At 59.7% G+C, this 49,863-nt stretch carries 44 protein-coding genes and 2 pseudogenes; 14 read left to right on the top strand and 32 right to left on the bottom strand.

Translation table 11 applies throughout. From position 1 onward, the window contains the following. Positions 1 to 229, top strand: a pseudogene (locus tag RCI20_RS13800) (hypothetical protein); the annotation flags it as partial. 125 nt (positions 230 to 354) lie between these two features. Here RCI20_RS13800 and RCI20_RS13795 read toward each other — a convergent pair. The 12 genes from RCI20_RS13795 to RCI20_RS13740 all read right to left on the bottom strand — a co-directional run bounded on the left by RCI20_RS13795 (position 355) and on the right by RCI20_RS13740 (position 11,922). Next, entirely contained in the window at positions 355 to 2,817 is a 2,463-nt protein-coding gene (locus RCI20_RS13795; RefSeq protein WP_306606449.1) for an ATP-binding protein, read from the bottom strand. Between the two features lie 10 nt (positions 2,818 to 2,827). After that, positions 2,828 to 3,226 carry a YchJ family protein gene (locus RCI20_RS13790; protein ID WP_306606448.1) on the bottom strand — a complete coding sequence of 133 codons (399 nt, stop codon included), beginning with the start codon at positions 3,224 to 3,226 and terminating at the stop codon, positions 2,828 to 2,830. Further along, complete coding sequence (locus tag RCI20_RS13785; protein ID WP_306606447.1) at positions 3,227 to 4,138, bottom strand: recombination-associated protein RdgC; 912 nt, start codon at positions 4,136 to 4,138, stop codon at positions 3,227 to 3,229. Positions 4,139 to 4,240: 102 nt separating this feature from the next. After that, positions 4,241 to 4,981 (bottom strand): tRNA (guanosine(46)-N7)-methyltransferase TrmB, encoded by a 741-nt coding sequence (trmB, locus tag RCI20_RS13780; RefSeq protein WP_306606446.1) that lies wholly within the window; start codon positions 4,979 to 4,981, stop codon positions 4,241 to 4,243. Further along, the gene (locus tag RCI20_RS13775; protein WP_306606445.1) at positions 4,978 to 5,760 is read right to left on the bottom strand and encodes a thiazole synthase; all 783 of its coding nucleotides are present in this window, start codon (positions 5,758 to 5,760) and stop codon (positions 4,978 to 4,980) included. The genes trmB and RCI20_RS13775 overlap by 4 nt, the downstream gene beginning before the upstream one ends. Before the next feature lie 18 nt (positions 5,761 to 5,778). Then, complete coding sequence (gene thiS / locus RCI20_RS13770; RefSeq protein ID WP_306606444.1) at positions 5,779 to 5,982, bottom strand: sulfur carrier protein ThiS; 204 nt, start codon at positions 5,980 to 5,982, stop codon at positions 5,779 to 5,781. A 4-nt stretch (positions 5,983 to 5,986) separates the two neighbouring features. Continuing rightward, positions 5,987 to 6,769: an SDR family oxidoreductase gene (locus RCI20_RS13765; protein WP_306606443.1), complete on the bottom strand. Its 783-nt coding sequence runs from the start codon at positions 6,767 to 6,769 to the stop codon at positions 5,987 to 5,989. Beyond that, on the bottom strand, positions 6,770 to 7,414 hold the full coding sequence (locus tag RCI20_RS13760; RefSeq protein ID WP_306606442.1) for a thiol:disulfide interchange protein DsbA/DsbL: 645 nt from the start codon (positions 7,412 to 7,414) through the stop codon (positions 6,770 to 6,772). It abuts the gene before it with no gap. Positions 7,415 to 7,426: 12 nt separating this feature from the next. Then, positions 7,427 to 8,080, bottom strand: a complete 654-nt coding sequence (locus RCI20_RS13755) for an SPOR domain-containing protein (protein ID WP_306606441.1) — start codon at positions 8,078 to 8,080, stop codon at positions 7,427 to 7,429. A gap of 9 nt (positions 8,081 to 8,089) precedes the next feature. Continuing rightward, on the bottom strand, positions 8,090 to 9,853 hold the full coding sequence (argS, locus tag RCI20_RS13750; protein WP_306606440.1) for an arginine--tRNA ligase: 1,764 nt from the start codon (positions 9,851 to 9,853) through the stop codon (positions 8,090 to 8,092). A gap of 48 nt (positions 9,854 to 9,901) precedes the next feature. After that, positions 9,902 to 10,411: a DNA-deoxyinosine glycosylase gene (locus tag RCI20_RS13745; protein ID WP_306606439.1), complete on the bottom strand. Its 510-nt coding sequence runs from the start codon at positions 10,409 to 10,411 to the stop codon at positions 9,902 to 9,904. 8 nt (positions 10,412 to 10,419) lie between these two features. Then, positions 10,420 to 11,922: a diguanylate cyclase gene (locus RCI20_RS13740; RefSeq protein WP_306606438.1), complete on the bottom strand. Its 1,503-nt coding sequence runs from the start codon at positions 11,920 to 11,922 to the stop codon at positions 10,420 to 10,422. Positions 11,923 to 12,101: 179 nt separating this feature from the next. Between RCI20_RS13740 and ubiB the strand changes: the two genes are divergently transcribed. Continuing rightward, complete coding sequence (gene ubiB, locus RCI20_RS13735) at positions 12,102 to 13,622, top strand: ubiquinone biosynthesis regulatory protein kinase UbiB (protein ID WP_306606437.1); 1,521 nt, start codon at positions 12,102 to 12,104, stop codon at positions 13,620 to 13,622. Continuing rightward, positions 13,622 to 16,903 (top strand): DEAD/DEAH box helicase, encoded by a 3,282-nt coding sequence (locus tag RCI20_RS13730; protein WP_306606436.1) that lies wholly within the window; start codon positions 13,622 to 13,624, stop codon positions 16,901 to 16,903. The genes ubiB and RCI20_RS13730 overlap by 1 nt, the downstream gene beginning before the upstream one ends. Positions 16,904 to 16,907: 4 nt before the next feature. Here the strand turns inward: RCI20_RS13730 and RCI20_RS13725 are convergent, their stop codons facing one another. Then, positions 16,908 to 17,408, bottom strand: a complete 501-nt coding sequence (locus RCI20_RS13725) for a CinA family protein (RefSeq protein WP_306606435.1) — start codon at positions 17,406 to 17,408, stop codon at positions 16,908 to 16,910. 230 nt (positions 17,409 to 17,638) lie between these two features. On the opposite strand from RCI20_RS13725, the gene RCI20_RS13720 reads away from it, so the two are divergent. Next, positions 17,639 to 18,088 carry a cytochrome c5 family protein gene (locus RCI20_RS13720; protein WP_306606434.1) on the top strand — a complete coding sequence of 150 codons (450 nt, stop codon included), beginning with the start codon at positions 17,639 to 17,641 and terminating at the stop codon, positions 18,086 to 18,088. A 90-nt stretch (positions 18,089 to 18,178) separates the two neighbouring features. Here RCI20_RS13720 and RCI20_RS13715 read toward each other — a convergent pair whose 3' ends face one another. From RCI20_RS13715 to RCI20_RS13695, 5 genes are all read right to left on the bottom strand, one after another. Further along, positions 18,179 to 20,167 carry a UvrD-helicase domain-containing protein gene (locus RCI20_RS13715; protein WP_306606433.1) on the bottom strand — a complete coding sequence of 663 codons (1,989 nt, stop codon included), beginning with the start codon at positions 20,165 to 20,167 and terminating at the stop codon, positions 18,179 to 18,181. A gap of 99 nt (positions 20,168 to 20,266) precedes the next feature. Beyond that, positions 20,267 to 20,587: a hypothetical protein gene (locus RCI20_RS13710; protein WP_306606432.1), complete on the bottom strand. Its 321-nt coding sequence runs from the start codon at positions 20,585 to 20,587 to the stop codon at positions 20,267 to 20,269. Between the two features lie 61 nt (positions 20,588 to 20,648). Continuing rightward, positions 20,649 to 21,359, bottom strand: a complete 711-nt coding sequence (locus RCI20_RS13705) for a DUF4197 domain-containing protein (RefSeq protein ID WP_306606431.1) — start codon at positions 21,357 to 21,359, stop codon at positions 20,649 to 20,651. A gap of 19 nt (positions 21,360 to 21,378) precedes the next feature. Then, positions 21,379 to 22,515: a PilT/PilU family type 4a pilus ATPase gene (locus RCI20_RS13700; RefSeq protein ID WP_306606430.1), complete on the bottom strand. Its 1,137-nt coding sequence runs from the start codon at positions 22,513 to 22,515 to the stop codon at positions 21,379 to 21,381. A 34-nt stretch (positions 22,516 to 22,549) separates the two neighbouring features. After that, entirely contained in the window at positions 22,550 to 23,593 is a 1,044-nt protein-coding gene (locus tag RCI20_RS13695) for a type IV pilus twitching motility protein PilT (RefSeq protein WP_306606429.1), read from the bottom strand. 57 nt (positions 23,594 to 23,650) lie between these two features. Here RCI20_RS13695 and RCI20_RS13690 point away from each other — a divergent pair, with 57 nt between their 5' ends. Genes RCI20_RS13690 through RCI20_RS13675 form a run of 4 tightly spaced genes read left to right on the top strand, consistent with a single transcriptional unit; the run spans position 23,651 to position 26,001 of the window. Continuing rightward, on the top strand, positions 23,651 to 24,343 hold the full coding sequence (locus RCI20_RS13690) for a YggS family pyridoxal phosphate-dependent enzyme (RefSeq protein ID WP_306606428.1): 693 nt from the start codon (positions 23,651 to 23,653) through the stop codon (positions 24,341 to 24,343). Further along, positions 24,340 to 25,152 (top strand): pyrroline-5-carboxylate reductase, encoded by an 813-nt coding sequence (proC, locus tag RCI20_RS13685; RefSeq protein ID WP_306606427.1) that lies wholly within the window; start codon positions 24,340 to 24,342, stop codon positions 25,150 to 25,152. The genes RCI20_RS13690 and proC overlap by 4 nt, the downstream gene beginning before the upstream one ends. After that, the gene (locus RCI20_RS13680) at positions 25,152 to 25,685 is read left to right on the top strand and encodes a YggT family protein (RefSeq protein WP_306606426.1); all 534 of its coding nucleotides are present in this window, start codon (positions 25,152 to 25,154) and stop codon (positions 25,683 to 25,685) included. Before proC ends, RCI20_RS13680 begins: the two co-directional genes overlap by 1 nt. A gap of 25 nt (positions 25,686 to 25,710) precedes the next feature. After that, entirely contained in the window at positions 25,711 to 26,001 is a 291-nt protein-coding gene (locus RCI20_RS13675) for a DUF167 domain-containing protein (RefSeq protein WP_306606425.1), read from the top strand. Between the two features lie 76 nt (positions 26,002 to 26,077). On the opposite strand, the gene RCI20_RS13670 is transcribed toward RCI20_RS13675, so the two are convergent. The 6 genes from RCI20_RS13670 to RCI20_RS13645 all read right to left on the bottom strand — a co-directional run bounded on the left by RCI20_RS13670 (position 26,078) and on the right by RCI20_RS13645 (position 30,187). Further along, entirely contained in the window at positions 26,078 to 26,353 is a 276-nt protein-coding gene (locus RCI20_RS13670) for a helix-hairpin-helix domain-containing protein (RefSeq protein WP_306606424.1), read from the bottom strand. A gap of 153 nt (positions 26,354 to 26,506) precedes the next feature. Further along, the gene (locus tag RCI20_RS13665; protein WP_306606423.1) at positions 26,507 to 27,751 is read right to left on the bottom strand and encodes a dihydroorotase; all 1,245 of its coding nucleotides are present in this window, start codon (positions 27,749 to 27,751) and stop codon (positions 26,507 to 26,509) included. 3 nt (positions 27,752 to 27,754) lie between these two features. Continuing rightward, positions 27,755 to 28,714 (bottom strand): aspartate carbamoyltransferase catalytic subunit, encoded by a 960-nt coding sequence (locus tag RCI20_RS13660; protein ID WP_306606422.1) that lies wholly within the window; start codon positions 28,712 to 28,714, stop codon positions 27,755 to 27,757. Continuing rightward, positions 28,707 to 29,213 carry a bifunctional pyr operon transcriptional regulator/uracil phosphoribosyltransferase PyrR gene (gene pyrR, locus RCI20_RS13655; RefSeq protein ID WP_306606421.1) on the bottom strand — a complete coding sequence of 169 codons (507 nt, stop codon included), beginning with the start codon at positions 29,211 to 29,213 and terminating at the stop codon, positions 28,707 to 28,709. The genes RCI20_RS13660 and pyrR overlap by 8 nt, the downstream gene beginning before the upstream one ends. Next, entirely contained in the window at positions 29,200 to 29,625 is a 426-nt protein-coding gene (gene ruvX, locus RCI20_RS13650) for a Holliday junction resolvase RuvX (RefSeq protein ID WP_306606420.1), read from the bottom strand. The genes pyrR and ruvX overlap by 14 nt, the downstream gene beginning before the upstream one ends. A 1-nt stretch (position 29,626) precedes the next feature. Then, positions 29,627 to 30,187, bottom strand: a complete 561-nt coding sequence (locus RCI20_RS13645) for a YqgE/AlgH family protein (RefSeq protein ID WP_306606419.1) — start codon at positions 30,185 to 30,187, stop codon at positions 29,627 to 29,629. 38 nt (positions 30,188 to 30,225) lie between these two features. Between RCI20_RS13645 and RCI20_RS13640 the strand changes: the two genes are divergently transcribed. After that, complete coding sequence (locus RCI20_RS13640) at positions 30,226 to 31,650, top strand: deoxyribodipyrimidine photo-lyase (RefSeq protein ID WP_306606418.1); 1,425 nt, start codon at positions 30,226 to 30,228, stop codon at positions 31,648 to 31,650. Positions 31,651 to 31,699: 49 nt separating this feature from the next. Here RCI20_RS13640 and RCI20_RS13635 read toward each other — a convergent pair whose 3' ends face one another. The 5 genes from RCI20_RS13635 to RCI20_RS13615 are packed head-to-tail and all read right to left on the bottom strand — an operon-like array spanning position 31,700 to position 40,906. Beyond that, a complete protein-coding gene (locus RCI20_RS13635; protein WP_306606417.1) occupies positions 31,700 to 37,453 on the bottom strand; it encodes a hybrid sensor histidine kinase/response regulator in 5,754 nt (1,917 codons plus the stop codon). Between the two features lie 19 nt (positions 37,454 to 37,472). Next, the gene (locus tag RCI20_RS13630) at positions 37,473 to 39,596 is read right to left on the bottom strand and encodes a methyl-accepting chemotaxis protein (RefSeq protein WP_306606416.1); all 2,124 of its coding nucleotides are present in this window, start codon (positions 39,594 to 39,596) and stop codon (positions 37,473 to 37,475) included. Positions 39,597 to 39,633: 37 nt separating this feature from the next. Continuing rightward, positions 39,634 to 40,146 carry a chemotaxis protein CheW gene (locus RCI20_RS13625; protein WP_306606415.1) on the bottom strand — a complete coding sequence of 171 codons (513 nt, stop codon included), beginning with the start codon at positions 40,144 to 40,146 and terminating at the stop codon, positions 39,634 to 39,636. Between the two features lie 5 nt (positions 40,147 to 40,151). Then, positions 40,152 to 40,517 (bottom strand): response regulator transcription factor, encoded by a 366-nt coding sequence (locus RCI20_RS13620; protein ID WP_306606414.1) that lies wholly within the window; start codon positions 40,515 to 40,517, stop codon positions 40,152 to 40,154. A 14-nt stretch (positions 40,518 to 40,531) separates the two neighbouring features. Continuing rightward, entirely contained in the window at positions 40,532 to 40,906 is a 375-nt protein-coding gene (locus RCI20_RS13615; RefSeq protein WP_306606450.1) for a PleD family two-component system response regulator, read from the bottom strand. A 227-nt stretch (positions 40,907 to 41,133) separates the two neighbouring features. Between RCI20_RS13615 and RCI20_RS13610 the strand changes: the two genes are divergently transcribed. From RCI20_RS13610 to RCI20_RS13590, 5 genes are all read left to right on the top strand, one after another. Further along, positions 41,134 to 42,030 carry a hydroxymethylpyrimidine/phosphomethylpyrimidine kinase gene (locus RCI20_RS13610; protein WP_306606413.1) on the top strand — a complete coding sequence of 299 codons (897 nt, stop codon included), beginning with the start codon at positions 41,134 to 41,136 and terminating at the stop codon, positions 42,028 to 42,030. Further along, positions 42,017 to 42,652 carry a thiamine phosphate synthase gene (gene thiE, locus RCI20_RS13605; protein ID WP_306606411.1) on the top strand — a complete coding sequence of 212 codons (636 nt, stop codon included), beginning with the start codon at positions 42,017 to 42,019 and terminating at the stop codon, positions 42,650 to 42,652. The genes RCI20_RS13610 and thiE overlap by 14 nt, the downstream gene beginning before the upstream one ends. Continuing rightward, the gene (gene hemL / locus RCI20_RS13600) at positions 42,649 to 43,935 is read left to right on the top strand and encodes a glutamate-1-semialdehyde 2,1-aminomutase (RefSeq protein ID WP_306606409.1); all 1,287 of its coding nucleotides are present in this window, start codon (positions 42,649 to 42,651) and stop codon (positions 43,933 to 43,935) included. The genes thiE and hemL overlap by 4 nt, the downstream gene beginning before the upstream one ends. Before the next feature lie 8 nt (positions 43,936 to 43,943). Continuing rightward, the gene (sugE, locus tag RCI20_RS13595) at positions 43,944 to 44,270 is read left to right on the top strand and encodes a quaternary ammonium compound efflux SMR transporter SugE (protein ID WP_373691525.1); all 327 of its coding nucleotides are present in this window, start codon (positions 43,944 to 43,946) and stop codon (positions 44,268 to 44,270) included. Positions 44,271 to 44,461: 191 nt separating this feature from the next. After that, positions 44,462 to 47,143, top strand: coding sequence for a chemotaxis protein CheW (locus RCI20_RS13590; protein ID WP_306606407.1), 2,682 nt, complete (start codon positions 44,462 to 44,464; stop codon positions 47,141 to 47,143). Here RCI20_RS13590 and mgtE read toward each other — a convergent pair. The 3 genes and pseudogenes from mgtE to RCI20_RS13575 form a co-directional block, all read right to left on the bottom strand. Further along, positions 47,106 to 48,548 (bottom strand): magnesium transporter, encoded by a 1,443-nt coding sequence (gene mgtE / locus RCI20_RS13585; RefSeq protein WP_306606406.1) that lies wholly within the window; start codon positions 48,546 to 48,548, stop codon positions 47,106 to 47,108. The two genes, RCI20_RS13590 and mgtE, sit on opposite strands and share 38 nt — an antisense overlap. Before the next feature lie 131 nt (positions 48,549 to 48,679). Further along, complete coding sequence (locus RCI20_RS13580) at positions 48,680 to 49,558, bottom strand: FecR domain-containing protein (protein WP_306606404.1); 879 nt, start codon at positions 49,556 to 49,558, stop codon at positions 48,680 to 48,682. After that, a pseudogene (locus RCI20_RS13575) lies at positions 49,533 to 49,863 on the bottom strand (hypothetical protein); the annotation flags it as partial. The gene RCI20_RS13580 and the pseudogene RCI20_RS13575, both read right to left, overlap by 26 nt.

Below are 49,863 nucleotides of genomic sequence, written 5' to 3'. Positions count from 1 at the left end.
GTCCTGTCTCGCCTGCCGACTCTGCCCAACAGCCGGATCGGCGAGTTGCTACCGCATCGCTGGGCGCCAGAATCCGCCACCTGAATCAGAAATCAACCTGAGTTCGCCGGGCGCTTACTTCAAGGGCATCGAAGTCGCCGGCATCCTGCTGATCGGCGGCGGCCTGGCGCTGCTCTCGCTGCTTGGCTGGATCGCCAGCCGTGCGAATTACGCACCTGGCGCCCGTTGACCGCAATATTGCCGCACTTGAAGGGCGCACAGGCCGATAAGTGGTGCGTCGTCGGCCCAGGCAGGCTAGTGCAGGGCGCCAAGAGGCGGCGCTTCTTCAGCCTGCAGCTGGAACGTTTCCTGTAATCAGTCGGTGTGTCGTTCTGGCCGCGCGTGGCGCCGGATTGCAGCGAACAGGGCGGCCGGGTCTATCGGCTTGGTGACGCGGTCCAGCATGCCTGCGGCCAGACAGGCACGACGTTCGTCTTCCTGGGCCAGCGCGGTTTGTCCCACCACCGGCAAGTTCGGGTCGATCTCGTGCAGACGGCGGCAAGCCGTATAGCCGTCCATGACCGGCATCATGACATCCATCAATACAAGGTCATAGGTCTGGGCACCCCGTTCCAGGACCCGGTCCAGCGCAAGTTGTCCGTTTTCTGCCAGATCAACATGGACGCCGATTTCCTTCAGCATTTCGGCCACTACCTGACGGTTGACCGCATCATCTTCAACCACCAGGATCGATAGCCCGCGCAGGCTGGGATCGTCTGCTGGCGGCTGTGCCGGGGGCGGACTTTTCGTCGGGCTGGCGGCTGCTTGGTCATGCGGGCAGGGCAGGTATACCGTGAAGCGGCTGCCTTGCCCCGGCTGGCTATCGACCGTGATCCGGCCGCCCATCAATTCAATCAGTCGAGCACTGATGGTCAGGCCAAGTCCTGTTCCTCCGAAGCGACGCGTGGTCGAGCTATCCGCCTGTTCAAAGGGGCGGAACAGGCGGGCCAGGTTTTCCGGTTCAATGCCGATCCCGGTGTCTTCAACCGAACATTCGAGCTCACCGGGCAGGAGACGCAAAGTCACGCTGATGCTGCCTGATTCGGTGAATTTGATCGCATTGGACAGCAAGTTGAGTAGTACTTGCTGGAAACGCAGCGCATCACCGATGCATTGGTGAATTTCGGCGTTCGGCACAAGAAACAAATGCAGTCCCTTGCTTTCCGCCCGCTCGCGCACCATTTCAAGGGTTGATGTCATGAGTTCGTGCGGGTCGAAGGCCAGGGCTTCGATTTTCAGCTTCCCGGCGTCGATTTTCGAGTAATCCAGAATGTCGTCGATCACCCGTTGCAGTAATTTCCCGGATTCGACGATACGGTCGAACATGTATTGCAACTTGTCGTCCTGGGTGCGCTCCCTACCCAAGTGGGCAAACCCCAGTACGCCATTGAGTGGCGTGCGGATTTCATGGCTCATGTTGGCCAGGAACTCACTCTTGACGCGGGCGAGTTGTACCGCTTCGGCCCGTGATTTTTCCAGTTCGCGGGTCCGCTGTTCCACCATCTGTTCGAGATTTTCCCGATAGCCGGCGAGTTCTTGCTCTACGGCCTTGCGTTCGCCAATGTCCCGGACGACGGCGAGAATGCAGTCGCGTCCTGCCAGACAGATGGCGCGCAGACTGACTTCGACCCAGAAGGTTTTGCCGCTATCCAGGCGGCGTGCCTGCCATTCGAATATCTGCGGCCCTTCTTCGACGGCCAGGCGCAGAAATTCTGCCGCTTCGTCATGGGTATAGGGCGGGAGATTGCTGGAAAACTTGGCCGCATGGGCGCGCAGGGCATCGGCCTCCGAGCAGCCGTACATCTCGCACATCCGCCGGTTTACCTGGAGCAGTTCCCCGGTCGCCCGGTCATGGACAAAGATGGCTTCGGAGATGTTGTCGAAAACGCCACGAAAACGCGCTTCGCTGCTGGTCAGCGTTGCCGTCTTTTTATCAATTTCACGGCGCAGCCAGCGATTGATCAGCAGGATGACTGCCAGGGCGGCGAGTAGTCCGGCCAGCGCCCACCAGACATAAGCCGGCAGACTTGCCGATGCGGCCGGCCAGCGCCATTTTTGCAAAATCCGGAAATACACCGAATTGCTATCCGCTTGCCAGGCGCTCAGCTGCGTTTCGATTTGCGTCAGCAGTTCGGCGTTTTGGCCTTTCGCCGTGGCGAAGTGCAGGCGGGAGGGGCTGAAAATAATCGGTGTTTCGACCAGGCCGTTTTTGCCGGCGTGGTGGTCGCCATAGAAATGGCTGGCTACGGCAACATCGGCTTGACCTGCCACGACCAGCGCAAAGGCCTGATCAATGCTGTCAGTTTTGACCATCTGGTGCGGCAGGCTGAAATTGTTCAGCACCTCGTTGAGGAAAGTCTCCTGAATCGAGCCGTCGAGTACAGCAATCCGCTTGTCCTTCAAATCAAGGTAATTGAGGATGCGCAGATCCTGCCGACGATAAATCTGTGACCAGCTGATTAGCGCCGGGGTGGCATGAAAGTCGAAGTCCTGCGCCCGCGTTTCGCTGTAGGCAACATCCGGCAACAAATCGATCTGGCCGCCACGAAGTGCATCGAGGCAATCCTGCCAGTGGCAACGGGTATACGTGAGTGTCCATCCGGCGCCATCGGCGATGCCTTGCAGCAGATCGATCAACAGACCGGTCGGGCGCCCCTGCTCATCCTGATAGATTTTGGGTGGGTTGTCATAGATGCCGACGCGGACTTCCCGGGCCGCTGCCGGGCTGGCCAAGACAAGTAAACAACAGGCAAAAATCGCCGTGAAAATTGACCGCATGACGGGAAAATCAGGGAGTGATCTGACCTTCAATATACACCCAGCGACCATCCTCCATCAGAAAACGACTTAATTCATGCAGGCGATGAGCGCGCCCGGCAATTCGATAGCGGGCGACAAATTCGACCGTCGCGTGCCCGGCATCCTGTTGTTCATGATGTTTGATTTCCAGACCGAGCCATTTGCTGTCGTCGGCTGAGAGATCGAGCTCGCTGGGCCGGGTGCTCGAATGCCAGGTGGCGAGCAGGTAATCGGCGAGCTTCAGCACATAAGCGCTGTAGCGCGAGCGCATCAGCGCTTCTGCGGTCGACGCATTTTCCTGGCCGGAATGCAGTCGACCGCAACATGCGGCATAGGTCTTGCCGCTGCCGCAAGGGCAAAGCGCAGGGCTGGTCTTGTTGCTCAACACTTATTTCTCAACCACCTCGCCGCCCAGCGCCGCGACCAACTGCGGCAGGAAACGGGAAACCTCGCCGGTCATCAAGGCGAAATCTGCATCGAATTGTTCGTCGGCGTGTTCGGCCGATTTCTCGGCTTCTTCCTTCAGCACATCGAGGAAGGCCAGACGCTTGATCTCCAGTTTTTCGGTCAGCACGAAGGAGATTCGCTCATCCCAGGTCAGTGCCAGGCGCGTCGGCAATTTGCCGGCAGCGAGGTGGGATTTGATCTCGGCTCCGACTTCGTCGCCGAGCGGGTGACGGACATAACGCACCGCCGATTTTTCATCGCCCATCGCTTTTAGCTCGCAATCGCGGTCGACCGTGAAACCGGCTGGTGCATCGCCGCCAGCCAGCCAGTCAGCCATTGCCGATTGTGGCGACAACTGCGTGTGCAGCGGTTTGAGCGGAAATTCATCGAGGCAGTGGCGTAAATGTTCGATCACTTCTTCGGCCTTGGCCGGGCTGCCGGCATCGACGCAGAACCAGCCATTTTTCGGGTCGATCCAGATGAAGGTCGTGCGCTTCCTGGTAAAGGCGCGCGGCATCAGTTCTTCGATGATGCGCTCCTTGATTTCCTTCATCTGCTTGCGACCGGGCGCATAACCCTGTTGCTCGGTAATTTGCTCGGCGCGCTCTTTCGTTTCGTCGTTAACGACCGACGATGGCAGCAAACGTTGTTCGACGGCCAGTGCGATCAGCCATTGATTGTTCGACGAGTAAATCAGTGCGCCATCCTTGCGCGGCGGCACCCAGCCGCGTGACATCGGCTGATGGCTCGGGCAGCGGCTGAACGTGGCACGGCCCAATTGTTCATCGAGCTTGGCCAGATCGATGTTCCAGGGCGTGGGGAGGCGATACAACTGGAGGTTTTTGAACCACATGGTGAGAATTTTCTATTTATTGCGGTCGACCGCTGAAAAAAGGAAAAACCCCCGGCCCGCGTACGAATTGTTGTTCGGGGCCTGGCGGGTTTTAATTGCTGCTTATTTTTTGCGAAAAATGACGTCCCAGACGCCATGACCGAGGCGCAGGCCGCGGTTTTCAAACTTGGTCAGCGGACGGTATTCCGGGCGCGGCGCGAAACCGCCGAGCTGGTGGCTGGCGGTATTTTCCAGTGTCGGTTCGGCCGATAAAACCTCCAGCATCTGGTGTGCGTAATCTTCCCAGTCGGTGGCGCAGTGGAAATAACCGCCGGGCTTCAGGCGCGAGGCGAGCAGCGCAACGAACGGCGACTGGATCAGCCGGCGCTTGTTGTGGCGGGCCTTGTGCCAGGGATCGGGGAAGAAGACATGGACGCCATCGAGCGCGGCTTCCGGCAGCATGTCGCGAACGACTTCGACGGCATCGTGCTGGCAAATGCGCAGATTTTCCAGCTTGCGTTCGGCAATCTGCTTGCATAGTGCACCGACGCCGGGCACATGCACTTCGACGCCGAGGTAATCGATATCGCGATTGCCATCGGCGATCTTGGCCGTGGTTTCCCCCATGCCGGTGCCGATTTCGAGGATTTTCGGGTTGTTTCGGCCGTAGACCGCAGCAAGATCGATTTGCTGTGGCTGATAGACGATGCCGATTTTCGGCATCATCTCGGCATAGTAATTTTCCTGCGCCACGGACATCCGTCCGGCCCGCCGGACGAAGCTCTTGATGTGACCGTGACGACCGGCGACGTACTCGCCTTCTTCGCCTTCGCTGGCGGGGTGAATCAAGGGAGTTTCGCTCATGAGCCGATCAATCCGGTGGTCGGCGACGACGGGTCGGCCGAGTAGTATTTGCGGGCCATGCGGCCGGCCAGGAAAGCCTCGCGGCCGGCTTCGATGCCCTTCTTCATGGCGCTGGCCATCAGCACCGGGTTTTTGGCGTGGGCGATGGCGGTGTTCATCAGCACGCCATCACAGCCCAATTCCATCGCAATGGTCGCATCCGACGCGGTGCCGACGCCGGCATCGACGATGATCGGCACCTTGGCGTTATCGATGATCAGACGCAGGTTCCACGGATTGACGATGCCCATGCCCGAGCCGATCAGCGAGGCGAGCGGCATCACCGCGACGCAGCCGATTTCTTCGAGCATCTTGCACTGGATCGGATCGTCGGCGCAGTAGACCATCACCTCGAAGCCTTCCTTGACCAGTGTCTCGGCGGCCTTCAGGGTTTCCGGCATGTTCGGGAACAGGTTGGTCGGGTCGCCGAGCACTTCCAGCTTGCACAGCGGATGCCCGTCGAGCAGTTCGCGCGCCAGGCGCAGCGTGCGCACCGCATCGTCGGCGGTGTAGCAGCCGGCGGTGTTGGGCAGGATGGTGAATTGCGCCGGCGGCACGGCATCGAGCAGATTCGGCTGGCCGGCGTCCTGACCGATATTGACGCGGCGTACCGCGACAGTAACGATTTCCGCTCCGGAAGCGTCGATGGCAGCACGGGTTTCGGCAAAGTCCTTGTACTTGCCGGTGCCGACCAGCAAGCGGGAACGGTACGCCTTGCCGGCGATAGTCAGTTGATGCATGTGTTTGGCGTCCTGGGTTTAGCCGCCGCCAACGGCGACGACGATTTCGAGCTGGTCGCCCGAGAGCAACTGCGTGAGCGCATGCTGACTCTTCGGCACGATTTCACCATTGCGCTCGATGGCGATGCGCTTGCCTGTGTAGCCGAGCGCGTCGATCAGGCCGGCGACGGTGAGTGAGGCGGGAAACTGGCGGGGTTCGCCATTGATCTTCAGTTCGAGCATGCGGCTATTTTAACAAGCCGCGCGGTTTGCGCGGAGCGCTGGCGAACAATCGGTCATACAAACAATTTGGCAGCAGACGTAGCAACTTGGCCACGATGCCCATTGGCCAGGGAATCACGGCGTAGGAAACCCCCGCGCTGATGGCTGCAGCAAAGCGTTTGGCGGCTTGGTCGGCGGGCAGCAAAAACGGCATGGGGTAAGGGTTGACCGCAGTCATCGGGCTTTCAATGTAACCGGGGGCAATCGTGACCACCTTGATGCCGTAGGGACGCATTTCGAGGCGCAGGCTTTCCAGGTAGGTAATGGCGGCGGCTTTCGAGGCGGAATACGCTTCGGCACCCGGCAGGCCGCGAATGCCGGCGACCGAGGCGATGCCGACCAGGCGTTGCCGGCTTCCGGCCGAGGCGCCAGTTGCCTTCATGGCGGGAATGAAGGGGGCAAACGTCGCCGCCATCCCGAACACATTGGTATCCATGATCCGGCGAAAGACCGCCAGGTCGGCCTCGAACTCGGTCAGCGTGCCGGCCGAAACGCCAGCGTTGGCGATGACGATATCCGGCGCGCCGAAGCGCTGGATGAAGTCGGCTGCCGCATTGTGCAAGGCTGTGCTATCCGTCACGTCCAGCGGATAGCAGGCATGGTGCCCGCCGAGCCGTTGGTTCAGGGTGTCGAGAAAGTCTGCCCGGCGTGCGGCTAGACCCAGCACCGCGCCTTTTTCCGCGTAGTAAACGGCAAGCGCCTCGCCGATTCCCGACGAGGCGCCTGTAATGAAGACCTTCAATGCCAATTACTTCTTGCCGCTTTTTTCGCTGCGTGCCTTGGCAATCAGCTTGTCGGCGATGCTTAGTTGTGCGTTGAAATCATTCGACTTGACCAGGTATTTGCCATCGATGGCCAGTGCCGGAACGCCTTCAATCTTGAAAGCCTGTGCCATCTGGTCGCCGCGTTTGACTTTGCTTTGCACGCCGAAAGAAGCGAAGGCGTCGGAGAATTTCTTGCGGTCGACGCCGCGTGCGGCCACCCAATCGGTGATGGTGCGTTCGTCGAACAGGTTGGTCCGTTCGTTATGGATGGCGCGGAAAACGTCAGTTTCCAGACGTTTTACCTCGCCGGTAACTTCCAGTGCGTGATACAGCTTGGCCGCATTGCCCCAGGCGGCGCGACCGAAGCTGACCGGGACTTTCTTCAGCACCACATCCGCCGGCAATTTGGCCGCCCAGGCGTTGAGCAAGGGATTGAAGTCGGCACAGTGCGGGCAGCCGTAGCTGAAAAACTCCACGACCTCGATCTTGCCCGGATCGTCCGTTGGCTGAACCGGGGTAACCAGCGTGAATTCGCTGCCTGCCGTTTGTGCGGCAAGCGGGCCGGCGACGGTCAAGGTAGCACCGAAGGCAACCAGGGAAGAAACGAAACGGCGGCGATTAAATTCCATGCGTGACTCCTGTTATTTGGACAATTGGGCTTCAATGCCTGATTTGGCAAGTTCAGCCCGTATTTTGTTCAATTCTTCGACTTTGTAATACGGTCCGATACGCACACGATACAGCGTGCGGTCTTCGATCATCACCTGCTGAACCGTCGATTCAATGCCCATGAAGGCCAGTTTGGCCCGCTGGTTGTCGCCATCTTGCGGCGTGCTGAACGAGCCGGCCTGCAGGAAAAGCGGTGCCTTGCTTTCCTTGGCATTTTCCTTGGGCGCTTCCTTGACTGGTTCTTTGCCGGATTCCTTGCCTGTCTCCTTGTTCTGGGCGCTTGTCTTGTTTGTCGCGTCCGCTGGCGGGGTTTCCTTTTTCTCCGGCAGGGCATCCGCCTTGCCGGGAAGAATGTCGTAAAACTGGAAGCGTTTTTCCGGCATGGGGTCGCCGGGTTTGCCCGGCAGGGGCAGCGGTTGCGCTGGCTGGGCCGGTGCTGCAGGACGGGCTTCGTTATTTTGTACCGTGCTGTTGAACGGTAGTGGTGCCTTGTTGATGTACCAGACGACGCCTGCAGCCATACAGACGCCAAGGACCAGGCCGATGAACATGCCGACCAGCGTGCCGCCGCCGGATTTCTTTTTGGCCGGCTGGGGCTTGCGCGGTGGTTTCATATCGCGAGTCATGGCGATTCCTTACATCGATTCCGGGCAAGCTACGCCCAGAATGGCCATGCCGTTGCGGATCGTCTGACGCACGGCGGCCGCCAGTGCGACGCGGGCATCGCGCAGTGCGGCATCGTCGACCAGCATGCGTTCGGCGTTGTACCAGCCGTGGAATTCGCCGGCCAGATCCTTCAGGTAGAAGGCGATCATGTGCGGTGCCAGGTCACGGGCGGCCGATTCGATGATTTCGCGGAATTGCGCCAGTTGATTGGCGATAGCCAATTCGCGCGGATTGCTCAGCAGTGACAGGTCGGCATCGGTCAATGCAGCCAAGTCACCATTCCACTGGTTGATCACCGAACAGACACGGGCATGGGCGTACTGGATGTAATAGACCGGGTTCTCGTTGGTCTGGCTCTTCGCCAGATCGAGGTCGAAATCGAGGTGCTGGTCGGACTTGCGCAGCGCGTAGAAGAAACGGCAGGCATCGTTGCCGACTTCGCCGCGCAGTTCGCGCAGCGTGACGAATTCGCCGGAACGCGTCGACATCGAGGCTTTCTGGCCGTTGCGGTAAAGCACCGCGAACTGGACCAGTGCGACCTGCAATTTGTCGCTGTCGAGGTCGAGCGCCTTGATCGCGCCGGTGACGCGCGGGATGTAACCGTGGTGATCGGCACCCCAGATGTTGATGACCTTGTCGAAGCCGCGTTCGAACTTGTTCAGGTGATAGGCAATATCGGAGGCAAAGTAGGTGAAGAGACCGTTTTCGCGCTGTACGACACGGTCTTTTTCATCGCCGAAGGCCGTCGACCGGAACCATTTGGCGCCGTTCTGCAGGTAAATGTGGCCTTTGTCCTCCAGCAGCGCGACGCAGCGGGCCACCAGGCCCGTATCGTAAAGCGCCTTTTCGGAGAACCAGACATCGAAGACGACGCCGAACTGTTCCAAGTCGTCACGGCAATCGGCCAGTTGTTCGTTCAGCGCATGTTGATGCACATATTCCCAGTCCGGGCCGAGCAATTCCTTGGCTTTGGCGATTAGCGCATCGAGATGCAGTTCGCGCTGCTGCTTGGCTTCGTCATCGGCACGACCCGCTTCCGGCAGACCCGGCGTGCCGGCTTGCACAGCCTCGGCGCTGCGCAGGTATTTGTCGCCGTGGGCGTGTTTCAACTGCTCCGCCATGTCGCGCACGTAGCTGCCTTGGTAAGCATTGGGCGGGAAGGGGACTGTCTGACCGTGTTGATCCAGATAACGCAGCCAGGTCGACAGGCCGAGAATGTCCATCTGCCGGCCGGCATCATTGACGTAATACTCGCGCGTCACATCCCAGCCGGCAAAGCTGAGCAGGCTGGACAGCGAAGCGCCATAAGCCGCACCGCGACCGTGGCCGACGTGCAGTGGGCCGGTCGGGTTGGCTGAAACGAACTCAACCTGGACTTTTTGCTGCTTTCCTGCGGTCGACCGGCCAAAAGCGTCTTTTTCGACCAGCACGGCCTTGACGACATCTGTCTTGGTGCCGGCATCGAGCGTGAAATTGATGAAGCCGGCGCCGGCGACTTCTGCCTTGGTCACCAGCGTGGACGGTGGCAGTTCGTTGAGCAGTTGCTGGGCAATCTCGCGCGGATTTTTCTTCAGCGCCTTGGCCAGTTGCATGGCCAGGTTGGTCGCGAAGTCACCATGCGTCGGATCGCGCGGACGTTCGAGGTGGATCGCAGTATCGGTTGCATTCGGGGCAACGCTGGCCAGCGCCTGTTGCAACAGGGCGGTCAGTTGGGTCTTGACATCGTGGGCCATTGATTCTCGGCTAAAAATAGCAAAAGCGCGATTATACGCTGCCGCTGCCTATATTTTCGGCAGTGCAACAATTGCTGACCATGCGGCAAGTTTCTCGGCATAGCCGCGTGCGGCATGGGCCGGGCTGGTCGATGGCAGTCGGTGCAATTGCAGTTCGCGCCCCGGTAGCGTGGGCAGGGCGTAGCGCCGGAAAGCCGTTTCGGCCGCGGCACCATTGAAGAAAATGTGCTCGATCTTGCGGTGGACCGCAAGAAAACCAAGGAAATCGTTGGGTTTGATGCTGTCTTTGACGATATCGGCGTCCAGACTGCCCGTTCTGTCGCAACGGGCAATCACATCCCATAGCGCGATACCGGCGGATTGCAACGCCTGCAAGCGCTGCGCGTAAGGCAGATCGACGGGGAAGTCGAGCAAGTCCGCCATGATGGGCCAGAAGGCGTTGCGCGGATGGGCGTAATAGCGCTCGGCATCCAGCGAGGCTTTGCCCGGCATGCTGCCCAGAATGAGCAAGCGGGCATCCGGTGAGGCTACAGGCGGAAAGCCCTGCAGTGCGCCCATCGCCTGCTTCAGGCGCCGAAAACCCGGTTCTTGCCGGCGCGTTTGGCCAGATACATGGCTTGGTCGGCCCGGCGGATGGCCTCGTTGCCATTTTCTTTTTCGGCCAGTTGTGCCACCCCGGCGCTGAAGGTGATCAGCACCTTTTCTTTGCCGGACAGGAAGAATGCCTTGGTCAGTTCGCGCTGCAGGCGGGTCATTGCTTCGATCCCTTGCTCCAGCGTCGTGTCGGCCATCAGGATGACGAACTCTTCGCCGCCGAAGCGGGCCAGCGTGTCGGTTGGGCGCATGCACTGACGAGCGACTTTGGATAGATGAACCAGTGCGTTGTCCCCCGCTTCGTGGCCCAGGCGGTCATTCAGTTTCTTGAAGTTATCGAGATCGAGCAGGCAGACTGACAGCGGAGTGTTGCGTCGGCGCATGGCGGCGATTTCCCGGTCCAGTGCTTCGTCCAGCCCCTTGCGATTCAGGGTGTCGGTCAACGGGTCGTGACGGGCCAGCGAACTGGCGCTATCGAGGTCGCGATGCAACTGGGTCAGCTCTGCTTCGGTCGCCAGTACTTTGTCCTGCAGTCCGCGCAACTGTTCGCGCGAGCGGGCGGTTTCTTCGGCCATGGCTTGGGTTGCCGCAACGACGTCCCGCAATAGCGGGGCGAGGTCTTCGATGCGCGATACCATCTCGATTTGTCGTGCGCTGTTTTCAATCCGTCCCTGGAAGGTCGAGCTCGATTCTGTCATCGTGGCCAGACGCTCGATGAAGGTTGAAAGCATCAGGCGCAGTTCTTCCTGGGCTTCGGCCGAGCGGGCTTGCGCCCGGCTCTGCTTGTCCATGACGTCGCGCAGGCGTCGTTCCATGTCATCAAGATGACGCAGGGTCAGTGGCGGTTCTACAACGGCCAGCAGGCCGTCGATTTGTCCCTTGAACCATGTGTCGTCCAGCGCGAGTTCGCCGATGTTTTCGATGATCAGGTGCAATAACCTGAGCAGCATTTCGCGGATTTCAATCTGCTCTTCGACGGCAAACGGGATAAGTTGCGTCAGCTTCTTGAGGGCCGGGTCGAGCGCCGTCAGCTCGCAAGGTGATATGCGTAACACGGCCAGCAACTCGTCTGCTGCGCTGTTGAAGCGCTGATCCGTCTTGCCGAATATCGGCAAGATGCCCTCGAAGAGGTGGAGCAATGCATGTGCGATGTCGTGTGGCAGTTGCGTTGTTTGTGCTGCGCAGCCCGACCCCGCTGCGAGAAAAGCCGATAACGCATCCTGAACGCCTTGCCAGCTACGACCTGAAATGGCCGAATCGAGGCGGGTCAGTTGTGTTACCTGGGCTTCGCCGCGTGGTGCCAGGTTGGCCGCCAATTGGCGTAATTGAGCATCCGGGAAGGGCGCGGTATTCGGTAGCTGGGCGATTTCGTTATAAAACGACTGAAAATTCGCCGGCGTCGGTGGCAGATTGCCCGCAGCCAGCTTTTTCAGAGCTTCCCGGGCAATTTGAGAGGGGGGGCGATTATCGTGCATGTCGGCAAGTAAGGTCCGTGTGGGGACTTGTATTACCACCATCCCCTGATGGAAGAAGTTTATCCGAAGACGTCGTTGTGCCGCGAAGTAATTGGTCATCGACAACGCCACAAGCAGCGTAAGGCGCCGTAGCGTGTTAACATGCCCGATTGACCAAATTCCGGCCAGCCCCCTTTTAAATGCGCCTATTCCGCCTGCTCAAGATCGCCGCCGTAGCCAGCCGTTTCGGGCTGGATGAAATGGTGCTCGAACACGAGCCGAGCGGCCGTCTGGTGCGCCTGGCCAATACCTTGCAGTTCTGGCGCAACCTTTCGGCGCCGCGGGCCGAACGCCTGCGTCTGGCGCTGGAAGCGCTGGGGCCGATTTTCGTCAAGTTTGGTCAGGTACTGTCTACCCGGCGCGACCTGATGCCGACCGACATTGCCGATGAACTGGCACGTTTACAGGATCGCGTACCGCCGTTTGATTCGGCACTGGCCCTTAAGGAAATCGAAAAGGCTTACGGCCGTCCGGCCAGCGAGGTATTTGCCCAGTTTGATCCAGTGCCGGTGGCTTCCGCATCGATTGCCCAGGTGCACTTTGCCCGCTTGCACGATGAGGATGGCGGCCATGAAGTGGCGGTGAAAATCCTGCGCCCCAACATGCTGTCGGTCATCGAGCACGATCTGGCCTTGATGGACAGTGGTGCGCTGCTGCTGGAAAAACTTTGGTCGGATGGCAAGCGCCTGAAGCCACGCGAAGTGGTGGCCGAGTTTGCCAAATACCTGCGCGACGAACTGGACCTGATGCGCGAGGCGGCAAACGCCTCGCAATTGCGGCGCAATTTTACCGATTCACCGCTGTTGACCGTACCCGAGATTCATTGGGACTTCTGTACATCCACGGTGATGGTCATGGAGCGCATGAAGGGCACGCCGATCTCGCAGATCGACAAGTTGCGGGCCGATGGGATCGACCTGTCCAAACTGTCGGCGGCCGGGGTGGAAATTTTCTTTACACAGGTGTTCCGCGACGGCTTCTTCCATGCCGACATGCATCCCGGCAATATTTTCGTCGCCACCGACGGCCGCTACATCGCGCTCGATTTCGGCATCGTCGGCACCTTGACCGACAGTGACAAGAACTACCTGGCGCAGAATTTCCTGGCCTTCTTCCGCCGCGATTACAAGCGCGTCGCCGAGGCCCATATCGAATCCGGCTGGGCGCCGAAAGACACCCGGGTCGATGAGTTTGAAGCGGCCATTCGCGCCGTCTGCGAACCGATTTTCGACCGGCCGCTGAAGGATATTTCCTTCGGCAAAATCCTGCTCCGTCTGTTTCAGACCTCGCGCCGTTTCAATGTCGAGATTCAGCCGCAACTGGTCATGTTGCAAAAAACGCTGCTCAACATTGAAGGTCTTGGTCGCCAGCTCGATCCCGAACTGGACCTGTGGAAAACTGCCAAACCTTTTCTTGAGCGCTGGATGAGCGAACAGGTTGGCTGGCGCGGACTGGTGCGTACGTTCAAGCAGGAAGCGCCTTATCTGGCCCGGACCATTCCCCAGTTGCCGCGACTGGTCCATCGCGCCCTGGCCGAACCGGCCAAGGCTGACCTGCAACCGCAGCTGGAACGGCTGATTGCCGTCCAGCGACAACAGAATGTATGGCTAGCTCTCATTGCCATCCTGCTGGCCACGCTGCTTGGCAGCCACTACTTCTAATGCACACAACTTCCGAACTGGCAGACAGCTTTACCGAGGACGATATCGTCAACTGGCTGGGCGAGGCTGAAATCAGCAAAGCCCGTCCTTATGTTGATTTGGTCCGGGATTTTCATCTTGAGGCCGGAGAAATGCGGGCGGTCGTGCCCGGCTCGGCGCGTCAGCCTTATCAGGTCGAGGCGATGATCGCGCCATCCGGCAAGGCCCGTGTGCTGATCGCCCAATGCACCTGTCCGGTGGCCCGGCGTTGCAAACATATCGCCGCCGTCTTGCTCAAGGCAATCGAGGAGCGTAATCCCAAGGAGCGGGTCAGCAGCAGCGTGATGTCCTGGGTTGAAGACCTGCGCCGGGCATCGATTGCCGTCGCCAAGAAAAAGGCCCGTCCGGCCAGCGCCAAGCAGCAACTGTTCTACATCCTGAAATGGTCGGCTGACCGGCGACGTTTCGGTGTCGAACTGCGCAAGGGAAAATATCCGGAAAACACCGAGGAATGGTGGAAGGTCGACCGGGCACTGGTCACGCCACCGCAATTCGTCAACGAAGACGACCTCGGCATCCTGCGCCTGATCTGGGCCGAGCGCGGCCACGATAGCGGCTTGCGCGCCTACGGGCTGGGCCCGAAACATGGCGCCGAAATTCTTCAACGCATGGCGGCAACGCACCGTCTGTATCCGGAAATCGACCTGACCTTGCCGCTCAATGCCGGTGAGGCACGGCCGGCCAGCGTGGGCTGGCAGATTGACGGTCAAGGTTTCCAGCGCCCGTGTCTCAAGCCGGAGCCGCCGACTGAACTGATTGTTCCGGTCGACCCGCCCTGGTACGTGGATTTGACCGAAGGTGAAACCGGCCCGCTCAGCGTGACTGGTGCACCGGCCGTGGTCAATCGTCTGTTTACGCTGCCGCCACTGTCGGCCAAGGAAGCGGCGCTGGTCGCCGAGGCCTTGTCCGAACTGGCGCCCGAACTGCCGTTGCCGGCCGAGGATGCCAGCGCCCATCTGCGCCTGATCGACCAGGGGCTGCAACCGGTGCTGCAGCTGGAAACCCTGCATACCCACGGCCAGCGTGCATGGCGGGGTTATGCCTACAGTTTCGGCGGCGGGCTGATTGATGTGGCGCATGTGGTTTTCCGTTATGGCGACGCCGACTTGCGTCCGGACGATCAACGGGAGTTCATCACGCTGCCGGAAGGCGAAACGGTGCGTATCAAGCGGCGCCAGGAGGCCGAAGAAAAGGCTCTGGCGGCGCTCGTTGATTGCGGGCTGCAGAAAATCCCGGCCAATTGCCTGAATACCTTTGGTAGCCCGCCGGAAGGCATCTACGGTTTATCTGACGAAGCGGCTTGGCACACCTTCATGCAGGATCTTGCGCCCAGGCTCAAGCTGGCCGGCTGGCAAGTCGAATTCCCGGAGGATTTCCGCCATCACGTGGTCGAAGTCGATGCCTGGGATGCCGAACTGATCGAAGCCGACGACGGCTGGTTCAATCTCGACATGGGCATTCTGGTCGAAGGCGAACGCCTGCCGCTGGCCCCGTTGCTGTCGACCTTGTTCCGGCGCGATCCGCGCTGGCTGGAAGGTGGAGAACTGGGCCGCATTCCGGATGAAGAGCGGATTGAACTACTGACTCCCGGCGGCAAGCGCCTGCGCGTGCCGGCCAGCCGGATCAAGCCACTGGCGGCAACGCTGATCGATTTGTTTGATGGTTTCACGGGCGGCCCGACCCTTCGCCTGTCGCGTTTCGATGCGCCTCGCCTGGCCGAGCTGACCGATACCAGCCGCTGGGAATTTCGTGGCCAGAACGACGTCATGGCGCTGGCCGAACGTCTGCGTTCCGCACAGGGGATTGTCGATATCGCACCGCCGAGTGGTCTGCGCCTAGATTTGCGGCCTTACCAGAAGGAAGGTCTGGCCTGGTTGCAGTTCCTGCGCGAACAGAAACTCTCCGGCATCCTGGCCGACGACATGGGCCTTGGCAAAACGGCCCAGACGCTGGCCCACCTGCTGCTCGAAAAAGAGGGCGGGCGGCTCGACAAGCCGGCGCTGATCATCCTGCCGACGTCGCTGATCTTCAACTGGAAGAGCGAAGCGGCGCGTTTTGCGCCCGACCTGCGCGTACTGTCGCTGCACGGTCCGGAGCGCAAGAGCCGCTTTGGCGAGATTGACTCGCACGACGTGGTGCTGACCACCTACCCGCTGCTCTGGCGTGACGCTGACGAACTGATGCAGCACAGTTATCACCTGCTTATCCTCGACGAAGCGCAGACGGTGAAAAATGCACAGAGTCGCAGCGCCGAAGCGGTACGCAAGATCGACACGCGGCATCGCCTGTGCCTGACCGGTACGCCGCTGGAAAACCATCTCGGCGAGTTGTGGAGCCAGTTCGATTTCCTGTTGCCGGGTTTCCTCGGCAGCAGCAAGCAATTCACCCGACATTGGCGGACGCCGGTCGAAAAGCTCGGCGACACCAACCGGCGCGACCTGCTGGCCCGGCGCATCCGGCCGTTCATCCTGCGCCGCAAGAAGGAAGACGTGGCGCAGGAACTGCCGCCGAAAACCATCATCGTGCGCAGCGTCCAGCTGGAAGGCGCGCAGCGCGACCTGTACGAAACCGTGCGCGCCGCGATGGATGCCAAGGTACGCGACGAGATCGCCCAGCGCGGTTTTGCGCGCAGCCAGATCGTCATCCTCGATGCGCTGCTCAAATTGCGTCAGGTCTGTTGCGACCCTCGACTGGTCAAGGCGATGTCGGCGCGCAAGGTCAATGAGCGGGCCAAGCTGGATCTGCTGATGGCAATGCTGCCGGAACTGGTCGATGAAGGCCGGCGCATCCTGCTGTTCTCTCAATTCACCAGCATGCTGGCGCTGATCGAAGAAGAGCTCGATGCGGCAGGTCTCGCCTACGTGAAAATCACCGGTGACGTGGTTGACCGCGAAACGCCGATCCGCCGTTTCCAGGACGGCGAAGTACCGATTTTCCTGATCAGTCTGAAAGCCGGCGGCGTCGGCCTCAACCTGACCGCTGCCGATACCGTGATCCACTACGATCCGTGGTGGAATCCGGCGGTTGAAAACCAGGCCACCGACCGCGCCCACCGCCTCGGCCAGGACAAGCCGGTCTTCGTCTACAAGCTGATCGTCAGCGGCAGTATCGAAGAAAAGATTCTCGCCTTGCAGGAAAAGAAAGCCGAGCTGGCGGCAGGCATCCTGTCCGAAGATCACAATGTCGAGATCAAATTCGGCAACGACGATCTGGCGGCCCTGTTCGAGCCGCTACCCGACTAAAAGCTCAAGCCAGCAAAGGCTGTTGCGCGATGCACTCGAGCAAGCCGGTTAGCGCATGGCGTACCGCCTGCTCACGGACTGCGGCACGGTCACCGCTGAACAGCCGGCTCTGTGCCACACAACCCGCCTCGCGACCGGCCCAGGCAAAGCTCACCGTGCCGACGGGTTTCTCCGGCGAGCCGCCGCCCGGGCCGGCGATACCGGTGATCGCCACCGACCAGTCGGCGCGGCTATGCGCCAGCACGCCCTGCGCCATTGCCCTGGCTGTCGCTTCGGACACGGCACCGTGGCGGGCCAGCGTGGTTTCCGGTACGCCCAGCATGTCGACCTTGGCGGCATTGGAATAGGTTACGAAACCGCGGTCGAACCAGCCGGAACTGCCGGCCACAGCGGTGACCGACTGGGCTACCCAGCCGCCGGTGCAGGATTCGGCCACGGCCAGCCATTCGCCGCGTTCGACGAGCAGCACACCCAAGCGGGCGGCGAGTTGTTCCAGATCATCCATGGGCAATATCCTGCATTTTGTCGGGTGCTACATTTGGTTACAGAACGGGCACGAAAGAGCGACAGACTGGGGGGCTTCTCCGACTTAAACTGCAAGCGCATTGAACCCCTCCTCTCGAATTCCCCCATTCGAGAATTTCACCCCGCCATTGGCGGGGTTTTTTTTGCGCGATCCTTTGATCGAACCGATATAATTACGCACTTTGTCCAATTTGCACACGGGGTTTCAGCATGGCCGAGCAACATAATTCCAGCCGTATCATGTGGGTGACGATCATCGTTGCCATCGTCCTGATTGCCATTATCTATCCGCTGACCAACAAGTCGTTCAGTGGCGCATCGCAACAGGGTGCCAGCGCTGACGAAGCGGATATCCGCATTCAGCCGGTGGCCAAGTTTGCGCTGGCCAAGGCAGAAGCCCCGGCAGCAGGTGGCGCGCCGAAGGATGGCCCGACGGTTTACAACAGCGTTTGCGGTGCCTGCCACAACTCCGGCGCCGCCGGCGCACCGAAGCTCGACGATAAGGGTGCCTGGGCACCGCGCGTCGCCACCGGCAAGGATGCTCTCTACACGTCCGTACTCAACGGCAAGGGCGCCATGCCGGCCAAGGGGGGTGCATCCGCACTGTCCGACGACGAAATCAAGGGTGCTGTCGATTACATCCTGAGCAAGGTCAAGTAATTCCGCCGAATCAGTGGCGCAAAAAAGGAGGCTGCGGCCTCCTTTTTTGTTGCCAGAATTTGGCTAAAAAATTACGTCGACCGCAATAAATCAGGGTTTCTTGGCTAACATTGCCTTCATCGCATCCAGTCGGGCGCTGCCGGTGGCCTTGTCGGGCGGGGCGGCATCCTTGCCGCCGGAAAACCGAATGTCTTCCTTGCCCATTTCATCGATGAAGCGTGATGGTTCGCAGGCCATCAATTCGCGCGCCTGCTTGCGTTTCTCGCAATAGCTGATGTGCAAGGTGCGCTGGGCGCGGGTGATGCCGACATACATCAGGCGGCGTTCTTCCTGCAGTTTGACGGCGTCGAGTGATTCGCGATGCGGCAGGATGCCTTCTTCGACCCCGACCAGGAAGACATGTTTGTATTCCAGGCCCTTGGCGGCATGCAGGGTCGATAGTTGGACGGCGTCATAATCCTCGTCATTCTGCTTGTCGAGCATGTTGATCAGCGCAATGCTTTGCACCAGATCGACCAGCGTCTTGCCATCGGCTTCACCCTTGCGCTTGATCCACTCGGCAAATTCGCAGACGTTGCCCCAGCGGGTTTGCGCCGTCCGCTCTTCCTCGGCATCGTAAAGATAACTTTCGTAATCGATGGCTTTGATCAAATCAGGCAGCACTTGCTGCGCCGGCTCAGTACTGGCCCGGTGTTGCAGGCGGTTGATGAACTGGCAGAAGGTGAGCAGTGGTTCAAGCTGGCGCGCCTGGACGCGTTGTGCAAAGCCTTCCTCGAAAGCGGCGGCAAACAGCGAAATATGGCGCTCGCCGGCGTAGGTGCCCAGGACCTGCAGGGTCGCCGCACCGATCCCCCGCTTGGGCGTGGTGGCAGCGCGAATGAAGGCCGGATCGTCGTCTTCGTTCGCCAGCATGCGCAGGTAACTGATGATGTCCTTGATCTCGGCCTTGTCGAAAAAGGATTGGCCGCCGGACAGCAGGTAGGGAATCCGCTGGTTGCGCAAATGGGTTTCGAGCAGGCGGGCCAGGTGATTCGATCGATACAGAATGGCGTAATCCTTGAATTTGCCACGATGCTCGAAGCGGTGTGCCTGCAATTTCATGATCACGCTTTCGGCTTCGACTTCGTTGTCCTTGCAGGCACTGACGTAGATCGGTTCGCCGTGGCCCAGTTCGGACCACAAAGTTTTGTCGAACAGCTTTTCGTTGTGCGAGATGACGTTGTTCGCCGCTTTCAGGATTCTTACGGTCGACCGGTAATTTTGCTCAAGTTTGATGACTTTCAGTGCCGGGAATTCGTTCGGCAGCTTTTTCAGGTTGTCGATATCGGCGCCGCGCCAGCCGTAGATCGCTTGATCGTCATCGCCCACTGCCGTGAACTGGGCGCGCACACCGGTCAACAATTTGAGCAGTTGATACTGGCAGGCATTGGTGTCCTGGTATTCGTCCACCAGCAGGTAGCGCAGGCGGTTCTGCCATTTGTCGGTAATTTCCGGGTGCTCGCTGAACAGCTTCACCGGCAGGCCGATCAGATCGTCGAAATCCATCGCCTGGTAGGCCTTCAGCGTCGCCTCGTAAGACAGGTAGGCGTGGGCGGCCAGCACTTCGTGCTCGTCGTTGGCCAGATGGCGGGCGGCTTCCGGTGTGACCAGAGCATTCTTCCAGTTCGAGATGATGGCCTGCAGGCGGCGCAGCGTGCCCTTGTCCACCGTCTTGGCAATGTCGGCGATGATGCCGCCGCAGTCGGCCGAATCGAAAATCGAAAAGCGCGGCTTGTAGCCGAGCGCCTTGGCTTCCTCGCGCATGATGCGCACGCCCAGCGAGTGAAAGGTCGAGATTTGCAGGGCGCCTGCGCTGGGGCCGGGCAAGAGCTTGCCGACGCGCTCCTGCATTTCCTTTGCGGCCTTGTTGGTGAAGGTGATGGCGGCAATGTTGCGTGGCTGGAAACCGCATTCCTCGACCAGATAAGCAATTTTCTGCGTGATCACCCGCGTCTTGCCGGAGCCGGCGCCGGCGAGAACCAGCAGGGGGCCGTCGAGGTAGTGGATTGCTTCGCGTTGCTGGGGATTGAGGCCGGACATGAGTCTCTGAAAAGGGTGCGCCCCGGCTGGGCGGGGCGCTTCTGTGAAGGTGAGGGATTCTACTCCGGCGATTCCGGGCGTGCGTGATGGCGGCAGGTTTCAGGCGTTTTCATCGACCTTGGGAGACCACGGGTTGTTTCCCTGTACAGGTTTGATCAGACGGCTGGATTCACTACCCAGCCCGGAGAGTTGGGCGGCCAGGTGGCGGGTGTCTTCCAGTATTCGTTCACTACCTTCGAATGGTCCCAGTGCTCGTGGGTCCATCTCTGCCATTTCCTGTTGCAGCGAGCGCAGACGATCTGCAACCACGGCTTCGAGTGCTTCAACCCGACGAATCTGCTGGGCCTGGGCGTGGCTGGCACGTTCCACCGCTTCCGGCGAATGGTGCTGGGTGGTCGATTCGATGCGGGAAAGTTTCATGGCAGGACTCCTTGCCTGCTCAACGGCCTTTCCCCAGACCAACTTGAATTACAGGGCCGATTTACAAAGCACCAAAGACCTTTTTCAACAGGGCGCTGCCCGCGGCAACCGGGTTGGAACGCAGGCGCTTTTCTTCTTCGGCAATCATCAGGAACAAGCCATCCATGGCTTTTTGTGTCACGTAACTGTCGATGTCGGCATCTTTCTGGTCGATCAGGCCGGCACTGGCCGCTTTGCCGGCGAACTTGTTGTATTGCTCGGCCAGTTGCAGTTTTTGCGTGGCTGCCTTGACGATGGGGGCGAATTTTGTCGTGAGCTGTTCGGTCGTCGAGCGCTTGAAGTATTGCGTCACGCTGTCCTCGCCGCCTGTCAGGATGGCCTTGGCATCCTGCAGGGTCATCCGGCGGATGGCATCGCTGAGGATGGGCTTGGCTTCTGCTACGGCGTTTTCGGCCGCGTGGTTCATCGTTTCGATCAACTGGTCGGCCTGTTTGCCCATGCCGAACATGCGCAAACCGGATTCCGCCTTTTGCAAATACCCGGGGAGCGGAATCTTTACCTGGCTATTGTTCAGGAAACCATTGCTTTGCCCCAGTGAGGCAACGGCAAAATCGGCACCCTTGGCCAGAGCTTCGCGGACGCCGGAGCCGGCATCGGCGTTGGAAATGGCATCAAGCGGCGCCGCTTGGGCGCCGACTGCGGTCAACATCAGGAAAAGGGCAAAAACCGGCGCGGTAAAACGGGCAAAAGCGCGAGGAGCAGAGCGGGACACAGGAAATACCTCAAAAAAATCAAACGATATCGAGATGGCCGATACCCGAATTCAGGTCGCGTTCTTTCGACTCCTTGCCGTGCAGTTTGATCTGCAGGCGCAAGTCATTGAGCGAGTCGGCATTGCGCAAGGCATCTTCGTAGCTGACCAGGCCACCATCGTAGAGATCGAAGAGTGCCTGATCGAAGGTCTGCATGCCGAGTTCACGCGACTTCTTCATGACTTCCTTCATCTCGTGGACTTCGCCCTTGAAGATCAGGTCGGAAATCAGTGGCGAGTTGAGCATGATTTCGATGCCGGCGACCCGACCTTTGCCATCCTTCTTCGGTAGCAGGCGCTGCGAAACCATGCCGCGCAAGTTGAGCGACAGATCCATCAGCAATTGCTGACGGCGTTCTTCGGGGAAGAAGTTGATGATCCGGTCAATGGCTTGGTTGGTGCTGTTGGCGTGCAAGGTAGCCAGCGCCAAATGGCCGGTTTCGGCAAAGGCAATGGCGTAGTCCATGGTTTCACGATCGCGGATTTCACCCATCAGGATGACATCCGGTGCCTGGCGCAAGGTGTTTTTCAGCGCCGGCCCCCAGTCGTCGGTATCGACGCCGACTTCGCGCTGCGTAACGATGCAGTTCTTGTGGTCGTGCACGTACTCGATCGGATCTTCGATCGTGATGATGTGACCGTACGAGTTCTGGTTGCGGTAATCGACCAATGCCGCTAGCGAAGTGGTCTTGCCGGTACCGGTGCCGCCGACGAAGATGATCAGGCCACGTTTGGTCATCGCCAGATCCTTGAGCACCGGCGGCAAACCAAGTTCGTCCAGCGTCGGGATGGTCATGTTGATGGTGCGGCAGACAATGGCTACCCGTCCCTGCTGAACCAGTGCATTGACCCGGAAGCGACCGATGCCGGTTGGCGAGATGGCGAAGTTGCACTCGCGGGTCGATTCGAATTCAGCCGCCTGCCGGTCGTTCATGATCGACCGGGCCAGTTCTGCGGTGTGCTGCGAGGTCAATACCTGATTCGATACCGGGGTGATCTTGCCGTCGATCTTGATGGCTGGCGGAAAATTCGCCGTAATGAAAAGGTCCGACCCCTTTTTCTGCGCCATCAGGCGCAGCAGGTCGTGCATGAATTTCATTGCCTGATCGCGTTCCATTTTTTCCCCTGTTCAGTATTGTTCGCTGCCGGCATCAGGCCGGGAAGGCATCCTTGTTGGCCGCCTTGTTACGCGCTTCGGCGCTGGACACGACATTGCGCCGAACCAGTTCAAGCAGATTCTGATCGAGTGTCTGCATGCCGACGTTCTGGCCGGTCTGGATCGCCGAATACATCTGCGCCACCTTGTTCTCACGAATCAGGTTGCGGATGGCCGGTGTGCCGATCATGATTTCGTGTGCCGCGATCCGGCCCTGACCATCCTTGGTTTTCAGCAGCGTTTGTGAAATGACGGCGCGCAGCGATTCGGACAGCATCGAACGGACCATTTCCTTTTCCGCTGCCGGGAAGACGTCGACAATCCGGTCAACGGTCTTGGCGGCCGACGAAGTGTGCAGCGTACCGAACACCAGGTGACCGGTTTCGGCCGCTGACAGCGCCAGGCGGATGGTTTCCAGGTCACGCATTTCGCCGACCAGAATGACGTCCGGATCTTCGCGCAGCGCCGAGCGTAGCGCGTTGGAGAAGGACAGCGTGTGCGGTCCGACTTCACGCTGGTTGATCAGGCATTTCTTGGATTCATGAACGAATTCGATCGGGTCTTCAACGGTCAGGATATGGCCGTAGTCATTTTCATTGACGTGATTGACCATGGCGGCCAGCGTGGTTGATTTGCCCGAGCCGGTGGGGCCGGTAACCAGCACGATGCCGCGCGGGAATTCCGAAATGTCCTTGAAGATTTTTGGACAGTTCAGATCTTCGAGCGACATGATCTTCGATGGAATGGTCCGGAAAACCGCGCCGGCACCGCGATTCTGATTGAAGGCATTGACCCGGAAACGCGCCAGGTTGGGAATTTCGAAGGAAAAATCGCACTCCAGCGTTTCTTCATAAATCTTGCGCTGGCCATCGTTCATGATGTCATACACCATGCCGTGCACATCCTTGTGCTCCATCGGCGGCAGGTTGATGCGCCGTACATCGCCATGAACCCGGATCATCGGCGGCAAGCCGGCAGACAGGTGCAAGTCGGAGGCTTTGTTCTTGACGCTGAACGCCAGCAGTTCGGTGATATCCATGCGATTGGTCCTTGGAGCCCGTGTATACTTTGATTGATAGCAAATTCCCGATGGATTATGAGCGCAATCGCCGACAACCTGCAAGCAGTCCTGAGCCGCATCGCAAGGGCGGCCGAGGCGGCTGGACGCTCGCCGCTAAGTATCAACTTGTTGGCAGTGAGCAAGACCAAGCCACTATCCGATGTCCTTGAGGCCGCAGCCGCCGGGCAGTGTGCTTTTGGTGAGAACTACGTGCAGGAAGGCGTGGAAAAACTGCTTGCTGTGGGGCAGGAGAAAAAACTTGAGTGGCATTTCATCGGCCCCTTGCAGAGCAACAAGACGCGCCTGGTCGCCGAGCATTTCGACTGGGTACATTCGGTTGACCGGCTGAAAGTTGCCGAACGCCTGTCCGCTCAACGGCCGGCAGATCTGCCACCCTTGCAGATCTGCCTGCAGGTCAACGTCTCCGGCGAGGCCAGCAAGAGCGGTTGCCAGCCGGCCGATGTGCTTGCCTTGTGCGCGGCCATTGCTGCCTTGCCGCACCTGCAGCTGCGCGGCTTGATGACCATTCCGGAACCAGTTGACGACATCGCTGCCCAGCGCCTGCCATTTCGTCAGTTGCGCGAACTCGCAGCCCAGGTGCAGGCTACGGGCATTGCACTCGATACTTTGTCCATGGGCATGTCCCACGATCTTGAGGCCGCCATTGCCGAGGGCGCCACGCTGGTGCGTATCGGCACGGCCATTTTTGGTGAAAGAAATTACGCATGAAAATCCTGTTTCTCGGTGGTGGCAATATGGCCAACGCATTGATCGGCGGTATGGTGAAGCAGGGCTTTGTCGCGGCCGATATTCATGTCATCGATCCCGGTGCCGAAGCCCGCGAACGGCTGACTGCGGCTTATGCGGTCAACTGCCACGCAACGGCAGAAAGCGCACCGGCCAGTCCCGATGTGCTGCTGCTCGCGGTCAAGCCGCAGCAGATGAAGGAAGCCGTCGCGCCGCTGCTTGGCAAGCTGGGATCGGCGCTGGTCGTCAGCATTGCAGCCGGGCTGGACATGGCGGCCTTGTCGCGCTGGCTGGGCGGGCATCGCAAGATCGTCCGCTGCATGCCGAATACCCCGGCGCTGGTTGGTGCCGGCATCACCGGTTTGTGTGCCTTGCCGGACGTCAATGAGGCGGAAAAAGCCGTGGCTGACCGCGTGCTGCGCGCCGTCGGCAGCACCGTGTGGATTGATGACGAAGCCCGGATGGATGGCGTGACAGCGATTTCCGGCAGTGGTCCGGCCTATGTTTTCCTGTTCATTGAAGCGCTGCAGCAAGCCGCTTCCGATCTCGGTTTTACGCCGGAACAGGGACGCCAACTGGCCATTGAGACGGTGCAGGGGGCTGCTACGCTGGCCGCTCAGTCTGTTGAGCCAGCGGCCGTCCTGCGCGAACGGGTGACGTCGAAGGGCGGTACTACTGAGGCTGCGTTGCGCGTGATGCTGGAGCGCGGCGTCAAGGACGGTATCGTCGCCGGCTGCAAAGCGGCCGACGCGCGTGGTCGAGAGTTGGGGAAACTGTTGGGGGCCGATTGATGCAAGCCGTCTTTTTTCTGCTCAATGCAGTCGTCAGCTTCTTTTGTACGTTGTTTTTACTTCGTTTCATCATGCAAATGGCGCGCGTCTCGTTCGCCGGCCAACTCGGCGATTTTGTGATCAAGCTGACCAACTGGGCGGTCAAACCCTTGCGCCGCATCCTGCCAGGTTTCGGCGGGGTCGATTGGGCCAGTCTGGTGGCTGCGCTGTGGCTGCAACTGATGCTGTCCGGCCTGATTGTCGCGCTATCGCCGGTCGAACTGGGCGCCGATGATTTAGGCCTGCTGTTGATGATCCTGATGCTGGCGATTCGCAGTGTATTGCGTCTGACCGTGTACATCATGATCGGCGCCCTCATTCTGCAAGCCGTATTGTCCTGGGTTAACCCGTACTCGCCGGTTGCGCCGACGGTCAATCAACTGGTCCGCCCCATCCTCGACCCGATCCGTCGTTTTGTGCCGTTGATTGCCGGTATCGACCTGTCGCCGCTGGTCGCCATCCTGCTGCTGCAGGTGGTGCTGATGTTTGTCTGATGGCGTATCCCCTGAGTCTACGTATTTGAGCCTCTGGTACCGGATCGGCGCAGCGGGGCGAATCACTCTGACCCTGCATATTCAACCCGGTGCAAAGAAGACCGAGTTTGCCGGATTGCATGGCGATGCACTGAAAATTCGTCTGGCTGCGCCCCCGGTCGATGGCAAGGCGAATGCTGCTTTGATTGCATTCGTTGCTGACCGCCTGGCTCTCGCCAAATCGGCCGTTACCCTGAAAAGCGGTCAGACATCCCGGCGCAAGGTGCTTGAAGTGACTGGGGTGGCGGAAGCCTGTATCGCCGCATTGGCCAACTGAGAAGTCACGGCGGAGTTATCCGCCGTGAATCTTGCCGTAGCTCCGTAACGGCAATTGTGCCGTATGCAACGGCGGCTTATTTCTTCTTGACTGCGTTGCCGTCACCGACCGTCAGATCAGGACGCAGTTTCTCGATGCTTTTCTCGCCAAAACCCTTGACCAGCGTCAGGTCGTCGACCGACTTGAACGGGCCATTCTTTTCGCGATATTCGACGATGGCCTTGGCTTTGCCGGGGCCAACCCCTTTGAGGGTGTCGAGTTCGGCAAGCGTTGCCGTATTCAGATTGACGGCGGCAAAAGCCGTTCCAATGCTGGCCAGCAGCGCCAGACCCAAGGTAATGACACGCTTCATTCTTTATCTCCCAGAATAAATTTCCGCCTGCGCGGAACAGACGCACCGGCCATCCGGTACGCCAAAATATTCTATAGGAATATGACATAAGAATGTAAGCCAAAAAATACGGCCACTGGGGCCGTATTCCTGCAGGCTGAGGTGCCAGTAGTGTCAATAGACGATACGCCCATCCACCAGCGTGTGCCGGACCTTGCCGGCCATCATGTAACCCAGCCAGGGCGAGTTTTTGCCCCGACTCTTCAGTGCTTCCGGGGTCAGTTGCCAGTTGGCTTGTGGATCGAAGATACAGATATCAGCCGCCGCACCGGTTTCCAGCGAACCGCCGGGCAGGCCGAGAATGGCGGCCGGCGCACAGGTGATGCGGGCCAGCGCATCGGACAAGGAAACGCCCGCTGCTTCAGCCCATTTCAGGGTCAATGGCAGCAGGACTTCCAGGCCGGTGGCCCCCGGTTTGGCTTCGCCGAACGGCACCAGCTTGTCGTCGGCGCCGACCGGTGTGTGGTCCGAACAGATGGCGGCCCAGCCGCTGGCTGCTGCGGTCGACAGCGCCGCGCGGTCATTTTGCGTGCGCAGTGGCGGTTTGAAGCGGGCGTGCGGATTGAAGAAGCCGATGTCGTTTTCGGTCAGGAGCAAATGATGCACACCGATATCGAAACTGACCGGCAAGCCGTCATCCATCGCGGCTTTGGCCAATTTGACACCGGCTGCCGACGACAGGCGGGTCAGATGTACCCGGCAACCGGTATCGCGCACCAGTTGGACGATGGTGGCAATGGCGATGGTTTCGGCAGCGACCGGGATGCCAGCCAGGCCGAGGCGACTGGAGACTTCGCCATCGTGTGCAATACCGTTGCGCGACAGCCAGTAATCCTGCGGTTGCAGGAAAACCGGGAACTTGAAGGTTGCAGCGTATTCCAGTGCGCGCAGCAGCGCTTCGGTATCGACCACCGGCACCTTGGCTTGCGAAAAGGCGACGCAACCGGCTTTCTTCAGACCGGCCAGTTCGGCCAGGCGCTCGCCTTTGAGGCCAAGGGTCAGGGCGCCGAGCGGCAGCACGCGGGCCTTGCCGATTTCTTCGCCACGATGCACCAGGCGGTCGGCCAGTTCGGGTTCGTCGAGCGGTGGGTCGGCGTCCGGCGGCACGACGACGCTGGTGACGCCCCCGGCAACGGCGGCGGCCAGTTCGGCTTCGATGGAATTCAGTCGGGCGCCCAAGTCGATCAGGCCGGGACAAACGATGCAGCCGCTGGCATCGATACTTTGCCCGGCGACAAAGCCAGCCGGTGCTTCGCCGATACTGGCAATCTTGCGGTCAACGATGAAAAGCGAGGTATTTTCGCGGTCGACCGCATTTTTCGGGTCAATGACGCGGCCATTCTTGATTTCGATGTTCATGGATCAATTCCCCGCAACTATGCTCATGACCGCCATGCGTACGGCGATCCCGAAAGTGACCTGCGGCAGGATGACGGCCTGCGGCCCGTCGGCGACTGCCGAATGGATTTCCACGCCGCGATTCATCGGCCCCGGATGCATCACGATGGCATCCGGCTTGGCCAGTGCCAGCTTCTGCGGCGTCAGGCCGTAGTGGCGGAAATACTCGCCAGCCGAGGGCAGCAGTGCGCCGGTCATGCGTTCGTTCTGCAGACGCAGCATGATCACCACGTCACAGTCCTTCAAGCCTTCTTCCATGTCGTGGAAGACATGCACGCCCAGCTTGTCGAGATGTTTGGGCAACAGCGTTTCCGGGCCGATGGCGCGGACTTCCGGGACGCCCAGCGTGGTCAGTGCGTGAATGTCGGAGCGGGCGACGCGCGAGTGCAGGATGTCGCCGACGATGGCCACACGCAATTGCGTGAAGTCCTTCTTGTAATGGCGGATGGTGTACATGTCGAGCAGGCCCTGCGTCGGATGCGCGTGACGACCATCGCCGGCATTGACCACGTGGATGTCGTCGCGACCGGCCCGTTGCAGGTGTTCGGCAATCAGGTAAGGTGCGCCGGAAGAAGCATGGCGGACGACGAACAGGTTGGCGTGCATGGCACACAGGTTGTCGATGGTATCGAGCAGCGTCTCGCCCTTACTGGCCGACGACTTGTTGATGTCGAGATTGATCACGTCGGCGCTCAAGCGCTTGGCGGCGATCTCGAAGGTGGTGCGCGTGCGCGTCGAATTCTCGAAGAACAGGTTGAAAACGCTCTTGCCACGCAGCAGCGGCACTTTCTTGACCTCGCGCGCCGAGACTTCCATGAACGATTCGGCGGTGTCGAGAATCTGGTCGAGGATGCGTTTGGGCAGGCCTTCGACCGACAGCAGATGGGTCAGCTCACCATCCTTGTTCAACTGCGGGTTATGCATTTTCCAGTCTCCAGGCGAGTTGACCGCAATCTTTCTTCTCCAGCACCAGGCTTTGCTGCGCGCTCAGTGCGACATCCCAGATACCCCAGGTCGCCGCAACCGGCAGTTCACGGCCGCCGCGATCCGCCAGCACGGCCAGATCGACGGCTGCCGGACGACCGTAATCGAACAGCTCGTTGATCGCCGCCCGCGTCGTGCGGCCGGTGTACAACACATCATCGACCAGGATGATGTGCCGGCCTTCGACATCGAAGGGAATCAGCGTCGGCTTGACCTGCGGGTGCAGACCTTTTTCGGAGAAATCATCGCGATAGAAGGAAACGTCGATCAGGCCGATTTCCTCGCTCAGGCCGAGCAATTCGCTCAGGCGTTCGGCAATCCAGGCGCCACCGCTGTAAATGCCGACCAGCGCGGGATTTTTGCCGAGTTGCGGACGAATCAGGTCGGCCAGTTGCCGACATTGGGCTTCGGCATCGGGCAAGGGTTCATTGGGGTGCATGCGGCGGACTTTCGAACCAGGTTTGAAGAATGAGTTGAGCCGCCACCGCGTCGAGCAGCGGCTTGGCGGATTTGCTGTTGCGGCCGGTTTCTCTGAGCCGCGCCTCGGCATCGAGCGAGGTCAGGCGTTCATCGGCGAAAGAAACCGGCAAATTGAAGCGTTTTTTCAGACGTTCGGCGAACTTGGTCGCCAGACGGGTCATTTCGTGCGGCGTACCGTCAGCGTGCGTCGGCAAGCCGACGACCAATTGCTCCGGTTGCCACTCGGCGATCAGCTTGCCGATGGCGGCGAAGCGGTCGTCATTCGATTCGGCGTGAATAACGGTCAGCGGATGGGCGCTGCTCAGCAAGGTTTCGCCCGTCGCGACGCCGATGCGCTTCTCACCGAAATCGAAAGCCAGCACGGTCCCCACGTCAGGCGTGCCCGGCGACGTCGGAAAGTTGCGAGAAGCTGATACCCAGCTTCTGCATGGCGGCCGGCAGGCGCTCTTCCGGCGGCAGGTCGAACAGGATGCTGGACCTTGCCGGTACCGTCAGCCAGGAGTTTTGTGCCAGTTCGTCTTCCAGTTGCCCGGCGTCCCAGCCCGAATAACCCAGCGAGACAATGATTTCCGACGGCAAACCGGCACTGCCCACCGAGGCCAGCACGTCGCGCGAACTGGTCAGGCCGACTTCGTCACTGACCTTCAGCGTCGATTGCCACTGGCCGAGCGGACGATGCAGCACGAAGCCGCGATCGAGCTGTACCGGGCCGCCGAAATAGACCGGCAGATTGGCCAGCGTCTCTTGCTCCAGCTTGATGTCGATCTTCTCGAACAGGCCGGCCAGAGTCATGTCGATCGGGCGATTGACAATAATTCCCAGCGCACCGTTCTCGGTGTGCTCGCAAATGTAGACGAGCGCATGGGAAAAATAAGGGTCTTCCAGACTCGGCATCGCGATCAGGAAGTTATCGGTCAGGTTGACGTTGTCCATAGCTGGAATTTTAATCGTCGGCGGGGTACAAACCCAACATGAAAAAACAAAAAGCTCTCGTCTGGTTCCGCCGGGACATGCGCGACCATGACCATGCCGCACTGGCGGCCGCCCTTGCCAACGCCGAAACCGTTTACTGCGCCTTCATCTTCGACCGTGACATTCTGGATGTCTTGCCCAGCCAGCATGATCGGCGCGTGCATTTCATCCATGCGTCGCTGCTTGAACTGGATGGCGCATTGCGCGCCCGGGGCGGCGGGTTGATCGTCCGGCAGGCCCGGGCGGTCGATGAAATTCCCGCACTGGCGCTGGAGCTGGGCGTCGACGCCGTGTTTGCCAATCGCGATTACGAGCCGGCGGCGAAGCAGCGCGACAGCGAAGTCGGCACACGGCTGGCAGCCGCTGGCATTGCCTTTAAGACGCTCAAGGATCAGGCGATTTTTGATGGCGACGAAGTACTGACCCAAGCCGGCAAATCCTTCACGGTGTTCACGCCGTACAAGAATGCCTGGCTGAAGCGTCTCGGCTCAGCAGATATCGCGCGCTGCGAATGCTCCGGTCGACTGGCCGCACTGCCCGAAAATGCGGCACAAGCTGCCATCCCGACGCTGGCCGATCTGGGTTTCGCCGAAACCGATCTGGAAAAGCTCGGTATTCAGCCCGGCATGTCCGGCGCCCGGGTGCTGTGGGACGATTTCCGGGCCGGCCGGATCAAGCGTTATGGCGCACTGCGCGATTTCCCGGCGGTAAAAGGCGTCAGTTATCTTTCGGTCCACCTGCGTTTCGGCACGATTTCCATCCGCGAACTGGTCGGCATAGCACTCGCCGAACAGGCCGATACCTGGCTCAGCGAACTGATCTGGCGCGATTTCTACTTCATGATCCTCGACCGTTTCCCGCAGGTCGTCGAACGTTCCTTCAAGCCCGAATACGACGCCATCCGCTGGGACGACTGGCCGGAGGCCTTGGCCGCCTGGCAGCAGGGACGCACCGGCTATCCGCTGGTCGACGCGGCGATGCGCCAGTTGAATCACAGCGGCTGGATGCACAACCGCCTGCGCATGGTCGTTGCATCCTTCCTGTGCAAAGACCTCGGCCTCGACTGGCGACTCGGCGAGCGCTACTTTGCCGAGCAACTGAATGATTTCGACCTGTCGGCCAACAACGGCGGCTGGCAATGGGCCGCCTCGTCGGGTTGCGACGCCCAGCCGTATTTCCGCATTTTCAACCCGCTCAACCAGTCGGAGAAATTCGACCCGGAAGGCAAGTTCATCCGCCGCTATGTGCCGGAACTGGCCAAGGTGCCGGAAAAATACATCCATGCACCGTGGAAAATGGGCCGCGTCGAACAGGAAGCACTAGGCATCGTGATCGGACGCGATTACCCGGCACCGATTGTCGACCATGCAGCGGCCCGTGAGAAAACGCTGGCCCGTTATGGCGTGGTGAAAAAAACGCCATAGGGAAAAGCCGTTTGCAGCACGTTGACCGCAATATTGCGGTCAACGTCGTTCAGGAGGCTTTTTTGCAATAGCCAGCCAGCAAGGCCAGCAATTCCTCTTCGTCGTAGGGCTTGCCGAGATAGTGGTTGGCCCCGATTTCCAGTGCGTAGTTGCGGTGCTTGTCGGCGGTGCGCGAGGTGATCATGGCAATCGGAATGTTACGCAGACGTTCATCGGCGCGTACGTTACGGACGAAATCGAAGCCGTCCATGCGCGGCATTTCGACGTCGGACAGAATGACGTCCGGCATTTCTTCGGTCAATTGCTCCAGCGCATCCACGCCATCCTTGGCGAGAATGACCTGATAGCCTTCGCGCAGCAGCAGGCGACTGGTGATCTTGCGCACGGTGAGCGAGTCATCGACTACCATGACCGTCGGCAGGTGCTGGATGGTTTGTGCCACCGGTTCGGCAGAACCTGGCTGGACGTACGAAGCGGCATCCTGCGGCTGGAGCCGTCCGGCCAGCGCGACCGGGTTGAGGATCAGCATCACCTGACCATCGCCCAGAACCGTTGCTCCGGCAATGCCGACCACGCGGGCAAGCTGGGCGCCGACGTTCTTGACCACGACTTCCTGATTGCCCTTGAGTTCGTCGACCAGCACGGCTACGCGCTGGGCACCGGCCCGTAGCAGCAGTACCCAGTATTGGCGGTGGGCTTCAGGTTGTGCGCTCAGGTCGCCCAGCAGATGGGGCAGGAAATGGAAGGGGTAACGATTGCCTTGCCATTGGGCTTCGCCGGCTTCACGGATTGCCGTCAGCCCTTTTTCCTTCAGTTCCAGGACCTGTTCGATCATGGTCGAAGGCACGGCATGTTGTTGGCTGCCGGCACGAACCAGCAGGGTTTGCATGACGGCCAGCGTCAGCGGAAGATAGAGCCGGAATGTCGTGCCGCGAGCGCTTTCGGTCTCGATTTCGATCCGTCCGCCCAATTCGGCAACGGCTGTTTTCACGACATCCATGCCGACGCCCCGCCCGGACACCTGGGTCAGCTCGGTTGCGGTCGAGAAGCCCGGCTGGAAAATGAAATCGAGCAGTGCTGCATCGCTGATTTCCTGATCGGGCAACAATAATCCCATGGCTTCAGCCCGCGCACGGATGCGCTGGCGATCCAGACCCTTGCCGTCATCGGTCAGGGAAAGCACGATTTCGTTGGCTTCCTGAACCAGCTTGAGGGTGATTTCGCCGGTTTCCGGCTTGTCGACCGCAGCACGCTGTTCGCGGGTCTCGATGCCGTGGGTCACGGCATTGCGCAGCATGTGCTCGATCGGCGCCATCATCTTGTCGAGTACCGAGCGGTCGATTTCCACCTGGCCGCCAACAATATCGAAATTGGCCCGCTTGCCGACTTCCTTGGCGGTTTGCCGGACGATGCGATACAGGCGCTCCGCCTGGCTGGCAAAGGGCAACATCCGGACGCCCATCAGTTCCTGCTGCAGCCCGCGGTTCAAGCGGGCCTGGGCGAGAATTGCGGCATTCGCATCGTCCAGATTCTTGAGCAGATTCTGTTGAACGGTGGCCACGTCATTGACCGATTCGGCCATGAAGCGGGTCAGTTCCTGGAAGCGGGTAAAGCGGTCGAGTTCCAGCGGATCGAATTCGGCCTCGCTGTCGTGCGTTTGTGCGACGTGGGCCTGAATCTGCGATTCCGCCTGGATCTCGATTTCGCGCAACTGGCGGCGCAGGCGAATGACGTTTTCCGTCAAATCGAGCAACGACCCCTTCAGGCTGCGCATTTCGCCTTCGATCCGGGCGCGGGCAATCGACAATTCCCCGGCTTCGTTAACCAGCCGGTCGATCAGGTCGGCACGTACCCGCAGCATGGCACGTTGGCCGCTATCTGTATTCGTCTCGGCGTCGTTTTCCGTAGTGCTCGCCGGCAACTGGGGCTGTTCGCTTGCGGTCGACGGCTCGGTGGACGGGATTTCCGTGCTGACAGGCTCATCCGGTGGGCCGCTGCGTAAGTGTTCGGTGGCCAAGGCCAGCGCATCGCAAGCCATTTCGATTTCGTCGATGAAGGCTGAATCTGCGCTACCGGCAGTCATCACTTCCTGAACACGGGTTTCAAGCAGGTGGGTTGCCTCGCCCAAGTTCATGGCCCCAGCCATCCGGGCATTGCCCTTGAAGGTGTGCAGCACGCGGGAAATGGCTCGCGGTGCCGCCTCTTCGCCAAGGCCGGCGCGCCAGGCGCGCAATTGCTCGGTCAGTTCGCGTAGCTGGTCTGCTGCTTCTTCCAGGAAAATCGGCAGCAGTTGTTCATCCAGTTCATCGGTCAGTGGTGCTGGCGCTTCGGTCGGCAAGGGCTCCACATGCGCCGCGATCTCTTCGACGGCAACTGTTGTTCGGACGCCCGGCAATTGAATGATCCGGGCGCTAGCGGAAGATTCGGATTTTTCTTCCATCTGCGGTGCCGGGTGATAAATCTCCTCCAGGGCACCAATCAGTTGTGTTTGCTCCTCCGGCGCTTGCTGTGCGGCCAGTCCGGCGAACATCTGCTCCAGCGTCATGATGGCCTGACGCACGGTCTCCAAGCCCTCAATGCTGTTTGGCTGGGCAGAGCCATCGCGGCGCAACAGGGCGTGTTCCAGGCTGATCGCCAGGTGGTTCAGCGGCATCAGTCCAACTGTTGCGGCAATGCCGCCCAGCGTGTGTGCGGCCCGCGTCATTTCAAACGTCATTGGCGAGGCTGGCGCGGCTTCCAGTACAGCGAAACTGTCAACCAAGGTTTGCAAGTGACCGCGCGCTTCTTCGCGGAAAATGTCGTAGAGCGTTGGCGAACTGCTGGTAACCGGCAAAACTTCATCAGCATCAGCATCAGCATCAGCATCAGCATCAGCATCAGCATCAGCATCAGCATCAGCATCAGCATCGGTGGCCGGTGTGGGTGTTGCATCGATAGCGGGCAGAATTTCCTCTGCATCAAGCATCAGCAACTCTTCAAAAGCTTCTGCCGTTGCCTGCAATTGCAGATCGTTGTCATGCCGGGCGGGGACTTCTTCAGCGACTTCTTCAGCGACTTCTTCAGCGACTTCTTCAGCGACTTCTTCAGCGACTTCTTCAGCGACTTCTTCAGCGACTTCTTCAGCGACTTCTTCAGCGACTTCTTCAGCAACTTCTTCAGCAACTTCTTCAGCAACTTCTTCAGCAACTTCTTCAGCGACTTCTTCAGCGACTTCTTCAGCGACTTCTTCAGCGACTTCTTCAGCGACTTCCTCAGCAACTTCTTCAGCAACTTCCTCAGCAACTTCCTCAGCAACTTCCTCAGCAACTTCCTCAGCAACTTCCTCAGCAACTTCCTCAGCAACAACTGCCGGCGGGCTGGCGAGGGGGGGTACGGCGACCGAAGGGAGTGCCGCCAGTATCGGGTCGTCGCCTCGCAGATGCGCGGCAAGTGCCGTCAGCGCACTGCTATCGGGCGCAGTGCCTGCACCGGTTTCCAGATGTTTGACCCATTCGGAGAACAGCGTGTGGGTATTGTCGATCAGGCCGATCAATTCGGGCGTCACCGCCATGTCCTGGCGTAACCAGAAATTCAGCGTCTGTTCGATTTCCCAGGCGGTTTCGCCCAGTGCGCTCAGTCCAACCATGCGGCCGGAGCCTTTGAGCGTGTGACTGGCCCGGCGGATCGTGGTCAGTGCTTCGCCATTGTGCGGGTCGATGAGCAGTACGGCCTTTTGTTCCCCCATCGTGGCCAATACGTCATGAGCTTCTTCGATGAAGATTGCCAGGAGTTCGGCGTCGATTTCCTCGTGGCTGGCGCCGGCCAGTTGCAAGGTTTCTGCCGATGGCTGGGGGGCTTCGCGTTGTTGTGTTGGCAAACCCGATAGGGCAGAGTCGATTTGTTCACCGGAGGCCAGTGCGGCAAGTGCTGCTTTGGCGGATGCTTCCAGTGTGCGGTCTGCAACCAGATCGGCATCTTTCTGGATGGCCTCGAGATTTTGTTTCAGTTCATTTTGCAGCTTTGCATCATCAGGTGTTTCGCGCAATGCATCGGCCAAGGCTCGTGTTTCACGTGCTTGCTGGGCCAGCTCAGCCTCAACCGTGAGAGGCTCTACCTTGTCTTCGCTGTCTTGTGCTGCTTGTTCGCCATGCAGGCGGCGAACAAAATCGTCGAAGCTGTTTTCTCCATGTTGGAGCGAGTCTACGAAGAAGCCGAGAACTGACAGTTCATCGGCAACCCGCTGAAAGTCGCCTTCGACGGGTTGGTAGCTTGGTGCTGCAAATCCGGCGATGCGCGAAATTGCCGCCTTGAGGCTGTTGACCGCAGAAAAATGGCCGAGCATGGCCAATGCTCCGCTGATTTGCTTCAGCGGGGCATCCAGCAAGCCCATATCCAGTCCCTTGGCTGGATTGCGGAAAAAGCTGTCGAGCGCTTGTTCAATTTGTGCCAGGTTATTCTGGATTTCGCGCCCGACTTGGGCAATCAGCAGTTTTTCCTGTGCCCGTCGCGTCATTTCATCGAGCAGCGGCACATCGCCGCCACTGGCTGGACGTCCTGCGATGCAGGCGTAGAGCCGTTCCACCATCAAATCTACTTGTTGGGCAAAATCGTTGCCCAAGTGCTTGAAGTTGTCGTGGGCGCTCTGTAACAGCAGGATCGCTGTCGCTACTTCCATGGCAACGCTGTCGTTGAAGCGGCTAGCGTCTTCCTGTAACCAATTGGCAATTGCGGCCAGGGCCTGACCCAGTCGCTTGAGATCGGTTTGTCCGATTTCGCTGGTCAGTTGGGCGCCCGTATTGGCCTGTTCAGCAAAGGCTGAGAGACTTGCCGGACTGCCTGCGCAGTATTTGTTCCAGACTTCTTCAATACTGCCAAGCAATTCGCGCAAGCGACGCAAGGCGACTTCCTGTACCTTGGGCAACGACTGGATTGTTGCAGCGGCAGGAATCAGCGCGGGCAAGGCAAAAACCTGCTGGACCTGCGCGAGTAGCGAGTTTTCCTCCGCGGTGGCCCGCGCCACGTAGTACAGCGCTTCGCGCATGACACGCTCGGCCAGATTGCTTGAGCCTTCAAGGAGTCGGCGGATTTGCAGATCGATACCGGAGCATAACTGGCGGGCTGGTACTTCCCCTGCCAGTTGCGGGTTCTCCAGCGCTTCGAGAAACGCCTGGGAGACCCACCAGAAAGAACGCGCTATCGAGTTGGGTTGAATGGCTTCAATCGCGGCCAGTGCCTGGCGCATTTCCTGTCGCCCCGTGGCTGCGAGTGCCGGCTTGGTCAGGTGCTGCAGCAAGCCTTTCTGAAAGCGGGCGCGCTGGGTGCGCAGGATCTGCCGCATTTCGTCTGTCGACAGGTCGGGCGCAATGACCGAGGATTTTGGCGGGCGCTGGCTCAGATCAGGGTAAAAAAGGTCGCAAGGGTGGGGCGCGGGTAGTCCGCGTGCCTTGGCCAATTGGTTGAAAACAGGAAATACGCGCAGAGGCTGGTGGGGTTCGCCAGCCATCAGATCATCGAGATACTGGCTGAGGGTTGCCAGTGCCGCACGCAAGGTGGCTTCTGTATCTGCATCACATGTCTGGCGCTGCTCTTCGAGCGCCAGCAGGAGTGCCTCAAGTGATTCGGTGAGATCGGTGATGCCGTTCAAGCCGACCATGTCGAGCGCACCGTGAACCTGGTGCACGTGGGTACGACAGAACTTGAGCTGTGTTGCATCGGCACTGGAGACGAATTGGCCCAGCGCCTCTTCGGCGCGGAGCAGTGCCTGGTCAATCTCGCCCTTGACCCAGGTTAGTGGGCCCAAATCAAATTCAGTTGCCGCGTTCATGCTCTCTCGCGTTTATTGGTCAGTCGACCTTGAAGCCGGCGACCGAACCCTTGAGTTCCGACGCCAGTGCAGACAATTCATCCACCGCCTCGGCTGTGCGCTGCGTACCTGCCGTGGTTTGTTCCGTGACGCGCAGAATATCCTGCATCAGGTCGGCAACGTGGGTTGCCGAATTGGCCTGGTTCTGCGTTGAGCTGGAAATGCTCTGGATCAGGTCAGCAAGGTTACGCGACACCTGACCAATTTCGGACAGGGCCTGGCCTGCCGCATCGGACAGCTTCGCTCCCTCGACCACACCCTGGGTCGATTGTTCCATGGCTGATACAGCATCCTGTGTATCGGTCTGAATGGTCTTTACAATCGCGGCAATCTGCTTGGTTGCTTCGCCCGAACGTTCCGCCAGTCGCTGCACTTCTTCCGCAACCACGGTAAAGCCGCGCCCTGCATCGCCGGCTGACGCGGCCTGAATGGCAGCGTTCAGTGCCAGCACGTTGGTCTGTTCGGTAATGTCGGAAATCAGTTCAACGATTTCACCGATCTCCTGCGAGCTTTCGCCAAGGCGTTTGATCCGCTTCGAGGTTTCCTGAATCTGGTTGCGGATTTCGTTCATGCCCTTGATCGAGTCCTGTACGGCCAGCGTACCCTTTTCGGCTGCCATCAGGGACTGGTTTGCCACCTGGGCAGACTGTGTGGCATTACCCGAGACTTCGTTCATCGAGCGCGCCATGGCCAGTGCCGACTGGCCGGCTTCCTGAATTTCGCTGGATTGCCGTTCGGCAGCCGCAAGCAGCTCGGCCGAGGTCTGGCGAGCGATTTCGGTTGCTGTTGTCACCCGGTTTGCCGCATCGTTGATCCGGCCAACCAGAACCCGGAGTTCTTCAATTGTGTAGTTGATCGAGTCGGCAATGGCGCCGGTAATGTTTTCGCTAACGGTCGCGGTAACAGTCAAGTCGCCATCAGCCAAATCACCCAGTTCGTTCATCAGGCGCAGAATGGCGTCCTGGTTCTCGCGATTGACCTGTTCAGAGCCAAGGCGCTGTTGTTCCACTTCATGGGTTCGCCGTTTCGCATCATCGACATAGACGCGAACCAGCATGGCCAGAGAGCCCAGTGCCAACGCGATCAAGACAAGCAGGGAAAGGATGAAAAAGCCTCTTCCGCTCAAACTTTCCTGATAGCCAAGAGCCAATGCCTCGGTGGCTTTGAGAAGTTCTTCGCTGTCCCGGAAAATGCGTGAACCGGCTTGCTTGGAGAGAACCAGTGGCTGCATATTGCCGAGAATGCCTGAAATGGCGGCCTCGTATTCCTTGAAGGCGGCCTCCAGTGCTTCGGTCTTTATTCGAGCTTCCGCATCGCCGCCGCCCTTGCCCAAGCCTTGCATCAATTCGCGGAAGTTGTTGGTGTCCTTGCCGAGCAGGAAAGCGACTTCCGGGTTGATTTCCGAACCGACCAACAAGGCAGATGCGTTCTTGGAAATACGCTGCGTCAACATGACGAGCTGATTGGCCGAGGCAATCTCGCGTGCTGACGAGCCGCCTTGCAGTTTGAGCGCAGCAACCTGTTCGGTCAGTTCCAGCATCACCGAATTGTTGTCATCGATAGTTGCGACGTTCTTGCCAAGGTCAATCAGGTTTTTTTCCTGTGAAATGACGGTTTCCGCATCCTTGGCCGTTTGTGTCCAGCGCTCGGCAAGTGCGTTGAGTTGGGGTTGTACCGATCCAGGGGATGCCGGGACGCTGATCTTGCCCAGTTCGCCGCCCTGACTCAGGCGCTCCATCAATTGGGCAAAGCTTGTGCGGGATTCCCTGAGTTGGGCAAATGCGTTCTGATTGCCCTGCAAGGCCAGCGAAGAAGCTTTTGCCAGGCGCTGGGAAAGCATGCGCATTTCGCCTGCCGCTGCGACATAGGCGGTCCCGTGTGCCGAGTCCTGATTGTCCTGGAAAACAAGAATACCAATGACCAACAAGGCAGCAACGAAGATGCCACCCAGCATTTTCATCTGTTGTGTTGCGTTCTTGCCCGAAAACGGATGCTTGATACCCGTTTTGATCGGCGTTGTTGGTGCGTCGCCTCCCGTGATGGTGAGCGGCGATACGTTTTTTCTGGATGCCCCGAATCTTGGGAGCTTGAAGCTAAATGCCATTTCCATCCTCCGCTTGGGCCCGCGCGGGCCCGTCTTTTTATATTCCGATGTTCATGAAACGCTGGTCAGCCAGCAGTTCCCTGACGGCGAGTTTGCGCCAGACACGTCCGTCGGCGTCGGTAAAACGCTGTCGGCCCCAGGCATGAAACGTGTTGTCGGCCGTTGTTTCATTGAAGTGTTCAGGTTTTTTCAGGCCCAGCATGCGTGATACCAGCAAGGCGGCGTTTGAGCCGTAACGGGCACCAATCAGCAATAGTCTGGCGTTGGCATTGCGTGGTGTCGGCTGACTGCCGAGGAAGGCGGAAAAATCGGTCACGGCGTGAAGATTGCCACGCACATTGGCGATCCCGGAAAACCACGGATAAGTCAGCGGTACGTTGGCCAGTTGTGGTGCCTGGACGATTTCTCCACCATCCGACAGGTCAATGAGCCAGGCTTCACCGCTAACATCGATACCCAGCCAGGATGCTGCACCGTGCCCCAGCGCGGCATCGCTGAGGCGGCCGGCCAGGTAGGACTGAAAATCACGCAGACTGCTCTTGCGGGCCATGATGGTCAGGGCAGGGCGGCGATGCGCTGCAGCAGTTCTTGTGGATTCAGTGGTTTGACGAGGTAATCGACAGCGCCTTGGCGCAAGCCCCAGATCTTGTCGGTTTCCTGGCCCTTGGAAGTGCAGACGATGACCGGGATGTGCTTGGTTTCTTCATCCCGCGACAAGGTGCGCGTTGCCTGATAACCATTCAGGCCGGGCATGACGACATCCATCAGGATCAGGTCGGGTTTGGTGGCCTTGGCTTGGGCGATGCCATCTTCGCCGTTCTCGGCGGTGGCGACCAGGTAGCCAGCCTTGGTCAGTACGTCGACCGTAAAAAAACGTTCGGTCGGAGAATCGTCGACGACGAGAATATTTTTGACGGGCATTCTTGCTCCCTGAACTACTGGTTGATTTCCGTGGTGGCCGGCAGTGCGAATGCGGCAACCGTTTGCAACAGGCTATCTTTGGTGAACGGTTTGGTCAGATATTGATCTGACCCGACCATCCGGCCACGAGCCCTGTCGAACAAGCCATCCTTGGATGAAAGCATGATCACCGGCGTGGACTTGAAGCGGGCATTCTTCTTGATAAGCGCGCATGTCTGATAACCATCCAGTCGCGGCATCATGATGTCGCAAAAAACAATGGCAGGCTGATGGTCGGCAATTTTTGCCAGGGCATCGAAGCCATCTTCGGCCAGGACGACCTGACACCCGGCTTGCACGAGAAAAATCTCGGCGCTTCGCCGTATGGTGTTGCTGTCATCAATGACCATGACCCGTATGCCGCGCAGTCTGGATAAATCTGTCAAATCCAAGCCCCCTGAGTGTCTTTAGGCGCACATTCGATATTCATGCATCTTACTACGGAACCGCCATCAGACTGTAATCTGGAAACCCGAAATGCATTACCGGACAAATCGGCGGCCCTTTGCCGTAATCGGATAGAATCCTGCAATTCGGATTTTCCGCTTTTTGACGCATATTGTGCGCCCATTTTCTGATGCAGACAGCCTCGCCTTCACCTGCCAATCCCCCGCAGGTTCTCGTTTTCGCGGCCAGCGATCCGACTAGCGGCGCCGGTATTCAAGCCGATATCCTGACCTTGGCCAGCCTTGGCTGTCATCCGCTAACGGCCTTGACTGCCATCACGGTTCAGGACACCAGCGGGGTATTGAGTGTGCAAGCGCTTGCAGCTGACTTGCTGGAACAGCAGGCGCGCACCGTACTGGAAGACATGCCGGTGCTGGCCTTCAAGATTGGCGTACTGGCCAGTGTCGAGAATGTGCTGATGGTGGCCGAGATTCTTTCCGACTACCCGGAAATCCCGCTGGTGTTCGATCCCGTATTGGCTTCCGGACGCGGCGACGATCTGTCGGACGAGGAAATCATCGCCGCGATGCGCGAAATGCTGCTGCCGCAAACGACGATCATCACGCCCAATGCACCCGAGGCACGGCGTCTGGCCGAAAGCGACGAGGATGAAAGCGAGCCGTCGATCGATACCTGCGCCGAACGACTGATCGAAATGGGTGCGCAATACGTATTGATCACCGGCACGCACGAGAACACGCCGGAAGTCATCAACACGCTGTACGGGCCAAACGGCATCATTCGGCATGACCGTTGGGAACGCCTGCCCGGCAGCTATCATGGTTCCGGCTGTACGCTGGCTTCGGCCATTGCCGGCTGTCTGGCCGGCGGCGCCAGCGTCGAGGAAGCGGTACGCGATGCCCAGGATTACACTTGGCAGGCGCTGAAAAACGGTTTTCGCGGCGGCATGGGGCAGTTCATTCCCGACCGCATGTTCTGGGCCCGGGGCGAAGACAATGCGGATGCGGCCGGTGATATCCCGCCAGCCGAGGGGCAAGTCGAAGGACAGGACGATGGCGCAGCCTGAACTACGCGGTCTTTATGCGATAACGCCGGAGCGCAGTGAGCGAGCCTATCTGCTCAGCGACGTGGAAGCCGCGCTGGCCGGTGGTTGCCGCATCTTGCAATACCGCGACAAAAGCAGCAGCATGGTCGAACGGGTGGCCCGCGCCCATGCGCTGCGGACGCTGACTCGCCACTTTGATGCCAAGCTACTGATCAACGACGATTTGCTGCTGTGCCAGCTGGTTGATGCGGATGGCGTGCATCTCGGTCTGGAGGATGGCAACCTGCAACTCGCCCGCGCCCTGCTCGGGCCGCAGCGCATCATCGGCGCCTCCTGTTATGCCGATTTCGCACTGGCCGAAACGGCGGCCGCCGCAGGCGCAGATTACGTGGCCTTTGGCGCGGTCTATCCGTCGCCGACCAAGCCGGCCGCCGTACGGGCGCCGGTCGACCTGTTTTTTCAGGCAAAAAACCGGTTGACCGTAAAAAGCTGTGCCATCGGCGGCATCACGCTGGCTAACGCGACACCGCTGATCGCGGCCGGTGCCGATATGCTGGCCGTCATTACCGATTTATTCGCGGCGCCCGACATTGCAGTGCGCGCCGCCCAGTATCAACAACTTTTCCAGGAAGCCCAGTCATGACCTCTCGCAACCAGCAACTGTTCGAACGTGCCCAGCGCCATATTCCCGGTGGCGTCAATTCGCCGGTGCGCGCCTTTCGTTCGGTCGGCGGCACGCCGGTGTTTTTCCAGAAGGGGCTGGGCGCCAAGGTGCAGGATGCGGATGGCAAGTGGTACACCGATTACGTTGGTTCCTGGGGGCCGATGATCCTCGGTCACGCCCACCCGGACGTGATCGCCGCCGTGCAGGCCGCAGTGGTCGATGGCTTGTCGTTCGGTGCACCGACCGAAAAGGAAGTCGAAATCGCCGATCTGCTGTGCGAACTGGTGCCGTCGATGGACATGGTGCGCCTGGTGTCGTCCGGCACCGAAGCGACCATGAGCGCCATTCGTCTGGCGCGCGGCTATACCGGCCGCGACGTGCTGATCAAGTTCGAAGGTTGCTACCACGGCCATTCCGACAGCCTGCTGGTGAAGGCCGGCTCGGGCGCGCTGACTTTCGGCAACCCGTCGTCGAGCGGCGTGCCGGCCGATCTGGCACAGCACACGATGGTGCTGGCCTACAACGACCCGCAGCAACTGGCCGACGCCTTCGCGCAACATGGCGACAAGATCGCTGCCGTGATCGTTGAACCGGTGGTCGGCAACATGAACCTGATTGCGCCGACGCCGGCCTTTTTGCAGGCAATGCGCACGTTGACCGCAAAACATGGCGCAGTGCTGATTTTCGACGAAGTGATGACCGGTTTCCGGGTTGGTCTGAAGAGCGCGCAGGGGCTTTATGGCATCACGCCGGACCTGTCCACCTTCGGCAAGGTGGTCGGCGGCGGCATGCCGATGGGTGCCTTCGGTGGCAAGCGCGAGATCATGGAACAGATTGCCCCGGTCGGCCCGGTCTATCAGGCCGGCACCTTGTCCGGCAATCCGATTGCCACGGCGGCCGGTCTGGCCACGCTGAAACTGATTCAGGAAAAAGGCTTTTACGAGGCGTTGACCGCAAAAACCGAAGCCTTGTGCAGCGGTCTGGTGGCGGCCGCGAAAAAACACGGCATCGCCTTCGCCGCACAGAACGTCGGCGGCATGTTCGGTCTGTATTTCGCAGAAAAATGCCCCGGCACCTACGACGAAGTGCTGGCTTGCGACAAGGAAGCGTTCAACCGTTTCTTCCATGCCATGCTGAACGCCGGCCACTACTTCGCGCCGTCGGCTTTCGAGGCCGGTTTCGTCTCGGCCGCGCACAGCGATGCCGATATTGCTGGCACCATCGCCGCCGCTGACGCCTATTTTGCGACGCTGAAAAAATGAGTAGCGGGCTGGCCTGGATCATCCTGTTCGTCGCCGGCCTGTGCGAGATCGGCTGGGCTGTCGGGCTGAAATATACCGAGGGCTTTTCCCGCCTGTGGCCGAGCGTGTGGACGGTGCTGGCGATGATTGCCAGCGTCGCGCTGCTCGGCTGGTCGCTGAAGGTCTTGCCGCTGGGCACGGCCTACGCGGTGTGGACCGGCATCGGCGCGGTGGGCACGGCGCTGCTCGGCATGTACCTGTTCGGCGAATCGCGCGAAGTCGCGCGCTTGCTCAGTATCGGGCTGATTGTTGCCGGCATCGTCGGACTGAAGCTGCTGACACCCGACACCCACTGAATCACGCACCAAACCGGTGCAATGGATGCCGGACGGTGCAGGGCGCTGTCATAGTTCGCAGCAAAACCCCGGTTTGGTGCGTTTTTCCTGATCTTTCCGGCTGATTTTCGGCCGGCATCCTTTTTGCAAAAGCAGCCTATGGTTCCCCTGCCTGTCGCAGCGGAGTCCCTGAGTCCCACATAGGTTTCTTCATGCGCAAACGTTCCGAGTCCCGTCCTTCCCGTCCGTCCCGCCAAGCAGGCGATTTTTCCCGCTACATGTCCGGCCTGCACGCCGACCAGAAAAGCCTGACCGAAATCCAGGGGGCTTACGACAATCTGGCCTTGCTCGGACAGTTGCTGTCCGCCGGTACCGACATCAGCGCCATGCGCCAGGCTTTCAACGAGCTGGCCGATCAGTTGCTCGATCAACTGGCGCTTGAACACTACAAGAAAGCAGTGCGCCATCTCGATGCCGGTGCCCGGGTATCGATCGATGTGCTGACCCGCAACCTGTTTGAGCGGACGGCGGATATCGGCTTTCTGGCGACCGATAGCGAAATCTGCGCTTTTGCCGAACAGGCCACGCTGGCGCCGGCACAGGCAGCGGCCGGGCGCGCCGAACTGGAAGCCCGCTTCGCCGAATATGTACGCAAGTATTCGGTCTACCACGACATCATCCTGCTCGCCCCCGGCGGCGAAATCCTCGCCCGACTCGACGGACAGCAAGCGGCCTTGCGCACGCAGGACCCGCTGCTCGGCGAAGCACTCAGTTCGCCAGCGCCTTACCTGGAAATCTTCCGTCCTACTGACTTGTTGCCGGGCGATCCCACCCCGCTGATTTATGCCCATCGCGTCGAGTCGACCGCAGGCGAGCCGGTCGGCGTGCTGTGCCTGTGCTTCCGTTTCCAGGACGAATGCCAGCGCATTTTCGCCAACCTGCTGGCCGAGGACGACTGGACCGTCCTGACCTTGCTCGACGCCGACAATCGGGTCATCGCCAGCAGCGATCCCTATCAGTTGCCCATCGGCGCCCGCCTGGAAAGTGTGCACGATGACAACGGCCGGGTCATCCGTTTCGCCGGTCGCGAATACCTCGCCACGACGCGTGCCACGCAGGGCTATCAGGGTTATGCCGGTGCCGGCTGGGTGGGCCATGCGCTGGCGCCATTGACGCATGCCTTCGAGGAAAGCAGCGACGGCGAACTGGTCGAAGTGCCAGAGGATTTTCTCCATTGCGTGCTGGAAACGACGCATCTGTTCAGCCCTGTGCTGCGCGAAATGCCAGCCCGGGCGGCCAACATCCAGCATGAGCTGAACCGCGCGGTATGGAACGGCAACGTCTGGCTGGCCCGCGACCCTGCGGCATCGCACAGCGCGGCCTTTGCCAAGGTCCTGCTGCGCGAGATCGGCAGCACCGGCGTGCGCACGCGGAATATCTTTGCCGAGTCGACGACCAATCTGTACAAGACCGTGCTGTCGTCCGTGCTGTGCGATTGCGCCACGCAGGCCGCGCTGGCCATCGACATCATGGATCGCAATCTTTACGAGCGCGCCAACGATTGCCGCTGGTGGGCGCTCAACAGCGACTTCCATGAAGCGCTGGCCGAAGTGCTGGCCAACTCGCCGGGCAACGACAAGGTGCAGCGCCAGCGCCTGACCGATGCGCTGCGCCGGATCAATGGCCTGTACACGGTGTATAGCAACCTGATCCTGTTCGATCAAAGCGGCCGGGTGGTCGCCGTTTCAAATCCGGCCTACAACGACCTGCCGGGCAAGATACTGAATGCAGCCTGGGTCCGGCCGACGCTGGGACTGGCCGACAGCCAGTCTTACTGCGTCTCGGAGTTTGCCGATACGCCGCTTTACGACAACCAGCAGACCTACATTTTCAGCGCCGCCATCCGTTCGCCGCATGATGACGAACCGCTCGGCGGCATCGCCATCGTTTTCGATTCAACGCCACAATTCCGCGCCATGCTGGAAGATGCCCTGCCCCGGCAGGCCGACGGCAAGCCGGTCGCTGGCGCCTTCGCGGTATTTGCCGAGCGCAACGGTCGGGTGGTCGCCAGCACCAACCCGGAACTCAAGCCGGGCATGCCGCTGATGATCGGTTACGAGTTTTTCCACCTTGAGCCCGGCGCCAGCTGTAGCAACGTGATCATCCACGATGGCTGCTATTACGCGGTCGGTTCGGCGATGAGCGCCGGCTACCGGGAATACAGCCAGACGACTGACGGGCGGCGCAACGATGTGGTCGCGCTGGTCTTCTCGCCTCTCTCCGAGCGGATCGTCGACGCCGATTCCCTGCAGTCATTGCGTGATGTTGCGGTCGACCATTTCGCCACGCGACAAAGCAAACCGGAAAACGCTATCGATATCGCCAGTTTTTACCTGACCGGCCACTGGTACGGCATTCACTCCAGCCAGGTCGTCGAGGCGGTCGATGCGACACGCATCACGCCGATGCCGAGCATGGGCAGTTGCATCGTCGGTTGCCTGATGTACGACGATCAGGCGCTCAGTGTGTTCGACCTGTCGGCCATCCTTTGTCCGCAACGGGCGGCCATCGAGCGGCGGCGCTTGCCGCAGGGGGATGCCCGGAAGCAGATCGTCATCGTGAATGCGGCGAACCAGCAGACGCGTTTTGGCCTGCTGGTCGACCAATTGGGTGCTGTTTGCGATATTGCGACGCAACGGGCCGAAGCCCTGCCGGAGATGATGAACGAAGGCAATTCGATGATCGACAGCCTGATCAAACCTCTGCCGGACGATGCGGAGCGGCGCATCCTGATGGTGCTGTCGCCGGATCGTATCGTGCAGCGCCTGGGCGGCAGCAAGGAGCCGGCTCGCTGGCTTACATCAGGAACAGCGTTGCCAGCCCGAGAAAGATGAAGAAGCCCCCGGAGTCGGTCAGGGCGGTAATCAATACCGAGCCGCCCATCGCCGGGTCGCCGCCGAAGCGTTGGCGCAGCAAGGGAATGCCCACGCCGGCCGAGGCGGCGAGCAGCAGGTTCAATGTGGTTGCAGCGGTCATTACGATGCCGAGTTGATAACTGCCGTATAGCCACCAAGCGACAACGCCGAGTAAACCACCCCAGATTACGCCGTTGATGCTGGCCACCCCCAGCTCCTTGCGCAGCAGCCGGCGCATGGCATCCGGCTGGACTTGGCCCATGGCGATGGCGCGGACGATCATGGTAATGGTCTGGTTGCCGGAGTTGCCGCCGATGCCGGCAACAATCGGCATCAATGCGGCCAGCGCGACCAACTTTTCGATCGATCCTTCGAACGCGCCAATCACCCGCGATGCCAGGAATGCGGTGACCAGATTAACTGCCAGCCAAGCCCAGCGGTTTTTCACCGAGTCCCAGACCGACGCGAAGATGTCTTCCTCTTCCTTCAGACCGGCGTGGGCTAGCTGTTCCTGCTCGGCCTCTTCACGGATGTAGTCGACCACGTCGTTAACGGTAACCCGGCCAATGAGCTTGCCGTCCGCATCGACGACTGGTGCCGATACCAGGTCGTAACGCTCGAAGGCTTTTGCTGCGTCCTCGGCTTCGTCGTCCGGCTCTAGTTCAACGAAATCGGTCTGCATCAATGAGCCGACTTCGACGTCCACTTCATTGACCAGCAGGATATTAAGCGGTAGTACGCCTTTCAGGTGCTCATCGCGGTCGACGACGAATAACTGGTCGGTATGGTCGGGCAACTCTTCAAAACGACGCAGGTAGCGCAAGACGACTTCGAGCGTGATGTCCTCGCGCACGGTGACCATGTCGAAGTCCATGATCGAACCGACGGAGTCCTCGGAATAGGACATCGCAGCGCGTAAATGCTCGCGCTCTTCGACTGACAGACCGCGAAACACATCATCGATAACACCTTGCGGCAGATCGGGTGCAAGGTCGGCCAGTTCGTCGGCGTCCAGCGTTTCGGCGGCAGCGACCAGTTCGTTCGGCGCCATCGATTCGATAAGGCTTTCACGAACTGCATCCGAGACTTCAAGCAGGATGTCGCCATCGTATTCGGCCTTGACCAGATCCCAGACGATAAGGCGTTCGTCGGTCGGTAGCGCTTCCAGCACACAGGCGATGTCTGCCGGGTGCATGGGGGCCAGCAGATGTTGCAACTCATTGAGATGCTGGCGGTGGACAATCGATTCGACAATGTCGTGCCGCGGCCCTTCCTGACGATGCGCGAGATCTTCGACCAGCTTGTGGCGGGCGAGCAGGGTCTGCACCTCGACGAGGCGCTCCTGCAATTCTTCGCTATCGCTCAGCTGGGTTTCTTCGCTCATGGTGCAGTGCCGCAAAAGGGAGGCCATTTTAGCGTGAACCAACGCGACAAAGCCGGCGGGAGTTGATTACTCGCGCCGGCTTTGTCGGTCATCCAGGGACTTGGTTATCGGGAAACTAGTCCGTTGCCAAGCTAGCGAACTTCACAACTGACGGCACCACTCCCGCCTTGGCTGCCTGACTGATTGGAACCGGGCTGATTGATCGGGTTGTTGAACGCCGGCGGCGGGCTGAACTGCAAGCCAGGATTGTTCGGCAGGATAACCGGAGGTTGCCGGAAGCTCGGTGTAAATCCGAACTGTCCCGCCGAGAAGTTTTGTGAGCCTCCGGCATTGGTCAAGTGGATCAAACCATCGATCACATGTACATAAAGACCCGGCGCCATGGCGTTACCTGGCCTTGGGGGCGGCGGAGGGGCTTGGGCCAGGAGTGGCTGTACGTCGAACAGGCCACTACTCACATCGCTCAAGGTGTCTTCCGTGCCGAATGTCAGTGCAGCAAGCAGCGGCATGCCATAAGGCAGGTGTGCCACTTCGCGGGTGTTTTCATCGGGGATGTATTCTGCGATGAATTGTGTGCCCCGAATGCCGATGGTCGCTGTTGGCGTATTCAGCTTGTAAGCATCCTGGTTGCCGCGTTTGCCGACCAGCCCAGTTACCGTGCGCATGGCGCCCTTGAATAGCTTGAATACGGCATTGTCTCTGGCTGGCTCCTGTTGTTTGAAGGTAAATCCTTCTACCGTCAGGCGGCTTTCCGGACGTAGCGTCACCTCGCTGGCGTCGGCAAAGCGGATGCGCGCGTAAGTTTTTGCTTCCGTGATCAAGGTGTCACCCGCTTCAACCTCTGAACCAACGGACATGACACGTTTGACACCATCGCCTTTGATGGCAAACAGCGGGCCGGAAAGGTTGATCACCTGTCCGGCCGTTTGGGCGTGGGCCTGCCCGAGCAGGCAGGCCGCGGCCAGCAGCGCAAGGTGCAGCAACTTAATTGCAATAGGTTTTTTTGACATTTGCATTTGGTGTGCTTCCTTGTTGGGTGCCTGGATTCGATGCGGACGACGAATTGTTCTTTTCGTCATCATCGTCATCAGGGGTGCCGGATGGCGTGCCGCGCCCGGATGAGGGGTTGGACGGCGCGCCGCCGCCATTGTTCGATGACGCACCTCGGTTGCTGAGTAGTTCCTCCGGCTTCGCCGAGGGAAGTTGCGTAGTATTGACTACCGTTTGCTGCGTCTGCAGAACATCAGGTTGGCTGTTGATCGGGGTGTTTGGTTCCGGTGCCGGGGTGGGGATTGGCGTTGGTTCCGGTGCCGGG

The sequence above is a fragment of the Azonexus sp. genome (genome assembly GCF_030824335.1).
GTDB lineage: Bacteria > Pseudomonadota > Gammaproteobacteria > Burkholderiales > Rhodocyclaceae > Azonexus.
This window is presented reverse-complemented; position numbering and strand designations above follow the sequence as displayed.

Coding starts and splice junctions, on each gene's coding strand:
- pyrR (WP_306606421.1), bottom strand. CDS start 29,213: ATGCACCCCAATGAACCCTTGCCCGATGCCGAAGCCCAATGTCGGCAA.
- RCI20_RS13680 (WP_306606426.1), top strand. CDS start 25,152: ATGCAAGCCGTCTTTTTTCTGCTCAATGCAGTCGTCAGCTTCTTTTGT.
- RCI20_RS13745 (WP_306606439.1), bottom strand. CDS start 10,411: ATGGGCGCACTGCAGGGCTTTCCGCCTGTAGCCTCACCGGATGCCCGC.
- RCI20_RS13690 (WP_306606428.1), top strand. CDS start 23,651: ATGAGCGCAATCGCCGACAACCTGCAAGCAGTCCTGAGCCGCATCGCA.
- proC (WP_306606427.1), top strand. CDS start 24,340: ATGAAAATCCTGTTTCTCGGTGGTGGCAATATGGCCAACGCATTGATC.
- RCI20_RS13630 (WP_306606416.1), bottom strand. CDS start 39,596: ATGGCATTTAGCTTCAAGCTCCCAAGATTCGGGGCATCCAGAAAAAAC.
- thiE (WP_306606411.1), top strand. CDS start 42,017: ATGGCGCAGCCTGAACTACGCGGTCTTTATGCGATAACGCCGGAGCGC.
- RCI20_RS13715 (WP_306606433.1), bottom strand. CDS start 20,167: ATGTCCGGCCTCAATCCCCAGCAACGCGAAGCAATCCACTACCTCGAC.
- RCI20_RS13610 (WP_306606413.1), top strand. CDS start 41,134: ATGCAGACAGCCTCGCCTTCACCTGCCAATCCCCCGCAGGTTCTCGTT.
- RCI20_RS13775 (WP_306606445.1), bottom strand. CDS start 5,760: ATGCATCAACTGACTATCGCCGGCAAGGCGTACCGTTCCCGCTTGCTG.
- RCI20_RS13695 (WP_306606429.1), bottom strand. CDS start 23,593: ATGGATATCACCGAACTGCTGGCGTTCAGCGTCAAGAACAAAGCCTCC.
- trmB (WP_306606446.1), bottom strand. CDS start 4,981: ATGAGCGAAACTCCCTTGATTCACCCCGCCAGCGAAGGCGAAGAAGGC.
- RCI20_RS13625 (WP_306606415.1), bottom strand. CDS start 40,146: ATGGCCCGCAAGAGCAGTCTGCGTGATTTTCAGTCCTACCTGGCCGGC.
- RCI20_RS13700 (WP_306606430.1), bottom strand. CDS start 22,515: ATGGAACGCGATCAGGCAATGAAATTCATGCACGACCTGCTGCGCCTG.
- RCI20_RS13590 (WP_306606407.1), top strand. CDS start 44,462: ATGCGCAAACGTTCCGAGTCCCGTCCTTCCCGTCCGTCCCGCCAAGCA.
- RCI20_RS13725 (WP_306606435.1), bottom strand. CDS start 17,408: ATGGATGATCTGGAACAACTCGCCGCCCGCTTGGGTGTGCTGCTCGTC.
- RCI20_RS13760 (WP_306606442.1), bottom strand. CDS start 7,414: ATGGAATTTAATCGCCGCCGTTTCGTTTCTTCCCTGGTTGCCTTCGGT.
- thiS (WP_306606444.1), bottom strand. CDS start 5,982: ATGCTCGAACTGAAGATCAATGGCGAACCCCGCCAGTTTCCCGCCTCA.
- RCI20_RS13785 (WP_306606447.1), bottom strand. CDS start 4,138: ATGTGGTTCAAAAACCTCCAGTTGTATCGCCTCCCCACGCCCTGGAAC.
- RCI20_RS13580 (WP_306606404.1), bottom strand. CDS start 49,558: ATGTCAAAAAAACCTATTGCAATTAAGTTGCTGCACCTTGCGCTGCTG.
- RCI20_RS13640 (WP_306606418.1), top strand. CDS start 30,226: ATGAAAAAACAAAAAGCTCTCGTCTGGTTCCGCCGGGACATGCGCGAC.
- RCI20_RS13795 (WP_306606449.1), bottom strand. CDS start 2,817: ATGCGGTCAATTTTCACGGCGATTTTTGCCTGTTGTTTACTTGTCTTG.
- RCI20_RS13730 (WP_306606436.1), top strand. CDS start 13,622: ATGCACACAACTTCCGAACTGGCAGACAGCTTTACCGAGGACGATATC.
- argS (WP_306606440.1), bottom strand. CDS start 9,853: ATGGCCCACGATGTCAAGACCCAACTGACCGCCCTGTTGCAACAGGCG.
- RCI20_RS13755 (WP_306606441.1), bottom strand. CDS start 8,080: ATGACTCGCGATATGAAACCACCGCGCAAGCCCCAGCCGGCCAAAAAG.
- RCI20_RS13740 (WP_306606438.1), bottom strand. CDS start 11,922: ATGCACGATAATCGCCCCCCCTCTCAAATTGCCCGGGAAGCTCTGAAA.
- RCI20_RS13660 (WP_306606422.1), bottom strand. CDS start 28,714: ATGCATAACCCGCAGTTGAACAAGGATGGTGAGCTGACCCATCTGCTG.
- hemL (WP_306606409.1), top strand. CDS start 42,649: ATGACCTCTCGCAACCAGCAACTGTTCGAACGTGCCCAGCGCCATATT.
- ubiB (WP_306606437.1), top strand. CDS start 12,102: ATGCGCCTATTCCGCCTGCTCAAGATCGCCGCCGTAGCCAGCCGTTTC.
- RCI20_RS13670 (WP_306606424.1), bottom strand. CDS start 26,353: ATGAAGCGTGTCATTACCTTGGGTCTGGCGCTGCTGGCCAGCATTGGA.
- RCI20_RS13635 (WP_306606417.1), bottom strand. CDS start 37,453: ATGAACGCGGCAACTGAATTTGATTTGGGCCCACTAACCTGGGTCAAG.
- RCI20_RS13615 (WP_306606450.1), bottom strand. CDS start 40,906: ATGGTCATTGATGACAGCAACACCATACGGCGAAGCGCCGAGATTTTT.
- RCI20_RS13665 (WP_306606423.1), bottom strand. CDS start 27,751: ATGAACATCGAAATCAAGAATGGCCGCGTCATTGACCCGAAAAATGCG.
- RCI20_RS13645 (WP_306606419.1), bottom strand. CDS start 30,187: ATGGACAACGTCAACCTGACCGATAACTTCCTGATCGCGATGCCGAGT.
- RCI20_RS13710 (WP_306606432.1), bottom strand. CDS start 20,587: ATGAAACTTTCCCGCATCGAATCGACCACCCAGCACCATTCGCCGGAA.
- mgtE (WP_306606406.1), bottom strand. CDS start 48,548: ATGAGCGAAGAAACCCAGCTGAGCGATAGCGAAGAATTGCAGGAGCGC.
- RCI20_RS13620 (WP_306606414.1), bottom strand. CDS start 40,517: ATGCCCGTCAAAAATATTCTCGTCGTCGACGATTCTCCGACCGAACGT.
- RCI20_RS13720 (WP_306606434.1), top strand. CDS start 17,639: ATGGCCGAGCAACATAATTCCAGCCGTATCATGTGGGTGACGATCATC.